Below are 57671 nucleotides of genomic sequence, written 5' to 3'. Positions count from 1 at the left end.
CATCGTTTCGAGGCGCGTGCGGGCGTCCTTGCTCAATTTGAAGCCTGTCATCAGGATGCAGTAGCTCTGGTCGGCGCCCCGGCCCACGCGCCCGCGCAACTGGTGCAGCTGCGAAAGCCCAAACCGCTCGGCCGATTCTATCACCATGACGGAGGCGTTGGGCACGTTCACGCCCACTTCTATCACGGTGGTAGCCACCATAATCTGGGTTTCCTTGTTGATGAAGCGCTGCATCTCGAAGTCCTTCTCTTCGGCCTTCATGCGCCCGTGCACGATGCTGATTTGGAACTCCGGAAAGGCCCGCGACACGCTTTCGTAGCCGTCGGTCAGGTCTTTGTAGTCCATCGTTTCCGATTCCTCGATCAGCGGGTACACGATGTACACCTGCCGCCCCAGCTTCACCTGGTCGCGGATGAACTCAAACACTTTCAAGCGGTTGGCATCGTAGCGGTGCACGGTCACGATGGGCTTGCGGCCAGCCGGCAGCTCGTCAATCACACTCACGTCGAGGTCGCCGTACAGCGTCATGGCGAGCGTGCGCGGAATGGGCGTGGCCGTCATCACCAGCACGTGCGGGATGATGTGCGGGTTTTTCTGCCACAGCTTGGAGCGCTGCGCTACGCCAAAGCGGTGCTGCTCGTCCATAATCGTCAGGCCCAGGTTGCGGAACTGTACCACGTCTTCGAGCAGGGCGTGGGTGCCCACCAGCATGTGCATGGTGCCGTTGCGCAGCGCCTCGTGCAGCACGCGCCGCTCGGCGGTACGCGTGCTGCCTGTGAGCTTGCCGATGCTGATGCCCAGGGCGTCGGCGTACACCTTCAGGCCGGTGTAGTGCTGGTCGGCCAGGATTTCGGTGGGCGCCATGATGCAGCTCTGCGCGCCGTTGTCGGCGGCCATGAGCATGGATATAAAGGCCACAATGGTTTTGCCCGAACCTACGTCCCCTTGTAGCAGCCGATTCATCTGCTGACCGGCGCAGAAGTCCTTGTAGATGTCGTGGATAACCCGTTTCTGGGCCCCGGTCAAGTCAAATGTCAGGTGATTTTTGTAGAAGTCCACCAGCGTCGGCACCTGGTTGAATATCTGCCCGGCCAGGGTCACCTTGCGCTGGTCGCGCTGGCGCAGCAGCTTGAGCTGTACGTAGAACAGCTCCTCAAACTTGAGCCGGAATTTGGCCGCCGCCAGCAGCTCGGGGCTCTGCGGAAAGTGAATCTGCTGCAAGGCCTGCGGCTTGCTCATCAGCCCGTACTGCTCAATGAGCGCCGGCGAGAGTGACTCCACTACGTGCGACTGCGCCAGCTTGAGCAGCTCGGCCACCATCCTCATGATGGCTTTGCTGTCGATTCGATGGTAGTTCTTAAGCTTTTCGGAGGTGTTGTACACCGGCTGCAGAAAGCTCTGCCCAGGCTTGGCTTCGGTCACTTCCTCCAGCTCCGGGTGGGCCATCTGGGGCCGCCCGTTGAACATGGTCGGCTTGCCGAAAACGATGTACTCCTGGTTGTTCTTGGTGTACTGCTGCACCCACTTCACACCCTTGAACCACACCAGGCCAACTCGCCGGTGCCATCGCCTACCTTGGCCACCATGCGCTGCTTGGGGCCTTCGCCTATTATTTCCTTGCCCCGCAGCATGCCCTTCACCTGCACATAAGGCAGGTCGTCGTGCAGGTCGGCCACGTTGTACACCTGCGTCCGGTCCAGGTACCGGAAGGGGTAGCGCTGAATCAGGTCGCCGTACGTGAACAAGCCCAGGCTCTTTGCCCAGCAATTGGGACCGCTGGGTGCTGCCCACCGTGCGCAGAAACTCAAGCCGGGTGTTGAAGAAATTACTCATTTATTAGCTGTTAGCTCTCAGCTATTAGCTTTTAGCTGTGATGTAGGAACGAAAGGCCAATAGCTAGCAGCTAATAGCTAACAGCTTAATTTTTATATTTAAGGGTGTTAAGCATCCGCACCATGTCTTCCTTCACGTACTCAATCACCGGGGCCAGAGAGTCGTTGGCCGTAGCGGTCCGGAAGTACAGGGCGCCGCGAAGGAAGTGCTTGGTGCTGTCGGTGGTATAAAACTGGAACTGGCTGGGCACCTCGCCCTGCAGCTCAAACACCGAGGCCCGGATGCCGCTCGGGGTTTTCAGAATACGCTCGTCGATGGCCGTGGCCTTGATTTCGTGCTTGCCGGTGAGCTTGCGCGCGTCCTCCATCATCTTGTTGTAGAGGCGCCGGTCGCGCTGCACGTCCATGTAGGTTATCTGCACGTTGGCGTTCAGCTTGGGGTAGTACACGTTGAGCCAGTGGGGCTGGGCCATGTAGGAAGAGTCCCGCTTTATGACGGCTTCCTTGGAGTACTCGAACGAGTAGGGGTGGTTGCCGGGCAGCAACTGGTAGCGGTGCGGGGGCAGGTCGATGCGGTTGTAGCCCTTGGGCTTGGGCGTAAAGTCCGGCGTCGACGTGCAGCCCGCCAGCAACGCCAGCGCCGCAACCATCAACGGAAGGTTTTTCAGGATTGATACCACGTAATTTCAGCTAATATGGAAGCACTGCCGCCACCGGCCGCGCCTCAGCCTTCAAAGGTAACCTTTGGCTCGTGCCAGTCGCAACGAAAAAAGCCCCGGGCTAGTGCCGGGGCTTTTCTTAAAACAGTTGCTAACTACTAAAAAGGCAGCTGGTCCATCTCAGGCTCCTGGCGGAAGCTTTGCTGAGGTTCCGCCACGGCTTGAGCATTTGCCTCGCCGGCAGCACCGCCGGCGGCATGAGGCCGGCCGCCCAGCATCGAAATTTCATCGGCGATGATTTCGGTTATGTAACGGGTCTGCTGATCTTTGTCCTGGTACTGGCGGGTGCGCAGTTTGCCTTCGATGTACACTTGCTGACCCTTTTTCAGGTACTTGTCAGCCATGTCGGCCAGTCCGCGCCACGCCGAGATGTTGTGCCACTCGGTGCGTTCCACGCGATTGCCTTGCTTGTCTTTGTAATAGTCGTTGGTAGCGAGGGTGAAGTGAGCCACGCTCACGCCGCCTTCCAAATGCCGCACTTCGGGGTCTTTGCCCAGGTTGCCTACCAGTATTACTTTGTTTACTCCGGCCATATTAATGCACGTTAGGAAATACAGAATCGAAAAAGCCACTCGGCCTTTCTTATCTCAAAGATAGAGATTTAAATTCAAAAACGCTATTGATTTGCTAAAATAAAGAGCATGCTTGGCTAATTATAATAGGCAAATCCAGTCAGATATTCTGGCTGCAGTAATTGGCAATCAGCTTCGGCTTGGGCAGGGCTTCGATTTCATCGGCCGAGTAAGCTCGCAGCCCTAAGTCGCGCAACGTGGTAGCCGGCAGGGGTTGAGCCAACGCCATGGGGTGAAACCGCGCCTCCAGCTTCTGGTGGCTCAATACGTGGCGATAGGCTGCTGATGGCTCGGCGGCTTGGCTGGTGTCGAGCTGCGCGCCCAGCGCGTCGAGATGGCGCAGGAGTTCGGCGGGTGGCAGGTCGGCCACGGTGGTTTCGGCCATAGCAAAGTCGTAGAGGCCCTGCCAGATGTCTTTCTCGCGGCGCTCGCGCAGGTATGTGTCTCCGTGCCGCAGCACGAAGTAATGGAAGTAGCGGGTGCGCGAGGCTTTGGCCTTGCTTTTCACCGGGAGCAGCGCCACCTGCCCGTGCTGAAACGCCCAGCACTGGCTTTGCAAAGGGCAAAACAGGCAATCCGGCTTCACGGGTGTGCACTGGATGGCCCCAAACTCCATAATGGCCTGGTTGAAGTCGGCCGGGGTGCTGGCCGGAATGTGCTGGTCGGCCAGGGCCTGGAATTCCTTGCGCGAACTGGGCGCAGCGATGTCCGAGTGCAAGCCGAAAATGCGGGCCAGCACGCGGTACACGTTGCCATCAAGCACGGCCACGGCCTCATCGAAGGCAAAGGAGGCAATGGCTGCTGCGGTGTACGGGCCCACGCCGCGCAACTGTAGCAAGCCGGCATAGGTGCTGGGGAACTGGCCCCCGTGCTCGTTCACTACCTGCTGGGCAGTGTGGTGCATGTTGCGGGCCCGGGAGTAGTAACCCAGGCCCTGCCAGTAGCGCAGCACCTCGGCCTCGGGGGCGGCTGCCAGGTCCTGCACCGTGGGGTAAGCCGCCAGGAAGGTTTCGTAGTAGGGGAGGCCCTGCGCCACGCGCGTTTGCTGAAGAATGACCTCCGACAGCCAAATAGCGTATGGGTCGCGGGTGTGGCGCCATGGCAGGTCCCGATGATGACGCGGATACCAGGCCAAAAGCGCGGCCGCCAGAAAGGAAGGCCGGGAAGTTATTTTGGTCAAAATTTTGAAAGCGAATAATTTGAGCCCCGGACTTGTTTAGGCGTCTGGGTTGGTAAAACAAAAAAGGGGGCTACCTTTGTGGCCCCAATTCAAGGGCGAACCGCCTACCGGGCAAGGGCTTACGCTGGAATTCGGGATTTTTTGCCTAAAAACGTAATTTTTTTAACCACCTAAGGACCATACCAACGTGACTAAAGCTGAGGTAATCGCCGAAATCTCCACGAAGACCGGCATCGAGAAAGCAGACGTATTGATGACTGTTGAAGCTTTCTTCAAAGTCGTAAAAGATTCAATGACGGAAGGCAACAACATTTATGTACGCGGCTTTGGCTCGTTCGTAAACAAGAAGCGCGCCCGTAAAGTAGCCCGTAACATCTCGAAAAACACGTCGCTCATCATCGAGGAGCACTACATCCCGAGCTTCAAGCCGTCGAAGACTTTCGTGGCAAAAATCAAGAACAGCAAGAAGGTCAAAGCTGTTGCCGCCAAAGCCTAAATTATCTAATCAGTAGTCGATATAAGGTGCGTAGTAAGATTGCTGAACACTTATTCGGGTTGACGATGTTACGTAGTCGGGCTACCGACCGGAGTACCAAACCACCGACTATCAGATAATGAATTACCGGCCGTGCCGCCGGTGTCTTTTCCGCAAGGGAAAGCCCGGCGGCCGGCTTTTTCAGCCTATGGCCACTACTCGTTCTGCTTCTCATCAATTGGTTGTCCTCGCCGCCGCACTCGCGCTGGTTGGGGGCCTGTACGTGTTGCCCAAGGGCATCGTGAAGCCAAAAGAAAGCCGCTCGGAGCTAAACAGTGACGCCGCCAAAACGGCCAACCGCGACGGCGGCGGTTCCAAAACCAACGGCTCCAAAACCGAGGCTTCCTCGGGCCCGGTACCGGCCACGGCTACCGACAACGGCGGTGCCCACTCCGACGACGACGGGCACGACCACAGTGCTTCGGCACCGGCGGCCGCCCCGCACACCACGACCAGCCCAGCCCAACGGGCGGAGCTGACGCGGTTGCTGGCGGAGTACAAAGCTGCGCCCAATGCGGCAGCTCAGTCGGCGGCAGCCATCACGCTGGCCCGCCGCTACGAAAGCGTGGAGCGGTTTGACAGCGCCGGCTACTACCTGGAGCAGGTGGCTTTGGCCAGCCCAAGCGCCCAAAACTGGCAGCGGGCAGCCGATGCTTACTTCCAAGCGTTTAGCTTTGCGGCTTCCGACGAGCGGGTAAAACTGCTCGGTGGCAAGTCGCGGGAGCTTTATGCGAAAGTGTTGCAGAAGGAGCCGGGCAACTTAGATGCTAAAACCAACCTCGGCATGGCCTACATGGCCTCCGACAACCCCGTGCAGGGCGTTTCGCTCCTGCGCGAAGTACTGGAAGCGGACCCCGCAACGAGAAAGCCCTCTACAACATGGGCATTCTGGCGGTACAAAGCAACCAGTACGACAAAGCCGTGAAGCGTTTCCAGGACCTGGTGAAAGTCAATCCGAAAAACGTGAACGGCCAGTTTTACCTCGGCGTGACCCTGGCCCGCACCGGTGCCAAGGAAGAAGCCAAGGCGGCCTTCCTCACGGCCAAAAGCCTCAGCGCCGACCCGGCGCTGGCCGCTTCGGTCGACGAGGAGATTGCCAAATTGAAGTAGCTACAATCCAATCAAACACCAACTTAACCCCCAAGCATCATGCCCTGCGGTAAAAAAGAAAGCGTCATAAGATTGCCACTCACAAGCGCAAGAAGCGCCTGCGCAAGAACCGCCACAAGAAGAAGTAAGCCTCACGGGGCGTAGCGACGGCCGGCAGTTTTCCTAACGGGAAAGGAGCCAGCCGTCTATCTCTCACGTAGCCTCCTGGGTGTGGCCGCGTTGGGTGCTTTTCCCGTGGCTCGCGAGGGAAGCCAGAACCTTGGGTTCTGGCTTCCTTTGCCGGTTTCGGGGTAGTGCTTTAGCGGCATCACCGGCAGGTTACCTTAACTAAATCAATGCTTTGAGTAATGAATTAGTGATTAATTCTACTCAGGAAGGCGAGCGAATTGCGTTGTTGCAGGACAAGCGGTTGATTGAATACCACTTTGACCGCAACGATACCAATTACTCAGTAGGCGACATCTTCCTGGGCACCGTGAAAAAGGTGATGCCCGGCTTGAACGCGGCTTTTGTGGACATCGGCTACGAAAAAGACGCGTTTCTGCACTACGGCGACCTCGGCGAACAATACAACTCCTTTACCAAGTGGGTGCGGACGGTTCAAAGTGGTCGCGCGGCAACGGCTGACCTCGACAAGTTCACGTTTGAGCCCCCGCTGGACAAGGTGGGCAAGGCGGAGAGCGTATTCAAGAAAGGCCAGCAAATCGTCGTTCAAATCATCAAGGAGCCGATTTCGACCAAAGGCCCCCGCGTGAGTACCGACATTTCGATGGCGGGCCGCTACCTCGTACTGATGCCCTTTTCGAACACGATTAGCGTCAGCAAGAAAATTGTGAGCAAGGCCGAGCGCGACCGGCTCAAGCGTCTTATTGCCAGCATCAAGCCCAACAACTTCGGCGTCATCATCCGCACCGTGGCGGAGGGTCGTGAAGTGGCCGAGCTGGACAAGGACATGCAGGACATGGTGGCCAAGTGGGAGCAACTCTACACCACGCTCCGCACGGCTAAGCCCAACGACAAAGTGCTGGGCGAACTCGGCCGCACCTCGTCGATGCTCCGCGACATGCTTAACGAATCTTTCGACAGCATCATGGTGGACGCCCCGGCCATGTACGAGGAGATGCGCGACTATCTCCAGAAAATCGCGCCCGACAAGTTGGGCTTGCTGAAGCTACACAACTCGAAAATTAAAATCTTCGAGCAAACGGGCATCGAAAAACAGCTCAAGACGCTGTTTGGCAAGACCGTGACCGTGCCCGGCGGCGGCTACCTCGTCATCGAGCACACCGAAGCCCTGCACGTCATCGACGTGAACTCGGGCAGCAAGAGCAACCAGGAGAACGACCAAGAGGCTACGGCTCTCATGATTAACCTGCTGGCTGCGAAAGAAGTAGCGCGGCAGCTGCGCCTGCGCGACATGGGCGGCATCATCGTGATTGACTTCATCGACATGCGCTCGGCCGAGAGCCGTAAGAAGGTGGAAGACACGGTGCGCGACGTGATGAAGGCAGACAAAGCCAAATTCACGGTGCTGCCCATCACCAAGTTTGGCCTGCTGCAAATCACCCGCCAGCGGGTGCGGCCGGCCGAGAACATCGTGACCGGCGAGGTGTGCCCCACCTGCGGCGGCACGGGCAAGATTTCGGCATCCATCCAGGTGACCGACGACATCGACAACAGCATCGACGACCTGCTGGTGAACCAGAACCAGTCGGGCATCACGCTGTCGGTGCATCCATTCCTGTACGCTTACTACACCAAAGGGCTGATTTCGCGCCAGATGAAGTGGTACCTCAAGTACTACAAGTGGGTGAAAGTGGTGAACGATAGCAGCCTGGGCCTGACCGACTACCGCATCGAAGACGAGCGGGGCGAGGAAATCCAGCTGCGCTCGTCGGCCGCGGCCATGAGCCGTTTACAGGACCGCGAGGTTGAAATCGTAGACTAAGTGGTTGTGATTAAAGAAAAGCCCCGCCACTTGCACGAATGCAGGCGGCGGGGCTTTTCTTTACCGGCTTGCGCTGGTAGCTCAAAATTAGAATTTGATGCCCAGGTCCAGCGAAATTGAGCTGTTTTTGATGGTGATGTCTTTGAAGCCGCGGGTCTTCTCGAAGTAGCGGTCAATGTCGACCAGGCCGCGGTGGTAGCTGATGCCGCCGAAAACCTTGGTGCTCTGCGCCGCTGGAACTCGGCGCCGAAGCTGGCCAGGGCATCGGCATCGAAAATTAGAACGTGGTCGCTGGACTTCGTTTCGTTGTTGGTGGCCGGGTCGGTGTAGAACTTGCTGCTGTTGATGCGGGTGCCGATGGGCACGTTGAGCGAGCCGCCCACCTGGAAGTAGAGGCGCGTATCGGGCGCAATTTCGTTGGTGAACAGCTTCACCGTCAGCGGCACGCCCAGGTACTGGGTGCTAATCTTCTGCTTGGCCGTGAAAGGCTGGCCGGTGACGCCGTTCGAAACGTCCTTGTAGCTGATGGTGCCGCCTTTGCCGGTGAGCAGCAAGCCGGTGCTGAAGGCATAATTTTCCCCGAAGAAGTAGTCGACTACCAGCCCGCCGCCAAAGCCGAACTTGCTGGCGTCGCTGGCAAAGGCATTATCGGTGGGCGACTCAGCCCGCAGGCTGGTGATGGATGGCGACACTTTCAGCCCAATTTCGAACTGCGCCGAGGCTGATTGGATGGTGGCCATAAGGACCAGCAGGGCAAGGAATAACTTTTTCATAGAAGGCAGATAGCCCGCGGCCCCCGGCAACTGCCGGCTGCCAACGGGTTGTTGGCTAATTTTGCCCCAAAGTAACGCGCGTGAATAAGAATAATTTTGCCTGGCGGCGCTGGCTGCCCTTGTTTTTTGGATTGAGCCTAGGGTTGGGTGCCTGCAAAAGCGGGCCCGCCGACGGCTGCCGTACCGATGCTGCGGCCGATGCCCCTGCAGTGCCGATGAACTTGAAGCGGTTGGAACCCCAGTTCTTCAAGATTAAAACCCCCGCCGACGCCCGCCAATTCCTGGATGCCAACCCGGCTTTTGCCCGCTACTACCTGCAGCGGCAGCCCGGCAACACCCAAGAGATAGAAAAGATGCTGCCCCAGCCTGGCCACCAATGCCGCTTTGCAGCAGTTGGGCCGGGAAACAGCGGCTGCCTTTCCCGACAATGGCGTGCTGGCCCGGGACTTGGGCGAGATGTTCCGCCGGGTGCATTATTACTTCCCCGACTTTAAGGTGCCGCCGGCCGTTACGTACGTGAGCGGGTTCCTGAGCAAGGATATTTATGTGAACGACAGCCTGCTGGTGCTCAGTCTGGACTGGTTTGCGGGCCCCAAAGCCAGCAAGCGGCCCGACTTGCCGCAGTACATGCTGCGCCGCTACACGCCGGCCGGCCTGCTGCCGCTGCTCACCCAAAACGTATCGAGCAAGTACAACCGCCACGAGTGACGGCCAATACCACGCTCGACGCCATGGTACATGCTGGGAAGGCGCTGTATTTCGCCAGCCAGATGCTGCCATGCACGCCCGATTCTCTGCTGCTGGGCTACACCAGCCGCGAAATGGTGGGCCTGGAAGCGAACGAGCCCCGGGTGTGGGGCCACTTTCTGGAGAAGAACCTGCTGTATTCGACCACGCCGTTTCTGGTGCAGAAATACGTGGGCGAGCGCCCCAACGTGCCCGAAATCGACAAGACCTGCCCGGGTCGGGTGGGGCAGTGGGTCGGCCTGCAGATTGTGCGCAAGTACGTAGCCGAGCACCCCGAAGTGAGCCTGGGCCGGCTGATGGCCGAAAAGAATGCCCAGCGCATCCTGAACGAGTCGCACTACCGGCCCAAGCGTGACTGAGTAACTGAGTGACAGAGCGAATGTGCTGTAAACCTCATCATTCACTCAGTTACTCAGTTACTCAGTCGCTCAGTGATTCCATGCACATCGCCGTTTTCAGCCAGTATCACACCAACCCCGACTGTCCGGCCACCAGCCGGCACTACACGCTGCTGGCCCACATTGCCAAAACGCACCGGGTAACGCTGCTGACCACGCCCGCCTGGAAAAGCCAGCGCCTGACCCAGGAATTTGCCTGGGTGCCCGCCGGCGTGGAAATCCGGGAGGCGAAGGTGCCTTACGACAACAAAATGGGACCGGCCCGGCGGGCATTAGCTTTTGCCCAATACGCGGGGTGGGCCGTGCGCGAGGCTTGCGAATTGATAAGCCGGATGTTATCTGGGGCATCAGCACGCCGCTCACGGCCGCTTGGGCGGCCGCGCAGGTAGCGCGGTGGCGCCAGGTGCCGTGGGTGTTTGAGGTGCAGGATTTGTGGCCTTCGTTTCCCATCGCCATGGGGGCGGTGCCTACGGCGCTGGCCCGGCAGCAGCTGTATAGCCTGGAGAAATGGCTTTATCAAAGCGCCCGACACATTCTCCCGCTCTCGCCGGACATGGCGCGCTACGTGATGGACTTGGGCGTTGACCCCAGCAAAGTCACCACGGTGCTCAATGGCACGGACCTGGAGTTGGCGGCGCGCGCTACTCCCGAAGCAGTAGCTTCTCTGCGGCAGCAGCAAGGCTTAGCCGGCAAGCGCGTCATCCTCTACGCGGGCACCTTCGGGCGGGCCAATGATATTCCGACGCTGGTGGCGGCGGCCGAAGCCATGGCGGCAGTCGATGCTGATACGGTGTGGCTATTTTTGGGTCATGGCTTTTTCGAGCCGCTGATTGCGGCGGCGGCGGCCCGCTGGCCCGGGCGTATTCGGCTGGTAGGGGGCAGGCCCGGCACGAGGTGTTCAGCTGGTTTGCGCTGGCCGAGGTGTCGGTGGTGTCGTTTCTGGGCCTGGCGGTGCTCGATTCCAACTCCCCGGCTAAGCTGTATGATTCGCTGGCCGTCGGCACGCCGGTCGTGGTTACCAATGGCGGCTGGACCAAGGCCCTGGTCGAGCAGCACGGCTGCGGCTGGTACGTGCCGGCTGGCAATTCAGAAGCTCTTGAGCTAAAACTGCGGGCTATTTTAGCTCAACCTGAAGTGCTGGCCGAGGCGGGAGCGAAGGGGAAGCAACTGGCTGTTGTTGCCTTTGACCGCCAGCAGCTAGCTCTGCAAGTACAAGAAATATTAGAGGCCGCGGCAGGCTAATTAGAAGCTAGACTTTGGCGTTAACTTTTGCTACAGCGGTTTCGGGTTCGGGTGCCGCAGCGCGAAAGTAGCGCGGACTTTGTAGTCCGCGTCCCCGCGCCGTTCAAGGACGTTCATGTTTCCACCGGGGACGCGGACTACAAAGTCCGCGCTACACACAGCGGCCTATACACGGACCTTAAATCGCACTAAATCTCACTTCACCGCTCCACATGTCGGGGTTGAGCTAAACTCTGCTCTTGCAAGTCGTGCCTAGGCTCTGAAGTTAGGCCTGAGGCTTACGTAGTGGGAATGGGCTCGTAGGCGAGGGCTTTGCCGAAGTGCTTTTCAAAGTAAGCGCAGGCGGGCGCTAGCGGGCAAATGCTGCACTTGGGCGAGCGGGCTACGCAGATGTAGCGGCCGTGCAGAATCAGCCAATGGTGGGCCTTATTGATAAGCTCCTCGGGGATATACCGAACCAGGGCCTTCTCCACAGCCAGCGGCGTGGTAGCAGTTTTAGGGACAAGGCCGATGCGGTGCGATACCCGAAACACGTGCGTGTCGACGGCCATGGCGGGCAGGTTGTAGATAACCGAGGCCACCACGTTGGCCGTTTTGCGGCCCACGCCGGGCAGGCGCTGCAGCTCCTCAATCTGGCTGGGTACTTCGCCGCCAAACTCCTCGGTGAGCATGCGGCCCAGGCCGGCCAGGTGCTTGGCCTTGTTGTTGGGATAGGAGACGCTGCGGATGTGCACGAAGATTTCTTCGGCTGTGGCCGAGCCCAAGTGGGCCGCCGTAGGAAACTGCTCCAACAGGCCCGGCATTATCTGGTTTACGCGCTTGTCGGTGCACTGCGCGCTGAGCACCACAGCCACTATCAGCTCGTACGGGTTGCCGTAAACCAGGCTCGGTTTTAGGCTCCGGAAAGTTGGTGGTGAAGTAGTCCAGAAAGTAGCGGAATCGGTCGGGGCGGCGCATAATGGCAGAGGTATTGGCACAAAAAAACTGTCATCCCGGGCACAGCGAAGAGCCGGAGGGCAGGCGAACAGCAAGCAGTAAAAAATAAAATTACTGCGGTTGGTTCAACCGGCCTTCGGACCTTCGCTGCCTTGGGGATGACAGCAACTGGTATTGAGCTAACTTAATTGGGCTACGACGCCGCCATAAACGTGCGGGAGTACTGCAAAATGGCGTCGGTGGTGGCTTGCCGGGGCTCGCGGCGCAGGCCGTCGAGGGTGCGTTGGGCCAGGAGCAGGTCGGCGCAGGCCGTGGCGAGCTCAGGGTCGTGTTGCAGCGCTTCCTCTACGCCGCGCAGCTCGCTAGCTGGCAATTCGTTGTACACATAGCGGAGCAGTGTCGAATGGGGTAATGTTTGAATCATAATAATGAGAATTGGCGGTCATTTTCTTTCGCAGGTTTATCAGCGCGTACCGCATCCGGCCCAGGGCCGTGTTGATGCTAACCCCGGTTGCGTCAGCAATTTCCTGAAAACTCATGTCGCCGTAATGACGCATGAGCAACACCTCCTTTTGGGCGGCTGGAAGCTCCTGTATTAACGCCCGAAGCCGGGTGTGGGTTTCTTCCCGGGACAAGATGTCGTCCGGGCCGTCGTCGTCGATGGTAAGCGTACTCGCCAGCCGCTCGTTGTCGGTGAGGCTCACGTGGGGCACACGCTTGCCGCGCCGGAACGAATCGATGGCCAGGTTGTGGGCAATGCGGCAAATCCAGGGCGCGAACTTGCCTTCTTCGTTGTAGCGGCCACTTTTGAGGGTGTGGATGGCCTTGATAAACGTGTCCTGCAACAGGTCTTCGGCCACGTCCTCGTCGCGCACGATGAGCAGGATGGTGGTGTAGGCACGGCTCCGGTGCCGCTCCAAAAGGAGAGCGAACGCGGATTCCTGGCCGGCCAGGTAGAGCGAGATGAGCGCGGAGTCGCTAGGCTGCAAGAGGTCCATAAAGGGCTACGGATTAAGAGAACGTAGAGCTTTAGGCCAATAGTATGCAGTTATCTGAAAAATTTGAGAAAGCGACGAGTAGTCGGGCTTCGAACCCGCTAGAATCAGACCAAATGTAGAGGAATGACTTGCACTTGCGCAATAGATGAGAATTTAAAAAAGACAAAATCTTTTAGCTCAACTTACGCAACCTTCATCCTTTCTTCATTTAAGGCCTTTTTAAGATAATTCTCCCAATAAAAAAATGTATATAATGCTGAGCTTAGATACAGTGGCGCAACTCTCGCGCTAGCCGGCCAGCCAGCGGTAGGCGGCCGCTTCGTCCGTGAACAGGCCCGTGGCAAAGCCCTGGTCCGGGCGCTGGGTGCCGCTAATGGTGGCCACGGAGCTGCCCGAATGTTCCTGCTGGGCCCGCATGGGCGACACCAGAAAGGCAATGCGCACGGGCTCGGCGTAGCGGCGCGGCAGCTTGGGGAAGAAGTCAGCGTTGACCCAGGCCGTGACCTCGGGCGTGGTGAGCTCCTCGCGCCGGCGCAGGTCGAGCAGCCAGCGGCCGCAGTCCATGGCGTCGGCCGCGTCGAGGATGGCAAAGAATCCGGCCTTGAGCTCGGGCACGCTGATTTCGCGCTGCCACCGGGCCACGAGGGCCGGCAGGTCGGGGCGGGGCGTTATTTCCAGGCCGAAATCTTGCATGAGCCGGGGCGGCGAGCGGGTTGAGCGTCAGTCTACAAGGTAGGCAAAAGGGGCGGGCTCTTCCAAGCGGCTGAGGAGGCGGGGTTACCTTTGCGCCCCCGGCGCCTCACCGGGGCTTTTTCGCGTTTTATGCTTCCTCCTGCCGCTGCTCCCGTTGCCCACGACCCCTACGCTGCCCTTCGTCTGCCCGAATTCCGCCGGTTAGTTTCGGCCCGGGTCATGTACATCGTCGCCAGCCAGATTCAGGGCGTGGTGGTGGGCTGGCAGATTTACGAGCTTACCAACAACCCCCTGGCCCTTGGCCTGATTGGCTTGGCCGAGGCCATTCCCAGTATCACGGTGTCGCTCTACGCGGGGCACGTGGCCGATTCGGTGCCGCGCAAGCGCATCATCGTGCCGGCCATGGTGGTGCTGTTTCTCTGCTCGCTGAGCTTGTTTTTGTTGACCAAGCCGGCCGGCATGGCGCTGTTTGCCAACAAGCAGGTGCTGGCCTACCCGCTGTACGTGGCCATGCTGTACGTGGTGCTGTTTGTGAGCGGCATTGCGCGCGGGTTTATGGGGCCGGCGCTGTTTTCGTTTATGCCCCGCCTGCTGCCCAGCCGCGATTTATTGTCCAATGCCGTGACCTGGAACTCGACCACCTGGCAGGCCTCCGCCGTACTGGGGCCGGCCATCGGCGGGCTCTTGTTTGCCCAGCAGGGCAAAGGCTTTGCCTACGGAGTTGATGCGGCCCTGATGTTTACTTCCCTGCTGCTCTTTATCAGTATTGCGGGGCGGGCGCTGCCGGAGCGTGAGGGCCAGAAGCTGAACCTGAGCGAGAGCGTGCTGAGCGGCGTGCGGTTTATTTTCAACAACCAGATTGTGCTCGCGGCGCTGTCGCTAGACTTGTTTGCGGTCCTGTTTGGTGGGGCCGTGGCGCTGCTCCCCATTTTTGCCAAAGACATCCTGCATACCGGCCCCGACGGCCTGGGCTACCTGCGCGCCGCCCCGGCCGTGGGCTCCGTGCTTATGGCCGTGTGGCTTACGTACTCGCCGCTACGGCGCGGGGCGGGCCGCAAGCTGCTGTGGGCGGTGGCGGGCTTCGGCTTGGCCACCATTTGCTTTGCCCTATCGAAGAGCTTCGCCCTATCGCTGTTTCTGCTATTTCTGACCGGCGTATTCGACTCGGTTTCGGTCATCGTGCGTTCCACGCTCATCCACACCTATACCCCGGAGTACATGAAAGGGCGCGTCTCGGCCGTGAACAATATCTTCATCGGTTCCTCGAACGAGATTGGGGCGTTTGAAAGCGGCGCCGCAGCCAAGCTGATGGGCACGGTAACGTCGGTTGTATTTGGTGGGATGATGACCTTGGTGGTCGTGGCCATCACAGCATGGCGGGCGAATAAGCTGCGGGAGCTGGAGATGGGCACGAAGTGAGGCGGTTGGGGATTGAGCTAGAACCTATTCGCATAATGCCCTCCCCCAAAAAAGCCGTCATGCTGAGCGCAGTCGAAGCATCTCGCTCGGAGTAGTAATTCAATCGTTCAACGGAAGGAATACTGCCCCATGCGAGATGCATCGACTGCGCTCAGCATGAGGGTCTTTTTCGGATAGGCTCTTAGCTTTCGCTGCAGAATCAGCTCAATTCTCAGCGTTACCCTTCACTCGATTGAGTTGGCCGGCCCGCCGTGGGGCCTTCGTTCGCCAGCAGTGCTGCGTACTGTTCCGGGGTATCCACATCCAATAAACCGCCGGGGAAGGGCACCCGGCCCACTGCCTGGCCCAGGCTGGCGAGGAGGCGGCTGGCTCCTTGAGCGCCTTCCAGGTTCTGTAGCGCCGGCAGCAGGCTTTGGTCGAAAATGGCCGGCACGCCCAGAGTATCGCCATACGCGGCTGCCACCGCGAGGGCGTGAGTTTGCTGCAGTTGGGCTACCACCGATGCAGCAGCTCCGGCGTCACAAGGGGCTGGTCGCTCAGCATGATTAGGTAGGCAGTGGGCTGAAATTGAGCTGCGGCAATCACGCCCGCTCGGATAGAAGAGGCCATGCCGGTTTTCCACTCTGGATTGTGGATAACCTGAATGGGCAGGTCAGCGATTTCGGCTGCCAGGGCGTCGTGAACCGCTCCGGTGACCAGCACCACGGGCCGGCAGCCGGTAGCCACGGCAGTTTCGGCGGCATGGCGCAGCAGGGTGCGGCCGCGATACGGGAGCAGCTGCTTGGGCTGGCCCATGCGGGTAGAAGCCCCAGCCGCCAGCAACAGCAGCGCCACCGTCCCGGGTTGAGCCGAACCGGTGGGGCTGGAAAGAGGAAGGAGTCGCTCGGTCACTTAAGTCAATTTACTGCCCGGGATTTTGTCGAGCGTGAAGCACGCAGCATGACTTGCCGAATGTTGCTTTCTAAAAGAAGCCGCTGCTACTCGCACCGCACGTAGGGCCGCATCTTCTCCCAGTCCTCCACCTTCAAAATCGGAATCTGCTTTAAGTCTTCCACCCGCTTGAAGGGCCCGTGCTGGTTGCGGTAGGCCACGATGATGCGCGCCCGTGGCTTGCCGATGTAGGGGTGCAGGTACAGCTCGTCAAACGTGGCCGTGTTCACGTTCACGAGCTTGGGCGCAAAGCCGGGCTCCACGAAGGTGTATTTCTTCAGGCTGTCGCGCAAGTCGGGCGCGTCGCGCAGCACAAAGACTTCATCCAGCTGGTCTTCCCGCAGGTAGCCGCCCAGCTGGTTGCGGTAGCGGACCACCCACTTGGCGCGGCCCGCCCCAATGCCGCGAATCTGCATCAGTTGGGTGGTGTCGGCGGTGTTCAGGTTAAACGGCTGCAGGTTGCGCGGCTTGCTCGGAAACTTGCTGGTGCCCGCGAAGGGCGGAAACTTCCCGTCGGGCCCCGGCTTGCTGGTGGCGTAGTCGGGCCGCTCGCCCCGGGCGGGAACCTCCTCGGGCAGCTGCATAAAGGAGCCAGCCGCTGGTACACGTCGTCTTCCAGGCCGTACATCTTCTTCACCTGAGCTTTGGCCTTGAACCCGCCCGCGGCATCGCGATACTTCACCATGCGAGCCGCTACGAAGTGCGGCACGCCGCGCGCTTCCCAGTCCTCGGCCGTGAGCGCATTGGGGTCGAAAGGAGCCAGCTCAACCTGCGCCACGGTGGGGTAGCGCGAGCGGATGCCGTCGCGGCGTGTATAGTCGCGTCTGGGGTAGCGCGAGGCGTAGGTGTTGTCGGTGCTGCGGTGTTCCTTGAGCTCCGCCACCAGCTTGTCGAGGCCTTGTTGGTCGGCTTCGGGTAGGTACACGGGCGCTGCCGGGCGCAAAAGAATGGGCGCGACCATGGCCGCCAGCATCAGCGCCAGCAGCCCCACCATGCCCCGGGCTTCGCCCCGCGAGTACCCCATGTGGCGGCGCACCCAGCGCATGGGCCCGGAGTTGTCCCATTCCCAGCGGGGGCGTGGTGGAGGGGGCGTAGCAGCCATGGACGGCAATAGTGCCAGCATGTCGCTGGCAAATGGTAGAAGAAAGGAAGAAACAGGCAGCCGCGTTGGCGGCAGGCAATAGGCAAAAGCGCCGAATAGCCGCTGCTCGGTACTGGGCTGGCTACGGCGGCCTAGCTGCGCACGTAGGGAAGGTTCAGGAATTTAGGCGACTTCTGCGGCACGGCCGGCTGCTTGCCCATGGGGGCAGCGTGGGAGGTACTTTGGTTTTGATGGTCACCCAATCGTTGATTTTCTTGAGCGCCGTAGGCGAGAAGGTGGCTTGCTGCACGCCGTTGACCAGCGGCCATTGGGCCGGGGCGGGCTGAAACAAATGGTTGACGCCTTCCAAACGATACGCCGTGAAGGGGCGGCGGGCGGCATGCAGGGCGCGGCGCAGCGGTATCAGGTTGCGCTTGGCCGATACCTGCAAATCGGCGGTGCCGTTGAGCAGCAGCACCGGGCACTGCACCTTGGCCAGATGGTTTTGGGGGTTGAAATCGAAGAAGTAACGCGCCCAGGGAGTAGTGGTTGCGCTGCGCGGGCCCGGGCCATGGCGGCATCAATGCCAGTATTGGCGCTGCTGAGCACGGCCGCTACTTTGGCCCGCGCCGCGGCATTATCCGGGGTTTGGCGAATGATGCTCACGGTGCGGTGGTAGACATCCGTAGCCGCTTTTACTTCGGTGGCGTCGGCTCCGGTCAGGCGCATGATTTCGGTTTGCTGGCGCAGCAATACGGTGTAGCCCGGCTGGCCATATCCGGCCAATGACACCACAAAAGCCGGGGCCCGGCCGGGGGCGGCGGCGGCCAGCAGGGCCACGTTGGCCCCTTCGCCGTGCCCCAGCAGGCCCGTGCGCTGCGGCGCCACTAGCGGGCGCGTCCGTAAAAAAGCCAGGGCCGCCTGCGCATCGGTTACGAGGTCGGCGGTGGTGGCATTGGCGTAGGTGCCGCCCGATTTGCCCACGCCGCGGTCATCAAACCGCAGCACCGCGATGCCGTGGCGAGTGAGGTAGTCGGCCAGGCTGGCCAAACATGCGGTAGCCGGTCACTTCCACGTCGCGGGTTTGCGGGCCGAGGTCCGAGAGCAGCACCACGGCCGGAAATGGCCCTTCGCCGGCCGGCACGGTGAGCGTGCCGCCCAGCCGCTGCCGGGTGCTGGGGTTGGTGAAACTCACCTCGCTTTCGCGGTAGGGTTTAGTGGGCCGAAACGGGGCGACGGCCACTGCCTTGGCCGCGGGGGCGTGCTGCAGCACCATGGGCGTTTTCACCCCGGCCTGCGTCCAGATGCCGCTGAACTTGGCGCCGCCGTTCAGCACCTTGCCCACGAAGCTGCTGCCGGCCTGCTCTACGCGCAGCTTGATGTCGGTGCCTTTTAGCTCAACCGTCACGGGCATGCGGCTGATGCGCTGCTGAGGTGCATCGAGCGCGCCGTAGTACGTGCCGTTGGTGAGGGGCACAATGGTGATGATGACGGTGATTTGGCCCCCAAGTAATTTGAGCGGCCCCTTCCACTGCCCGCTGAGCGGGGCGGCCGCGGTAGGCGGGGCCGGTGCTACCGCGAATGATTGTGCGAAGCTGACAAACAGAAATAGCGCGGCAAGTAAAAATCGATTCATGGAATCAGACAATATAAAGTAGATAATTGAGCTATGCAGTAGAAAATTGAGCTGAAAAGTACAACAAATGTATTCTACGGCCAATATATAAATAAGTCGTTTCGGAGGCGAAAAAATGAAAATAGCCGGCCCAAGGGCCGGCTACAAATACTCAAGGTGCCACAAAGCAGCCGGTCTTATTTCCTGGTGTGCTGCGTTATCCAGTCGCCGATAACCTGCAGCGCCGCGGGGGCAATGGTCTCTTCGAGGGTGCCGCACTCCTCGGTGCCGCCCGTATTGGCGCTCTGAAACAGGTGGTTGAGTCCGGGCATTTCTTTTACCGTCACGTCGCGGTTGCCGCCGGTTTTGAGGGCGCCGCCCGTGGCGGCCAGATTGCGGGATGCATTTACTTGGATGTCCTTGCTGCCGCCCAGGGCCAGCACCGGGCAGCGCACCTTGACGAGCGTTTTGGCCGGCCGGTCGGCCAGGATGCCGCGGTAGTTGGCCGAAGTCATCAGGGCGAGCAGGGCGCGAGTTGGGCGGTCACGGCCGGGTCGGCTTTGGCATTGTACAGCGCCAGGAGCTTGGTGCGGGCCTGGGCATCGTCGGGCGTGGCTTGGATAATCTGGGTCATGGCCCGCTGCACTTTCTCGGTGGCGGCAAGTTGCGCGGCATCGGAGGTGAGCAGGCGCGCTCCGGCCACCGACTGCTGCACCAGCATCTCATCGCCGGGCAGGGCGGGCGCCGCCAGCAGCACCAGAAAATCGGGACCCTGGGGCTGAATGGCCGCGCCAATGGCCGCGGTGCCGCCCTGGCTGTGCCCCAGCAGGCCCACCTGGTTTTTGCGGATGCCGGGTTGGGCCCGCAGCCACGCCAGGGCGGCCTGGGCATCGGCGGTGTAGTCGGCGCTGGTGGTGCCCTGCAGGGTGCCGCCCGATTGGCCCACGCCGCGGTCGTCGAAGCGCAGCACGGCAAAGCCTTGCCTGGTAAGGTGGTCGGCAATCACGGCAAACAGCGGTGGCCCCCGATGCCGGAGTTGCGGTCTTGCGCGCCCGAGCCGGTGAGGAGCACCACGGCCGGAAACGGGCCCATGTCGGCGGGCACGGTGTAGGTGCCGGCCAAAGTCACGTTGGCTTTCTCGTTCCTGAAAGTGACCTCGGCCGATTGATAGGGAAAAGGCGGCTGCGGCGTTTGGCGGCGCGGCGCCGCTTTGCCGGTAGCTCCGTTGCGGCTGAGCGTGAGCGGAAACACCCGAAGCCCTTGCTGCCATTCGCCCACCAGGCTGCTGGCCATCGGCCGCGCGCCGGCCGGCAAACCGGGCGGCCGGCTGGGCAATGCTCAGGTACACGCTGTCGGCGGGCGCGGTGAAGCGCATGGCCATGCCTTGCACTTTCTGCGCCGGAATATCGAACGTTGCAGCTCGCGGCCCGCCGGTCGGGTCCTTCAGGTGCATGGTAAACTCAATCGGGCCTAGCGAGCCGCTCCAGTCGCCGGTAAGGCTGGCTGGGGCGGTTTGCGCTTGGGCGGTGGCGGTGAGCGCGAGCAGCGCTGCTCCCAGGAGAATTCGGGTAAAGGTGTGCATGGGTAGAAACAGGTTTAAGCGACGTGTATTTCTTTACAAAACATGAACAGGAATTTAGAGCCTATTCGAAAAATGCCCGCCTTGCAAAAAGGTCGTCATGCTGAGCGGAGTCGAAGCATCTCGCCGGCTTCGTTGAACGATGCAGGCGAAGCGGTCGAGATGCTTCGACTCCGCTCAGCATGACGTGTAAATTGTTTTTCGGGTAGACTCTTAGAAGCCAACAGCAACTGTCGTCGACTTTTGACTCTGAGGAATTTGCTTTGCGGCATGAAGGGCATTCGCAATGCAATCAGCAGCACTATAATGGGTGCCAATGAAAACGGACTTGTCTTTATAGGACGCTGGGGTACTTGACCCGATAAGTGGCTTCTCTGCAGTGAATAGAAAACGCGTTTTACCTGCTTTGTCGGGTAGGGGCAGGCGGATATTATCATTGGTTGCCAGCGCTAAACGGCATACCTCCAGTAAAATATCCTTCCACGTTTTGATTTGCTTCACCTCGCCATTTGGCAACCGTAGCTCCTTGGGTTTCTGGCCCGGCTGCAAAGACTGAAAATCCACTTGGGCCAGGCTCAATAAATTTTGAGGAATCTGGGGGCAGTTTTTTAAGCTTAATCTGCTGCTTAACTACCTGAGTCGGCTTACCGTTTGGGATTGCCGAAGGCAAAGCTTCGTGTTTTGGGAAAGCAACTGGTCTGAGTACGGCAGATGTCAGTCCGTGCCCACATTGGGCAGCGTCGAGCCACTGAACGAGTTGGTTGGCTGCTGCCAAAAGTGTGTTTTCAGTGAACGTAAACGCAATCGGCTCCGATTTTCCCTGCTGCAGGTTGGAGTGAATGTGCCGGCTGATGCCATCGGTGATGCATACTGTCTGGACGTTGAGCGTGAGGGCGTAGCCCAGAATTTTCCCAACGTACCCGTACTTGTCCAGGGTGCTGCCCAGGCACTTGGCTTCGATAACCAGGTAAGGTTTGCCCGCTGGGTCCTTGAGCAGATAGTCAACCCGCAGTTCGTTGCCGAGGCTCTTTTCGGGCTCCACCATCTGCACATTGCTGGTATCCCAGCCGAGGGCCCGCAGCACGGGGTCAATCAAGGCCGCTCGCGTGGCGGCTTCATTTTTCTGAAATATGCTGGTGTGGTTTTCGGCATTGCTGCGCACGCCTTGCAATACCTGGTAGATAGCGGCAAGCGGACTGGAAGGGGGCATTGGCAAACGTAAGGCGAAGTATATCGCAATGTTAGGGGATATAAAGGCATACTGCGGTATTCGTGGCCTTCGTACCGGCCGTACCTTCGCAGCCCCAAGCATCGGCAGCCGGCCGAAACCTTCCGGCCCGGTTTTGCTGTTAGTTCGTTTATGCCCAAAAAAGACGCTTTGCAAGTTTCGGCCCCCGCCGACAACGCCATTGATAACCTCGACCCGCGCGAATTCATCCTCATCAAGAATGCCCGGGTTCACAACCTTAAAAACCTCAGTGTAGCCCTGCCGCGCAACCAGTTTATCGTCGTCACGGGCCTGAGCGGCTCGGGCAAGTCGAGCCTGGCCTTTGATACTTTGTATGCTGAAGGCCAGCGTATGTACGTGGAAAGCCTGAGCAGCTACGCGCGCCAGTTTCTGGGCCGCATGGACAAGCCCGACGTGGACTACATCCGCGGCATTTCGCCGGCCATTGCCATCGAGCAAAAGGTCAGCATTAAGAACAACCGCTCGACGGTGGGCACCAGCACCGAGATTTACGACTACCTCAAGCTGCTGTTTGCGCGGGTGGGCCGCACGTTTTCGCCCGTGAGCGGCGAGCAGGTGCGCAAGGACAACGTGGCCGATGTGGTCGATTTCCTGGCCGCCCAGCCCGACGGCACCAAGGCCATGATTCTGGCCCCGCTGCACCGCGCCGACCGCACCCGCCCCATGAGCAAGGAGCTGGACTTGCTGCTGCAGAAAGGCTACAGCCGCGTGGTGGTGAATGGCGAAACGTCGCAGATTGAGGACCTGATAGGCGAGGGCCAGCCCGAGGTGAAGGGCGACGTCTACATCATGATAGACCGGGCCGTGCTGCGGCCCAACGACGAAGACCTGCTGTTCCGACTCTCCGACTCGGTGCAAACGGCGTTTTTCGAAGGCCACGGCACCTGCCTGCTGCGCCTGAACGAAGACGAGACCCGCACCTTCTCCGACAAGTTTGAGCTGGACGATATCGTGTTTGAGGAGCCCAGCGTCAACTTCTTCTCCTTCAACAACCCCTATGGCGCCTGCCAGACCTGCGAGGGCTTCGGCTCGGTGCTGGGCATCGACGAGGACCTGGTGATTCCGGACAAGAGCATGACCGTGTACGAGGGTGCCATCGCCCCTTGGCGCACCGAAAAGCAGGGCGAGTGGCTCAAGCCGCTGCTGAAAAACGGCATCCGATTCGACTTCCCCATTCACCGCCCCTACAGCGAATTGAGCCAGGCCGAGCAGCGCCTGCTCTGGACCGGCAACAAGTACTTCGACGGCCTCGACAAGTACTTTAAGTGGGTAAGCGAGCAAACCCACAAAATCCAGTACCGGGTGCTGCAAAGCCGCTACCGTGGCCGCACCACCTGCCCCGACTGCCGCGGCACCCGCCTGCGCAAAGATGCCCAGTACGTGCGCATCGACGGCCGCAGCATAGCCGACATCGTGCTGTTGCCCATCTCCGACGCGCTCCAGTTCTTCAGCAACCTGAGTTTGAACGAGCACGACGCCAAAGTGGCCGAGCGCCTCGTTACGGAAATTACCAACCGCCTCGGCTACCTCAACCGCGTGGGGTTGGGCTACCTGACCCTGAACCGCTTGAGCAACACATTGAGCGGCGGGGAGAGCCAGCGCATTTCGCTGGCTACTTCCCTGGGCTCGGCGCTGGTGGGCTCCATGTACGTGCTCGACGAGCCCAGCATCGGCCTGCATCCGAAGGATGCTGAGCAACTCATTGGCGTGCTGCGCTCCTTGCAGCAGCTCGGTAACACCGTGGTGGTGGTAGAGCATGAGGAGAAGATGATGGAAGCCGCCGACCAGATTATCGACATCGGTCCCGAAGCCGGCAGCGGCGGCGGCAATCTCATGTTCCAAGGCACCATGGAACAGCTGCTGCAGGACACCACCACTTATACCGGCCAGTACCTGAGCGGCAAAATGGAGGTGCCCGTGCCCAAAGTGCGTCGCCCCTGGCGCAACGCCCTTGAGCTGACCGGCGCCCGCGAAAACAACCTCAAAAACGTGAGCGTGAAGCTTCCGCTCGGCGTGATGACGGTGGTAACGGGTGTATCGGGCTCGGGCAAGTCCACGCTCATCAAGCGCATTCTGGCCCCGGCCCTCATGAAAATGCTGGGCGGCGGGGCAGGCGAAAGCACCGGCAAATTCGACCGCCTCACCGGCGTGAACGGGCAGGTGACGCACGTGGAGTTTGTGGACCAGAACCCCATCGGCAAGTCGTCGCGCTCCAACCCGGTGACCTACGTGAAGGCTTACGACGCCATCCGGACGCTGTTTTCGGAGCAGCCGCTGGCCAAGGCCCGGGGCCTGAAGCCCTCGCACTTCTCCTTCAACATCGACGGGGGCCGCTGCGAGGTGTGCCAGGGCGAAGGCCAGGTGAAAATCGAGATGCAGTTCATGGCGGACATCTACCTGACCTGCGAAGGCTGCGGCGGCCGGAAGTTTAAGCAGGATATTCTGGACATCAAATTCCAGGACAAGGGCATCGACGAGGTACTGGAGCTGACCGTGACCGACGCCGTGCAGTTCTTCAAAGGCCAGCCCAAAGTGGCCGAGCGGCTCAAGCCGCTGGAAGACGTGGGCCTGGGCTACATCCGCCTGGGACAGTCGGCCAATACGCTCTCGGGCGGCGAGGCCCAGCGCGTAAAGCTGGCCTCGTTCCTCACCAAAGGTGCTACGCTGCAGCAGGATAAGATTCTGTTCATCTTCGACGAGCCCAGCACGGGCCTGCACTTTCACGACATCGCCAAGCTGCTTTCGGCCCTCAATGCCTTGGTGGAACAAGGCAACTCCGTGCTCATCATCGAGCACAACGTCGACATCATCAAGTGCGCCGACTGGCTCATCGACCTGGGTCCCGAAGGCGGCCTCAACGGCGGGCATTTGCTCTTCGAAGGAACCCCGGAAGACATGGTAAAACTTAAAGATTCAAATCATACTGCACGGTTTCTGGCCGAGAAGGTGTAACGTTACGGCTCGTAGCTACTGTGGAGGCTTACTGCAAGGCAGTAGTCGGGAAAAGCTCAGATAGTGGCGTGGTTGATTATCAGACGATAATTGACCGCGCTAGCCGCTAATCCAAATGCCATGGTTGCTACGTAATTTACGTGCCCCAATCTTTAGCCATGTCCGCAATAGCCACGCCTCCAGACCACTATGCTGCTCCCAACCGGTCGGTAATGGGCCGACTGTGGCGCTGGTTGACGGCGCTGGCCATTTTCGGCAACATTTATCTTAACTATTATTCGAATACTCATCCCTTTGCCGGGCAGACGATGGGGGAGGTTTCGGCCAAATACCCCACCCTGCTCACGCCGGCCGGCTACGCCTTTAGCATCTGGGGGTTGATATTCTTAGGACTGGCCGTGTACGCGGTGTGGCAGCTGCTGCCCGCTGCCCGGAATCTGTCGTTGCCCGACGCCCTGGCCAAGCCGCTCACGCTGGCCAGCATTGCCACGGGGGCTGGGTGGTGCTGTTTGCCTACGAGTGATTTTGCCCAGCGTCGGGGTTATGCTACTCATTTTGGGCTGCCTGATGGTGGTGTACGGCCGGGTGCGGCGGCGCATTTTTGCCGAGGCGGCCCCGGCGTGGGTAGGAGTGCCGTTTTCGCTGTACTTGGGCTGGATTTCGGTGGCTTCGGTCATCAACATCACGATTGGGCTGCAAGAAATGGGCTGGCAAACCGCCGAGGGGCTGTCAGTTATGCTCACGTTTGTGTTGATTTTTGTGGTAGTGGCCCTGGGGTTGATAATCAGCCGGGCCTTTCGCGACATGGTGTTTCCCCTGGTAATTGCCTGGGCGTTGGTGGCCATTTGGGTGGTGCGCCTGCGCCAGGTAGCTGAGCTGGGCTGGGCCGCTTTGGCCGGGGCAGTTGTGGTCACCATGCTGGGCATCGTTCTCTCACGCCGCGGGGGCCGCAAGGAGCCCTGGGAGCTGCGCGACGAAGCTGCGGCGGCAGCCGAAGCCGAAATTGCCGCTTCCCGCTCCATGCGAGCGGAGCAATAGCAAAATTGCCGCGGCCGCAACTGCCGCCTGGCCTGCCATTGGGAAGCAAGGGCTGTTAGCTTTGCGCGATTGAACTTCACGTTTACCGCCCCCTTCAGCTTATGCGCAAAAACCTCGTTGCCGGCAATTGGAAAATGAACCTGACTTACCCCGAGGGCCTGGCCCTGGTAAGCGAAATCACTAGCCTGGCGGCGCCGCAGGGCCTAATGCTCCCGAAATTGTTGTTTGCCCGCCGTTTCCGCTGCTGCACGGCGTGGGCCAGGCCCTGCCCCAGGGCGGCAAGTTCCACTTAGGCGCGCAGAACTGCCACCAGAAAGAAAGCGGTGCCTTCACTGGCGAAGTATCGGCCAAGATGCTGGCCTCGGTGGGCTGCGAGTACGTCATTCTGGGCCATTCGGAGCGCCGCCAGTACTTCCGCGAAGACGACGAGCTGTTGAGCCAGAAGCTAAAAACGGCCCTGGCTGCCGGTCTGAAGCCCATTTTCTGCGTAGGCGAGTCGCTCGACACCCGCGAGGCCGAAGAAACCTTCGACTTCATCGGCAAGCAGCTCACCGACGGGCTATTCCACCTCAGCAACGAGGAGTTTGACCAGGTAACGGTGGCGTATGAGCCCATCTGGGCCATTGGCACGGGGCGCACGGCTACCAGCGCGCAGGCCCAGGAAGTGCACGCCTTCATCCGCGAGCGCATTGCCCGCGCCTACGACGCCAAAGTGGCCCTCGACACCACCATTCTCTACGGCGGCTCGGCCAATGCGCAGAACGCGCGGGAGCTTTTTCGCAGCCCGATGTTGACGGCGGACTGATTGGCGGGGCTTCGCTGAAAGCAGCGGACTTTGCCACCATCATTCAGGCGTTTTAAACCGCGCCTGGCACCGTTGTTGGAAGGCGGGAACCCCTGCCGGCTCTGCGTAATTCTGCGCCCACACCTGTTGCTCTCGCTATGTTCTTCTCCTTCCTACTCACGGCTTTACTGGCAACAGCGCCCGCTCATATACCGGCGGTTAAAGCGCCAGAAGTAGCGCCGGCTACTGCTTCGCTTGAGCCGTGCAAAATCTACGGCTCGGTATACCTCGAAACCGACCCCAGCCGGCGCAGCTACTGCTTCGGCACGGTGTACGTGGAGCCCGAGGAGGCCTTCGCCGACCTTATTGTGTTTAAGGAAAACAACAAGCTCTTTGCCGACAAAGCCGGCCTGTGGGCCGACGCCCCGGCCGGGACTTCGCCGACTACGTGCTGTTCGTGACGCCCGACCGCGGGAAAGCGGACTTCGCCATTCACTACACCAAGGTGCGCTCCTTCGCCGGCTGCAAGCAATAACCTTTTGAAGTTTGGCCTTCTCTGGCCAAACACCAGAACGTCATGCCGAGCGCAGCGAGGCATCTTTACCACGAGAGTAATCTAATTACTTGCGCGGTCAAGATGCTTCGCTGCGTTCGGCATGACGTTATTTGGTGTCTACCACTCGTCAACCAATGGAATTAGAACTACGCAACCTCACCAAGTCCTTCGGCCCGAAGACCGTGCTACGCGACGTGTCCATCATGGCCCACACCGGCTACTGCGTGGGCGTGCTGGGCCGCAACGGCGCCGGCAAGAGCACGCTGTTTAACCTTCTTACCAATGTGTTGCTGCCCAATAGCGGTGAGATTCTGCTCGATGGGCAGCCGCTGGGCGAGACCTTTTCCGTGGCCGTGAAGCGCCGCATGGGCGCCTTGGTCAACCAGGCTTATCTGGTCGAGCAGCTCACCGCGGAAGAATATCTGCAGTTTGTGGCCCGCATCTACGAACTACCCGATGCCGAGGCCCGCATCGAGAGTTTGCTGGGGCACCTACTCGAAGGATACGATGCTGTGCGCCGCAAGCCCCTGAGCTCGTTCTCGACCGGCATGAAGCAAAAGGTAGCCATTGCCTCCTGCCTGCTGCACCGCCCCGAGCTGCTGATTTTGGACGAGCCCTTCAACGGCCTCGACGTGTTTTCGGCCGACAGCGTGCTGTCATTGCTCAACGCTTACCGGCCGCAGGCCCTCACGTTTGTCTCGTCGCACAACCTGGCCCACATCGAAAAAGTAGCCACCCACCTGCTCGTTATCGACGACAGCGAGGTGAAGTACTGGGGCTCGATGCAGGATTTCCTGCAGGGCCAGAGCGCCTTCCTCGGCGATGCCCTGCTACAGCTCATTCACCCCGCCACCAGCACCACCCAGGACCTGACATGGCTGACCACGCAACGCTAGGGCACTTTCTGCCTTTCCTGCTGCGCCGCCGCCTGCAGGCCGTGCTGTGGCCCGATAAATCGGGCACCACCCGTGCCATAACGGTGGTCTTGCTGGTGCTCGCAATGGCCTACGGAGCGGGGTTCGGGCTGTTTCTCAACGCCAGCTACCTGGAGGGAGTGGCCACCTACCTGCCCATCATGCTCACCGGCTTTTACGCGGGTTTGTTAACGACCGCGCTGCTTGTGGACTTTATGCCCACGTTGCGGCCGGTCACGCGGCCCTTGCCCGAGCATTTTCCGGTATCGGCCCGGCAAAACGTGGTGACGGCCTTTCTGCTAGATTTGATAACCCTGCGACGCATCACCATCATGGCCGGCTTGCTGGTGGCGTTGGGCGTGGCGCCCGGGCACGCCTCGGTCCCGGGTTTTGGCCTGCTGTTGCTGCTGGGCGCGGCCGTGCTCAGTTTTAACGCGCGGCTATTGGTGAGCATGCGGCGCTGGCGGCATCCGTTGCTGCTTGGGCATGCGCTGAGCCTGGCGCTGATGCTGTGGTGGTTGGCGTACCCGGAGGCGCGCTACACCACCGCGCTGGGCGTGGGCATGTCGTTGCTGCCTTGGCTGCTCTGGGCTGCACAGCTGCGCTGGGTAGCTCCTCAGTTCAGCGCCCGCTTCCTGCCCACCGAAACCGAAGCGGCTACCGGAATAGCTCAAACGCGCCTGCCGCTGGAGTGGAAAGTGTACCGCAGCAAAGCCTGGAAGGCGATGCTCACGGGCATGCTAATGAAGACGGGCATGCTGGTCGTAACGGCCCTGGTTTTTGTGAAAGGCACCAAGCTTACCACGCAGGGTTTCTTCTATTTTACTTTCCTGCCTGTCATCGGCTTTACCTATGCCAACAATAACCTGTTTGGCTTTATGAAGTCGATGGTTGCTAACGAGATGCTGCGCCTTGGGCTCACGCGGCGCGTGCTGCTGCTGTACCTGCGCCTGGTTGGGCCGGTGGTGCTCATCGACTGCCTGGTGTCGGCTGTTGCGCTCCTGGGATTGTACCCGGCTTCCTACTGGCCCTTGCTGTGGCTGCTGCCGCTTTGTGCCGCGGCGCTGATGAGCCTGGGGCTGTGGGGCAGCTTGTACCAGGCCCAGCCCGTGGCCGAAACCGTCGAGTTTGGCAACATGCGCAAAAACACCTCCACACTCATGAGCTTGCTCACCATCGCGGTAGCCCTGTCGCTTTACTTTTTGCCCTGGTGGTGGGCCCGCATTGCCCTGGCGGCCCTCGTCGCGGGTTCGGCCTGGTGGCCCATACGGCAGGCCCTGCGCAACGATGGGGCGTTGCGCCGCCGCCTGTGGCACGGCCTCCATGCCTGACGCGCTGCCGGCTTGCCCGGCTTTTCCTGCGACCTTTGCCGCAGTACTTGAAATGAGAAGGGGCGAACGAAGCGCCAAGCGCTGCTTTAGCTCAATTCTTCACTCCTCATTCTTCATTCCTCATTACAAATAGATGGATTTTATTGAACTGACCGTTGAAGCGCCCCGCGAGCTGGCCGATATTCTGGTGGCCGAGCTGGCCGAAGTAGGCTTCGATACCTTCGAAGACAACGACGCAGGTTTCTGTGCCTACACCACCGAAGAGGTTTTCAACTCCGACGCGGTGGAGGAAATCATGGCCCGGTACTCCGGCATCGGCGACCTGAACCACTCGCACCGCGTCATCACCCGCCAGAACTGGAACGCCGAGTGGGAGAAAAACTTCCAGCCTCTGATTATCGCCGAGCGGGTATCGGTGCGGGCGCCGTTCCACCCCAAGCCCGACAATGTGGACTATGACATCGTTATCATGCCGCGTATGTCCTTCGGCACAGGCCACCACGAAACCACGGCCCTGATGATAGAAAACCGGCTCGACGTAGACCACAAGGGCCTGCGCGTGCTCGACATGGGCACCGGCACCGGCATCCTGGCCATCATGGCCGAAATGCTGGGCGCCCGCCAGGTGCTGGCCGTCGACACCGAACCTTGGACTGTAGAAAACGCCCGCGACAACGCCGCCGAAAACCAGTGCCGCAACATCGAGTGCCGCCTCGGTGGCGTCGAAACCCTGGCTAACGAAGCGCCCTTCGACCTGATTCTGGCTAATATCAACCGCAACGTGCTGCTGGAAGACATGCACGAGTACGCCCGCCTGCTGCCCAGCGGCCGGCCTATCCTGTTCAGTGGTTTCTACGAGGAAGACCTTCCTAAAATTCAGGCTGAGGCGGCTAAGCACGGCCTACGCTACCAGCGCCACCGCACGTTGCGGAGTTGGGTGTCGGCTATTTTTAAGAAGGAGTAGGTAGGATTAAGGCGCTGCCTCGGGAACCTCACCCCCGGCCCCTCTCCCGCGGAGAGGGGAGCCACGGCACATGGTTTTAGCTCTACCTTTAGAAAACAGAAAGGCCCGGCTCAATTGAGCCGGGCCTTTCTGTTTTTACTTAACATCAGGCTCTCCTATCCGCGGGAGAGGGGCCGGGGTGAGGTTCCCGAGGCAGCGCTCAGCATGACGTTCTGCTTTTTAGCTCAATTCCAATCCCGATAACAATTCGCCGTGCTTAGCAACCACTACGAAACCAGCTTAGGCAGCGCCTGCGACGACTCGCGTATCACGAGCGTGGTGGGCAGCTTCATGGTGCTGGGGCCGGTGCTCTTGTTCTTGCGCTCAATCTGCTCAATCAGGCGCTCAGCAGCGAGCCTGGCCGATTTCCTGGGCTGGCTGGGTCACGGTACTTAGGGGCGGATTGAGCAAGTGGGCCGATTGCGAATTGGTGAAGCTCAGCAGCCCAACTTGGCCGGGAATGTCAACGCCGCGCTCGCGCAGTGCGGCCAAGCAGCCCAAAGCCAGCCGGTCGCTGGCCGTGAAAAACGCATCGGGCGGGGGCGAGAGGGCCAGGAGTTCGTCGACCAGCGGGCCGGCTTCGTCGGGCCCGAAGGTACCGTAGCGCACCAGGTTTTCGTCGTAGGGCACGCCGTACTGCTCGAGGGCCGCGCGGTAGCCGGCCAGCCGCTCCTGCGTGATGCTCAGGTAGGGCGGAATGGTGAGGTGGGCAATGCGGCGGCGGCCGGTCTGGAGCAGGTGCGAGGTGGCGGCGTAGGCCCCGCCGAAGTTGTCGGCTACTACCTGCGTCACAGGCAGCTCGGCGGCCACGCGGTCGAAAAGCACCAGCGGCATGCCCTGGTCAATCAGGGCCTTGAGGTGCGAGACGTCGGAGGTTTCGCTGGAAAGCGAGAGCAACAGGCCATCGACGCGCCGCGATACCGCCTGCTGGATGTTGGCCACTTCGCGCTCGTACGACTCGTGCGTCTGGAAGATGATGACGTGATAGCCGCGGTTGTAGGCAATGGCCTCAATGCCGTTGATGGCCTGCGAAAAGAAGTTGTTCGCAATCTGGGGCACAATGACAGCCAACGCTTTGCTGCTGCTACCCTTCAGGCTCAGGGCAATGGGGTTGGGCCGGTAGTTCAGGCGCTCGGCGTATTCCATCACCAGCCGCTTGGTTTCAGGGCTGATTTCGTAGCTGTCGCGCAAGGCCCGCGATACCGTCGAGGTCGACAGGTTCAGGGCGTGCGCTATGTCTTTGATGGTAACGGGGTCCAAGCTCTTAAACTAAGAAAGTATAAAAAACATCCGGGGTAGTCGCATTTCGAAGCCAGCGCTTTCAGCAAGCATTAGCTCCGTCGGGGCCGTTCCCAACCTCACCGCACCAAGCCGCCGAACTGGGCCACGAGCGCTGAAACTCACAACTCCAGGAAATCATCGTTGAGCCAATGCTATTACAAGAGTAGCAAATTCTGGCTAAATCGGAACACCGCGGGCCCGGCTCAAGTGCCAGCGGCTATGCATTCGGGGCAAGTGCCGCGTAAGCTGGTGCTTGGGCTTCCGGCCGTCGCCATCTTTGTGCAGTAATCTCGCGGCGGGCCCAAGCGTTTGAGCCTGCCTTCGTCACCAGGCCAACATGAAATTAGTGCGCGTGCAAAAAGGAGGGCTGGCAATCTTGCTGGCCGGGGTAACCATGCTGACGGCGTTTCGCCCGCATCCCACCGAGGAAGGATTGATGCAGCGCATTGCCCGCCAGGCTGGGCAAGTACTACGCCGTCGCCAAAGGTGAGAAGGCCTACCTCCACCTCGACCGCCCGGTGTACGCCACGGGCGAAACCATCTGGTTTAGCGCCTACGTGGTAGATGCTTCGCGCCACCAGGCTCGACTCGCTCAGCCAGGTGCTGCACGTGGATTTGCTGTCGCCCGATAAGAAGGTGGTGGCCCGCCGCACCTTGCGCCTGCAAGGCGGCCGGGCCAGCGGCGACCTCGACATTGCCGATACGCTGGGCGCTGGCACCTACGTGCTGCGCGCCTACACCAACTGGATGCGCAATGCCGGCGACAGCTTTGTGTACAGCCGCCGCCTGAGCATCTGGCCGGCCTCGCCGCTGGGCCCGCAGGAGCCCAGCGCCCCGGCTACCGGCACCCCCAGCAAAAGCAAAAGCTCGGCCGCTAACAAGCCCGACGTGCAGTTCTTCCCGGAAGGCGGCTACCTAGTGGAAGGGATGCCCGGCGTGGTAGCCTGCAAAGCCACCGATGCCAGCGGCCGCGGCCTGGCCGTGCGCGGACAGATTCTCAATGCCCAGAATGCGGTGGTCGTCCCGAATTTCAGCAGCCGGCACGCGGGCATGGGGCGGTTTTCCTTCGTGCCGGGCGCTGGCCAGCGCTACCGCGCGCGGCTCATGCTGCCCGACGGCAGCACCGCCGAGTATCCTTTGCCGGCCGTGCAGCCCACCGGCTACACCCTCCACGTGGTGGAAAACGCCGAGAACTTTCTGGTAGAAGCCCGCTACCGTGGGGCAGCCGGCACCCCCGCGCCCGGCCCCGTGCAGCTGCTCACGCAAGTGCGGGGCGTGGTGGCTTACCCCGGCCCCCGCTCCCTGACGGCCGATGCGCCCGCCAGCTGGAAGATGCCCAAGAAGAATTACCCCAACGGCATCGTTCATTTCACCTTATTCGACGCCGAGGGCACGCCCAGGTGCGAGCGGCTGGCCTTCGTGCAAAACGGCCCCAGCGCCTTGCGCATCACCGTCACGGCAGACCAGCCCAGCTACGGCGCGCACGCCCCGGTGCAGCTCACCGTGCGCGTGGCCGATGCTGCGGGTCAGCCCGTGGCCACCAACCTATCCGTGGCGGTGAGCGACGCGGGCCTGAGCGCCCTCGACCCCAACGCCGAAACCATTGCCTCCAACCTGCTGCTGACCTCGGACTTGGTGGGCTACGTCGAAAACCCGGGCTATTACTTTCGGGAGCAGTCGGCTGCCACGGCCCAGGCCCTCGACGACCTGCTGCTGACCCAGGGCTGGCGCCGCTTTGTGTGGAAAGAAGTGCTGGCTGGGCAGAAGCCGCTTGTGCGCTATGTGCCCGAGCAGGAGGTGTCGCTCACGGGCCAGGTGGTGAGCGCGCAGGGCAGCCGCCCCATTCCCAACAGCCAGCTCACGTTCCTGCAAATGAAGCCGGTGAAAAACGTCGCCACGGCCACCACCGACGCCGAAGGGCGGTTCACTTTCTCGGGTTTCGCGGTGCGCGATACGGCCGTTATCACGCTGCAGGCGCGGCGGTCGCAGGGCGGTTCCAACGTCATCATTCGCCCCGACAACGGGCCGGTGCCGGGCGTCCAGCCGTTGCCCAAGCTGCCGTCGTTGGCCGCGGCCCCGGCTGGGGTAGCCGCTTTGTGCGCCGCAGCCGCCAGGCCCAGGCCACCGACCTGGAGCTGCATCCCGAGAAGGCCATGCGCAACATCAAACTAGAAAACGTGGCGGTGACGGCCAAGCGCGTGGCTGTGCCGGCCGACGACCCGCGACGCCTGTACGGAGCCTCCGGCGGCACCGTGGTAGACTTTGCCAACATGCCCGAAGCCCAATCCGGTATGACGATGCTGCAGCTGCTGCAGGGCCGCGTGGCCGGCCTCACCATCAGCGGCAACCCGCCTAATATGTCCGTCCAGATTCGGGGGCAGGGCACGCCCTTGTTTATTCTCGATGGCAACCGGGTTGATGTCGACATAATCAGCACCATTCCTTCCAACCAGATAGAATCGGTGGAAGTCTTCAAAGGTGTTGAGGCGGCCATTTTCGGCGGAAGCGGCGGGGCCATTGCCGTGTACACCAAGCGGGCCGACCCCAACTACAAGGGCAACGACAAGGCCCCGGCGCCCGGCGTGGCCACGGTGAAGGTGCCGGGCTACTATGCGGCCCGCGAGTTTTACCAGCCCCGCTACAACGCCCTGCTCACCAACCCACCCGCCGACCCGCGCACCAGCACCCTGTACTGGAACCCCACCGTGCGCACCAACGCCCGCGGCGAGGCCGAGCTACACTTCTTCACCGCTGATGGCAGCGGCACCTTCCAGGCCATAGCCGAGGGCGTGAGCCTGGCCGGCCTGCCGGCCCAGGGCTCGGGCACAGTGGTGGTGCGTGGGAAGTAAGTCTGATTATCCAACTTCTATAGCAAAAAGCCTCGCCCTGATTACCGCGGGGCTTTTTGCTGCTGGGCTGCCAAAAGCTTGTGAGTCCGGGGTGCGCGCCGGCTGGAATGAGAACGTTCCCGGCATCGATTGCGCAAAAAAGCACCTCCCTATGCTCAGTTTAGGCCCTAACCCTTCGGAACGGGGCTAATATTGTTAGGGCGATACTGCCTTCGCTGTCCTGTGCTGACCTGTACGGACGGGCGCAACTCTTTCCTTGCTCGCGATGAAATCAACACTGGTACTACTGCTGGCTGGGCTGGCAGCTTTCCTGACGGCGGCCTTCCGGCCGGCGGCCGAGCCCAAAACGCAGATTTTCCTGGTCGGCGATTCCACCATGGCCGACAAGCCCGACCTGACGAAGCCCGAGCGCGGCTGGGGCATGGAGTTTGGGCAGTATTTCGACGACAACGTCGTCATTCGCAACACGGCCGTGAACGGCCGCAGCACCAAGAGCTTCCTGCGCGAAGGCCGCTGGGCCAAGGTGCTGGAGCAGCTCAAGCCCGGCGACTGGGTGTTCATCCAGTTCGGCCACAACGACTCCAAGGCCGAAGACACCACCCGCTCGGCCCCGGCCCAGACGCTGTACCGCCAGTTCCTCACCAAGTACGTGCAGGAAGCCAAGAAAAAGGGCGCTAACCCGGTGCTGCTCACGCCCGTCGGCCGTCGCTACTTCGACGAAGCCGGCAAGCGCAAGGACGACCACGGCGAGTACCCCGGCGTGGTGCGCGAAGTAGCCAAAGCCCAGAAAGTGCCGCTCATTGATGCACACGAAAAAACCTGGGCCCTGTATTCGCAGCTCGGCGAGCAAGGCACCCGGCCGCTGTTTTGGAGCTACCAGAACGGCTACTACCAGCCCAACCCTGTGCCGCCCGCCAAGAACGACAACACCCACTTCTCGGAGTACGGCGCCACCCGCGTGGCCCAAATGGTAGCCCAGGCCGTGAAAGAGCAGAACCTGGGCCTAGCGTCGCACCTGCGCGGTACCGAGTTTGCCGGCAAGTACGCCTACGAGCTGCCGGTGGTGCTGGAGCCGGTGTTTCGCAAAGACACGTTCAATGTGGTGAAATACGGCGCTGTCCCCGACGGGCAGACGCTGAACACGGCCGCCATCCAGAAAGCCATCGATGCCTGCTCGGAGAAGGGCGGCACCGTCTTGATTCCGCGCGGACTCTGGCTTACGGCCTCGATTGAGCTGAAAAACAACGTGAACCTGCACGTGGCCAAGGGCGCCCTGGTGCAGTTTAGCAGCAAGCTTTCGGATTATCACCTCATCCGGACCACCTGGGAAGGGGAGGAGGCCATCCGCAACCAGGCGCCGCTGTACGGCCACGATTTGGAGAACATTGCCATCACTGGACCGGGTGTGTTCGACGGTGCCGGCGACGCCTGGCGCATGGTGAAAAAGAGCAAGCTCAACGAAACGCAGTGGCAGAAGCTGCTGGACTCGGGCGGCGTGCTCAACGAGAAGAAGGACACCTGGTACCCCTCGGCCCAGTCCCTGAAAGGCGCCAATGCCACCAAGCCCGGCATCCTGAAGCCCGGCCAGCAAGCCAAGCCCGAGGAGTTTGCCGACGTGAAGGATTTCCTGCGGCCCAATATGCTGAGCCTCACGCGCTGCAAGCAGATTCTGCTCGAAGGCTTTACCATTCAGAATTCCCCGGCCTGGACCATTCACCCGCTGCTGTGCGACAACATCACGCTGCGCAACGTGACGGCCAAAAACCCCTGGTACGGCCAGAACACCGATGCCCTGGACCTGGAATCCTGCCGCAACGGCGTGGTAGAAGGCTGCACCTTTGACGTGGGCGACGACGGCATCTGCATCAAATCGGGCCGCGATGAGCAGGGCCGCAAGCGCGGTGTGCCCACCGAAAACTTCATCATCCGCGACACCAAGGTGTACCACGCCCACGGCGGCTTCGTGATTGGCTCAGAGATGTCGGGCGGCGCGCGCAACCTGTTTGTGAGCAACTGCACCTTCATGGGCACCGACGTGGGCCTGCGCTTCAAAACGGCACGCGGCCGTGGCGGTGTGGTGGAGAACATCTTCGTCGATGGCGTGGACATGACCGACATCGCTGGCGAAGCCATCCTGTTCGACATGTACTATGCCGCCAAGGACCCCGTGCCGCTGCTGGGCGAAAGCACCGCCCCGCCCGTGATGAAGGCCGAGCCCTGAACGAAGGCACCCCGCAGTTCCGCAACTTCCGCATCCGCAACGTGACCTGCAAGGGCGCCGCTACCGGCATCCTGGTGCGCGGCCTACCGGAAATGAGCATCAAAGACATTAGCATCGAAAACGCGGTGCTGGAAAGCAAGAAGGGCCTCGTGTGCCAGGAGGCCGAGAACATTCGCCTGAAAAACGTGACCCTGCTCTCGACCGAAACCATGCCGGTGATGGAAGTGCAGAACAGCCGCAACATCACCCTCGATGGCATCCGCTACGCCAACGGCGCCGAGCTGCTGCTGCGCGTCACCGGCGACCGCAGCAAAGACATTCGCTTGACTAACACCAACACCAAGCTAGCCAAGAAAGACGTGCAGCTCGGCGAGAAAGTTGGCAAGAAAACGGTCATCATGGCCAAGCGCTAGGTTACTGCGAACTGGGCTAACTTTTGATTAGGCCGTCATGCAGAGCGCAGCGAAGCATCTTTACCTTGGGAGTAATCCCTTCGCTGCAACGAAGCGGTAAAGATGCTTCGCTGCGCTCGGCATGACGTTCCGCTTCTGCATGACAGCATTGAATGAAAAACCATACGATGAAGAATAAGACCCATTTCCTGTTGCCGCTGCTGGGGCTTTCGCTACTGAGTGAAGTTGCTGTGGCGCAGACGGCCAAAACGGCTGCCAAGCCAGTCGCCCTCTCCCAGCGCATGGCCGATGCCTTCATCGCTGGCATCCGGATTCCATTCTCATCGGCACGCGCAAAACCACGCGCTGGGACTACGAGCAGGGCCTGATGCTGCGGGCCCTGGAGCGGGTGTGGCAGCGCAGCGGCGACGCCAAGTATTTCACCTACATCAAGAAGGACCTCGACCTGTTTGTGCAGCCCGACGGCAGCGTACGCACCTACAAAATGGAGGACTACAACCTCGACAACCTCACCACTGGCCACGCCCTGCTGTTGCTGGCCCAGACCTCTGTGCCCGACAACCAGAAGTACGCCAAGGCCGCCACGCTGCTGCGCAAGCAGCTCGACAGCCAGCCTCGTACCAAGGAGGGCGGCTTCTGGCACAAGAAAATCTACACCAACCAGATGTGGCTCGATGGCTTGTACATGGCCGAGCCATTCTATGCCGAATACAGCCAGATGTTCAACCAGCCGGCGGGGTTCAACGATGTGGCCAAGCAGTTTGCGCTGATTGAGAAGAACCTGGTGGACCCCAAAACGGGCCTGCTCTACCACGGCTACGACGAGAGCCGCGAGCAGCAGTGGGCCAACAAAACCACCGGCCAGTCGCCCAATTTCTGGGACCGCGGCATCGGCTGGTACAGCATGGCGCTGGTTGACGTGCTCGACTACTTCCCCCAGAACCACCCGCAGCGGCCCGTCCTCATCAAGGCCATCAAGCGCCTGGCCCCCGTGCTGGCCAAGTACCAGGACCCCAAAACCGGCACCTGGAGCCTGGTGATGAACCAGGAATCGCGCAAGGGCAATTACGCCGAGGCCTCGGGCTCCAGCATGTTTGTGTACGCGCTGGCCAAGGGCGTGCGCATGGGCTACCTCGATAAAAGCTTCGCCAAAGTGGCCCAGAAAGGCTACGAGGGCCTGCTAAAGTCGTTCGTGGCCACGGAATCCACCGGCGCACTGGCCTTCAACGGCACGGTGAGCGTGGGCGGGCTGGGCGGCAAGCCCTACCGCGACGGCTCATACGACTACTACCTCAGCGAGCCGCTGCGCAAAAACGACCTGAAGGGCGTGGGCCCGTTCATCCTGGCCAGCACCGAAATGGAGATTGCTGCCGAGAATGCCATCGGCCAGGGCAAGACCGTGGGGCTGGATTACTACTTCAACCACGAGCCTGCGCAAGAACGCTCTCACCGGCGAGCAGGAGCAGTGGCACTACACCTGGGAGGAGCGCACACACGGCGGCTTCTGGCTGTGGGGCAATCAGTTTCGCGAGCTAGGCGCTAAAACCGTGGCTATTCCCGCAGCGCCCACTGCCGCCAGCCTCAAGAACCTGAGCGTCTACATCATCGTGGACCCCGACACCCGCAAGGAGACCCCCAGCCCAACTACATTCAGCCCAACCACAGCAAGGCCATTACCGATTGGGTGAAGGCCGGCGGCACGCTGGTGCTGCTGGCCAACGACACGGCCAATTGCGATATCAAGCACTTCAACCAGGCTGGCCAAAAACTTCGGCGTGAAGTTCACCGACCAGAGCGTGAACATGGTGCAGGGCAGCCAGTTCGAGCAAGGCAAAGTTGAGCTGACTTCGGGCAAAACGGTGTTTAAAAACGCTACTGCCGCCTATGTGAAGGAACTGGCGGTGCTGGCCGTGCAGGCTCCGGCTCAACCGCTTGTCACCAACAACGGCAAGGTCATCATGGCCACTGCCAATCTGGGCAAGGGGCGCGTGTTCGTGCTCGGCGACCCGTGGCTGTACAACGAGTACGTAGACGGGCGCAAGATTCCGGCCAGCTTCGAGAACTTCCAGGCGGGGAAAGACCTGGCTAAGTGGCTGCTAAACAAAAAGTAAGCAGGGTAGCGGCAGCTGGCGGGCCCGGAGCTATCGGAAACGTTTCCGGCAATAATTCTGAAGGGAAACCAAAGTTTTCCTTTCAGAAACGGTTTTTTAGCGGAACATTACTTTCCCATAGCTTCGCCACCACTGCGCTATTTCGCACTTTGGTAGGCTGCCGCGCCTCAATACCCATTCTGCTCAATGAACAAGCTCTCCACGATTGATTACATCGTTTTCTTCGTCTACTTTATAATTGTATCGGGGTACGGCATCTGGATTTACCGCCGCAAAACGGGCCACGACGGTACCTTGGAGGGCGATTCCAAAGACTACTTCCTGGCCGAAGGCTCCCTGACGTGGTGGGCCATCGGCTCTTCGCTGATTGCCTCCAACATCTCGGCCGAGCAGTTTGTGGGCATGTCTGGTTCGGGTTTCAAGATGGGCCTGGCCATTGCCACCTACGAATGGATGGCGGCTATCACGCTCATCGTGGTAGCCGTCTTTTTCATTCCGGTTTATCTGAAGAATCACATCTTCACGATGCCGCAGTTCCTCAACCAGCGGTACAACGGCACGGTAGCCATGATTATGGCCATTTTCTGGCTGGCCCTCTACATCGTGGTCAACCTGACCTCGATTCTGTACCTCGGCGCCATTGCCATTAGCAGCATTGCCGGGCTCAACCTCGAATTCTGCCTCTACGCGCTGGCGGCGTTTGCCGTGCTCATCACCCTGGGCGGCATGAAGGTGATTGGCTTCACCGACGTTATCCAGGTGTTCTTCCTGATTCTCGGCGGTTTGGCCACCACCTACTTGGCCCTGAACCTCGTGGCCGAGCACTACGGCCAGACCGGCGTGCTCAACGGCTTCAGCCTGATGACGGCCCAGGCCGGCGACCACTTCCAGATGATTTTCAAAAAGGACAACCCCAACTTTATCGACCTGCCCGGCATGACCGTGCTGCTCGGCGGCATGTGGATTGTGAACCTGAACTACTGGGGCTGCAACCAGTACATCACGCAGCGCGCCCTCGGCGCCGACCTGCCCACGGCCCGCGCCGGCATCCTGTTTGCCGCTTTCCTCAAGCTGCTCATGCCCGTGATTGTGGTGCTGCCCGGCATTGCGGCCTTCGTGCTCTACAAGGCCGACGTGTTCAGCGGCGAGATGATGCAGAACGGCGAGCTCAACCCCGACCGCGCCTATCCGGTGCTGCTCAACATCCTGCCTGTGGGCCTGAAAGGCCTGTCCTTCGCGGCCCTCACGGCGGCGGTAGTAGCCTCGCTGGCCGGCAAAGCCAACAGCATTGCCACCATCTTCACGCTCGACGTTTACAAGAAAGTTATCAACCCCAATGCTTCGGAAAAGACCCTGGTGCACGTGGGTAAAATCTCGGTGGTAGTGGCCATGATTATGGGCGTGCTCATCGCCCCGCACCTGGGCATTGACAAGAAAGGCGGCTTCCAGTACATTCAGGAGTACACGGGCTTCGTGTCGCCGGGCATTTTCGCCATGTTCATTTTGGGCTTCTTCTGGAAAAAGACGACTTCGACGGCCGCGCTGTTTGCCACCATCGGCGGCTTCCTGCTGTCGGTGCTGTTCAAGTTCCTGCCCAACTACATGGACCTCTCCTTTCTGGCGCCGCTCGGCTTTGCGGTGCAGCCCGCGCCGGGCGCGCCTTACGAAATTCCTTTCCTCGACCGGATGGGCTTCGTGTTCGTTATCTGCATCGCGGCCATGGTGATTATCAGCCTGTATGAAACCAGTCGCGGCGTAAAAACCAACGGCCTGGAGGTAGACCGTAGCATGTTCAAAACCACCCGCAGCTTCGCAATTGGCTCCATCGCCATCATGATTATTCTCACCACGCTCTACACGGTTTATTGGTAAGCGCAGCCTATTGAAGCTCTTTGGAACGTCATGCTGAGCGGAGTCGAAGCATCTCGCGTGCAACAGTGAACTCAATCAAAAAGATTAGTTACAGCACGCGAGATGCTTCGGCTCCGCTCAGCATGACGTTCTGCTTTATTTCAACCCGTCTTTCCTCAATTCCTTGCTATGAAACTAATCCGCTACGGCCTGCCCGGCCAGGAAATACCTGGTGTTCTATTAGGTGAGCAGCGCTACGACGTAGCCACGTTTGGCGAAGACTATAACGAAGCGTTTTTCGAGAACGACGGCCTGCAGCGCCTGGCCGAATTTGTGGCTGCCAACGCGGGCAACCTGCCCTTAGTAGCGGCCACCGAGCGCCTGGGCCCGCCCGTGGCCCGGCCCTCCAAAATCCTGTGCATTGGGCTAAATTACTCTGACCATGCCCGCGAAATGGGGCTGACGCCGCCCGCCGAGCCCGTGCTTTTTCTGAAGTCGACCACCGCCCTGGTGGGTCCGGACGATGACATCGTCATCCCCCGTAACTCGGTGAAAACAGATTGGGAAGTAGAACTGGCCGTGGTCATTGGCAAGCGTGCTTCCTACGTAGAAGAAGCCGATGCCGCGGACTACATCGCGGGCTATATGCTGCACAACGACGTGTCGGAGCGGGAATTCCAGCTGGAGCGCGGCGGCACCTGGACCAAGGGCAAGGGCTGCGACACCTTCGCGCCCATGGGCCCTTTTCTGGCCACTCCCGACGAAATGGGCGACGTCAACAACCTGCGCCTCTGGCTCACGGTGAACGGCCAGCCCGTGCAGGACGGCAACACCGCCAACCTGATTTTCAACGTGCCCTTCATCATTTCCTACGTCAGCCAGTTCATGACCTTGCTGCCCGGCGACATCATTTCGACCGGCACCCCGGCGGGCGTCGGCATGGGATTCAAGCCCCCGGTTTACCTCAAGCCCGGCGACGTAGTTGAGCTGGGAATTGACAACCTGGGCACTTCGCGCCAGGTGCTGAAGGCATACGGGGGTAAGTAACTCGCACCTTAGCGGTCCACTTTGCCCGCGCCTCCCGTCATGCTGAGCCTGCGAAGCATCTTCTCACAGCTCAACGATTCGTGCTCACGTGATAAGATGCTTCGCTCCGCTTAGCATGACAGACGATTGAGTTAGTGCTGAGGTAAAGATGCTTCCTGCGTCAGCATGACGTTTTTGAGTAAACTTTAAGCAGTAACGATGGTGACAAAGCTTAAACGGGTATTTCAAATTGGGCTGGTCTTGCTTTTCGGTGGAGCCCTGCAGGCCGGAGCACAGGCCGGCCTCTCCCAGGTTTGGGTGCCCGACCTGGGCAACGGCACTTACAAAAACCCGGTGCTCTACGCCGATTATTCGGACCCCGACGTGGTGCGGGTGGGCTCCGATTATTACCTCACCTCGTCGAGCTTCAACGCGGTGCCGGGCCTGCAAATCCTGCATTCCAAAGACCTGGTGAACTGGACCATCATCGGCGCCGTGTTTCGGGAGCAGCCGCCAGTGGCCGAGTTTCGGCAGCTTCAGCACGGCAATGGCGTGTGGGCTCCCGCCATCCGCTACCACAACAAGCAGTACTACATCTACTACCCCGACCCCGACCGCGGCATCTACGTGACGCGCGCCAGCAACCCGGCCGGCCCCTGGGAAACCCCTAAGCTTATCAAGGAAGCCAAGGGCTGGATAGACCCCTGCCCGCTGTGGGACGAGGACGGCAAGGCCTATTTGGCACACGCGTTTGCGGGCAGCCGGGCGGGCTTCAAGTCCATTATCGCCGTGTCGCGCATGAGCGCCGATGGCCTGAGCGTGGTGGGCGACGATGCGCTGGTGTTCGATGGCCACGCCAACCACCCTACCATCGAAGGCCCCAAGTTTTACAAGCGCCGCGGCTACTACTACATCTTCGCGCCGGGTGGCGGCGTGGCCACCGGCTGGCAAACGGTGCTGCGCTCCAAAAACGTCTTCGGGCCCTACGAAGACAAGGTGGTGCTGGACCAAGGCAAAACTGCCATCAACGGTCCGCACCAGGGCGCCTGGGTCGATACGCCCGACGGCAAGGAAGACTGGTTTCTGCATTTCCAGGACCAGGGACCCTACGGCCGCGTGGTGCACCTGCAGCCCATGGTCTGGAAAAACGACTGGCCCGTTATCGGCACCGACCCCGACGGCGACGGCAAGGGCGAGCCCGTGCTCACCTACCGCAAACCCAAAGTGCCCGGCGCCGCGCAGCCGCTGGCTACCCCAGCTACTTCCGACGAATTCGGCAGCACTTCCCTGGGCTTGCAATGGCAGTGGCACGCCAACCCGCAGTCGGGCTGGGCGTTTCCCAATGGACCCGAAGGCTACCTGCGCCTCTACGCCGTGCCGCTGCCTACCAATTTCAAGAACTACTGGCAGGTGCCCAACTTGCTGCTGGAAAAGGTGCCGGCCGAAACCTTCACCGCCACCACCAAGCTCACCTTCGTGCCCCGGGCCGATGGCGAGAAAGTTGGGCTGATGATGATGGGGCTCGACTACGCCTACGTGTCCGTCACGAGCCAGAACGGCCAGTGGCGCGTGGCCCAAAGCATCTGCCGCGACGCCGACAAGCTCACCCTCGAGACCGGCACAGTGCCCGTGTTGCTGCCGCCTGCCAAGGGCCCCATCTACTTGCGCGTGCAGGTAACAGCCGGCGCCAGGTGCCGCTTCAGCTACAGCCTGGACGGGCAGCGTTTCGAGTTCGTAGGGGAGGAGTTCAAGGCCCGCGAAGGCAAATGGATTGGAGCCAAAGTTGGGCTGTTTGCCAGCCGCAACGGCAAGAGCAACGACGCCGGCAACGTGGACCTGGACTGGTGGCGAATCACGCCCTAACGGCTGCTTGACCCAAATTTTTGCTCTGAAGCACGCACGACGAGACGCAATATTTTGCGTCTCGTCGTGCGTGCTGCGTGGGTATCGTTCAACGACAAGACGCAAAATGTTGCGTCTCTACTTCGTTGCAGCTAATTCAACCAGCTTCTTCGTGGCTGCCTGTGCCAAGGGTCCCCGCAACTGAACTTCTAACTCATCCAGCAGCTCAGCAGCTCTCAAGCCACGCCAATTAATGAAAGGGAGTTGAAGAATTATTTACCACCTTATAAATAGCGCATGAATAAGCTCCTGATGATTATTGGGCTGTGGCTGCTGACCACAGTGGCCCAGGCCCAGCAAACCCCGGCCGTGCCAGCCCAACCGGCCCCGCAGGTAACCGAAATGACGGTGGCGCAGGACGGCTCCGGCATGTACAAAAACATCCAGGATGCCGTGAATGCTTCCCGCGATTTGTCGCAGGTTACGGTTACCATTCGCATCAAAAACGGCAGCTACCGCGAGAAGCTGGTGGTGCCTTCGCACAAAACGCACGTGAAGCTGGTGGGCGAAAGCGCTGCGGGCACCGTCATCACCTTTGGTGACCATACCGGCGACTACGCCGGGCACAATACCTACTCCTCGCACACCGTGCTGGTGCAGGCCAACGACTTCACGGCCGAAAACATTACCTTCGAGAACTCGGCGGGGCCGGTGGGCCAGGCCGTAGCCCTGCACGTGGAGGGCGACCGCGCCACTTTCCGCAACTGCCGGATATTGGGCAACCAGGACACGCTGTACCCGGCCGTGGAAAACAGCCGCCAGTACTACGTGAACTGCTACATCTCCGGCACTACGGACTTCATATTCGGCACGGCCACCGTGGTTTTCGAGGGCTGCACCATTCACAGCAAGCGCAACTCCTACATCACGGCTGCCGCGACTACCCAGCACCAGAAATACGGCTTTGTGTTCTTGAACTGCAAGCTCACCGCCGATACCGCGGCGCACAAAGTGTACCTGGGCCGGCCCTGGCGGCCCAACTCCAAAACCGTTTTTCTCAACACCGAAATGGGCGCGCACATCACGCCCGCCGGCTGGGACAACTGGCGCAATCCCGCAAATGAGAAGACGGCCTTTTACGCTGAGTACAACTCGACTGGCCCGGGCGCCAATCCAAAGGGCCGCGTCGCCTGGGCCCGCCAGCTTTCGGCCAAAGAGGCCAGGCAATACACGCTGAAAGTCATTTTCAGCGGCGGCGAGCCTTGGGAACCCAGCGAAAAGTAGCCCAAGAGTAGAGGAGAAGGCCGGGAAGCCAGAGTGCTGCTATAAGCTGGGTGTTGCTTAATGCCTCGGCCTGAAGTTTGGCACAATTGGGTGGCTTCCTATAAACTATCCGCCAGCTCAGCCGGCTGAGTAAAAGCTATTCAGGGCCGGTTTTATTGGCAAAGTGCAATTAATTGAGCCAAAGGCGGCGCTTAGCTGGGTTGAGCTAAATTCCTTGAATTTCAGCCGCTGAAGCCGATTAATGCAGCCTGGCAAAGTAGCAAGTGCCGGATGGCATCGTTCCCGGCAACGATTGCGCAAAAAAATAATGTCCAACTCTTGCTTTTGGCAGCGGGTTCGCGAAACCTTTAAGAAGCAAAGCCAACCCCAATCGTGCTGAAAAGCTGGGCAGTAGCTTCTCATCTTCCTCGCATCATCCCTTTTCATGCCTGCATTTTCCTCTGCATTTAGTTTAGCCGGCAAGCGCGCCCTCATTACGGGGTGCGACCGGGGTATTGGGCAGGCCATTGCCCTGGGCCTGGCCGAAGCCGGCGCCGACATCATCGGCGTATCGGTGAACATGCCCCAGGGCGGCGAAACCGAGCAGGCGGTGCAAGCCATGGGCCGCGAGTTCCGCGCCTACAAAGCCGACTTCGGCGACCGCGACGCATTGAATGGCTTTATCAAGCAGGTGCAGGCCGACTTTCCTACGATTGACATTTTGTTCAACAACGCCGGCATTATCCGCCGCGCGCCGGCTGCCGAGCACTCCGACGAGGACTGGGACGCCGTGCTCAGCATCAACCTCGACGCGCCGTTCCGCCTGGCCCGCGCCATTGGCGGCCAGATGCTGAAGCAGGGGAGTGGCAAAATCATCTTCACGGCCTCGCTGCTCACCTTCCAGGGCGGCATCAACGTGCCGGGCTACGCGGCCAGCAAGGGCGCCATCGGCTCGCTGGTGAAGGCCCTGGCCAACGAGTGGGCCAGCAGCGGCGTCAACGTCAACGCCATTGCCCCGGGCTACGTGGCCACCGACAACACCGCCGCCCTGCGCCAGGACCAGGAGCGCAGCGCCGCCATCCTGTCCCGCATTCCGGCCGGCCGCTGGGCCCAGCCCGACGACTACAAAGGCCCGGCCGTGTTCCTGGCCTCGCCCGCTTCCGACTACGTGCACGGCACCATCCTCACCGTCGACGGCGGCTGGATGGGACGGTAATTAAGGGTTGAGTTTTGGATGTTGAGGGTTGATTTGAACAAGTAAAGCACCTCTCAATAATTCAAACGAAAGCAATTCAACCCTCAACATTCAAAACTCAACACTGCTTTGAAAACTCGCTTCGCCATCGGTCCGCGTGAAACGGCCACCCTCAACACCAGCGGCCTTCGGGAGCATTTCCTGATTGAGAACATCTTCGCCGCTGGCGAAATTGAGCTGACCTACACGCACTACGACCGCATGATAGTAGGCGGCGCTCAGCCTGCCGGCACGGCGCTCTCGCTGCCTTGCCCGGAGTCGCTGAAGGCTGATTTCTTTCTGGAGCGCCGCGAGCTGGGCGCGCTGAACGTGGGCGGCGCGGGCACGGTGACGGTCGACGGCACGGTGTACGAGCTGGGCAACCAGGACTGCCTGTACGTGGGCATGGGGGCGCAAGAGGTGGCCTTTGCCAGCCGCGACGCTGCCAATCCGGCCAAGTTTTACCTGCTTTCAGCGCCGGCTCACCACGCGTACCCCACCACGCTGCGCACCCAGGCCGAGGCCACGCCCGTGGAAATGGGCGCCACCGAAACGGCCAACCGCCGCACCATCTACAAGTACATCTACGCCGAAGGCATCCAAAGCTGCCAGGCGGTGATGGGCCTCACGCAGCTGCAGCCCGGCTCGGTGTGGAACACCATGCCCAGCCACACCCACGACCGGCGCATGGAGGCCTACCTCTACTTCAACCTGCCCGAGGGCCAGCGCGTGCTCCACATGCTGGGCGAGCCCACCGAAACCCGCCCGCTGTGGGTGAGCAACGAGCAGGCCATCCTCTCGCCGCCGTGGAGCATCCACACCGGCTGCGGCACCAGCGCCTACGCTTTTATCTGGGGCATGGCCGGCGAAAACCGCGAATACACCGACATGGACGCCGTGCCCCTCGACGCACTGCGCTAAGCTGATTTTTTAAAACTCCCATCCAAATTTCTCCTGCACTCATGAAAAAACATTTTCTCCTGCTCTGGCTGCTGCTCTTCGGGAGCATCGGACTGGCGATGGCACAAAGCCGCCAGATTCAGGGCGTCGTAAAATCTGCCGAGGGGGAAACCCTGCCCGGCGTAACGGTGCTGGTAGAAGGCACCACCATCGGGGCTTCTACCGGTGGCGACGGTGCTTACAGCCTCACGCTGCCCGCCGCCGAAGCCGCTACGGCCAAGCTGCGCTTTAGCTACGTGGGCTTTGTGTCGAAAGAAGTAACGGTGGGCGACCAGTCGACCATCAACGTGACCCTCGCCTCGGACAGCAAGCAGGCTCGAAGACGTGGTGGTCATTGGCTACCAGGAGGTGCAGCGCCGCGACGTCACCGGCTCGGTATCGTCGGTGGGTGCGCAGCAAATCAAGGACGTGCCGGTAAACTCGGCCGCTGAAGCGCTGACTGGTCGCCTGGCGGGCGTGCAGCTCACCTCGGCCGAAGGCACGCCCGGCAACGCCAACGTGCAGGTGCGGGTACGCGGCGGCGGCTCCATTACCCAGGACAACTCGCCGCTGTTTGTGGTAGACGGCATTCAGATTGAGAACGCCCTGAGCGTGATTGCTCCCCAGGACATTGCCTCGGTCGACGTACTGAAAGACGCCTCGGCAACGGCCATCTACGGTGCCCGCGGTGCCAACGGCGTCGTGATTATCACCACCAAAAAAGGCATCGAAGGCCGCACCGTTATCAGCTACAACGGCTTTGCCGGCGTGCGCCGCATCAGCAACACGCTGGGTGTGCTCAAGCCCGACGACTACCTCAACTACCAGTTTGAGCGGGCCCAGCAGGCTGGTGCCACCGGTACGGGCGGCCTGAACTCGTTTAAGGCCTTGTTTGGCAGCAGCAACTTCAACAGCGACACGCTGCAGCGCGCCCGCAACGCGCCCTTCGTCGACTGGCAGGACGAAACCTTCGGCCGCGATGCTTTCCAGCAAACCCACAACGTCTCGCTGGCCGGCGGCGTGAAAGGCACCACCTACTCGCTGAGTTTGACCCGCAACCTGGAAGAAGGCATTCAGCGGGGTTCGGACTACGACCGCAAACTGATAAACTTCCGCTTCGACACCAAGGCCACCGACCGGCTGCGCTTTGGCCTGAACGTGCGTTTCAACGACCAGACCACCAACGGCCCTGGTACTTCCACCACCGGCTCGAACACCACCTCCCGCCTGCGCAACGCCGTGCAGTACCAGCCCTTGTCGGTGCCCAACTTCTCGGGCCGCGTGCTCGACCCCAACACCTTCGACGACGACTTCTTCCAGAACTCCAGCCTGGTCAACCCCATCCTGACCATCGACAATGAGTACCGCCGCGACAAGCGCCGCACGTTCAACATTGGCGGCAACGTCTCCTTCGAAATCATGAAGAACCTGACGTTCCGCACCACGGCTGGTTTCGACGTTACCAACGGCGACCTGGGCACCTTCAACGGCCGCTACTCGCCGCTGCTGCGCCAGCCGGCCGGCAACTACCAGAACCTGCCCACGGCGTCCATCTCCACCGGCATACAGAACACGCTGAACAACTCCAACGTGCTGGACTACAGCTTCAAAAAAGGCGTGCACTCGGTGGGCTTGCTCGTGGGCGAAGAAATCTACCAGCAGCGCAACACCAGCCAGTACATCCAAACCAACTTCCTGCCGCTGGACATCACCGCCGAGCGCGCCTTGGCCAACATCAACCAGGGCGTGCTGCCCACCGGCCAAACCAGCCAGCCCGTGCTGCCCACCACCGACATTCCGCAGGATTACCGCTTGCTGTCGGGCTTCGGCCGTGCGACTTACTCCTACGACGATAAGTACCTGTTCACGGGCACGTTCCGGGCCGATGGCTCGTCGAAGTACAAGCCTGGCAACCGCTGGGGCTACTTCCCCGGCGCTTCGGTGGCGTGGCGCATCTCGCGCGAAGAATTTTTCAAGAGCCTGACCATGGTCAACGACTTGAAGCTGCGCCTGAGCTACGGCAAAGCCGGCAACAACCGCATTGCCGACTTCCTGGGCGACCAGCTCTTCTCGGCCGGCAGCGCGCCGTACGCCCTCAACCACGCCATCGTGCTCGGATCGGCGGCTACTCGCTTGGGCAACAACAACCTGAAGTGGGAAACCACCACCTCGCGCAACGTGGGCGTTGACCTGGCCTTGCTCGACAACCGTGTGCAGTTCACCGCCGATGCCTACTACAACACCACCAGCGACCTGCTCATCAACCGCACCATTCCGGCTTTCCTGGGCTACACCACGCAAACCCAGAACATTGGCTCAACCTCGAACCGCGGCCTGGAGCTGCAGCTCACGGGCGCCATTGTTCGCAACGAAAACTTCACCTGGACCGCTACCGCCAACGCGGCCTTCAACCGCGGCCGCATCGAGAGCCTGGGCACCGGCCTCGACGAGCGCCCGGCATCGCTCGGGTTGGGCTGGCACCGCCCTCACCCGCGACTACGTGGCGCGGGTAGGCCAGCCGGTGGGCCAGATGTACGGCTACGTGACCGACTACACCAACGGCCGCCAGGGCTTTTACACCGCCGCCGACTTTGAGAGCTACAATGCCGCTACCCAGCGCTGGGTGCTGAAAGCCGGTCAGCTGCTGTCGGGCACGCCCGATGGCCTGGCCGCGCAGCCCGGCTCGCTCCGCCTGATAGACCAGAACAAAGACGGCGTCATCGACGACAAGGACCAGGTGGTTATCGGCAACGCCAACCCCAAAATGGTGGGCGGCCTCAACCAGCAGTTTACTTACAAAGGATTTGATGCCAGCGTGTTCCTCAATTTCGTGGTGGGCAACGATGTGTACAACGCCAACAAGATTGAGTTCACCTCGAACACGGCCAACACGGTGTACAGCAACGTGCTCGACGTGATGAGCACCCGCTACCGCACCATCGAGGCCGATGGCTCGCTCATCACCTCGCTGAGCCGCCTGCAGGAAGTGAACCAGAACGCCACCATCTGGACGCCCACCCGCAACTACTTCCTGCACTCGTGGGCCATTGAAGACGGCTCGTTTCTGCGCGTCAACAACCTGACCTTGGGCTACACCTTGCCGAAGACGCTGACCACCCGCGCCAAAGTTGAGCAGGCTGCGCTTTTACGTGACGCTGAACAACCTCTACACCTTCACCAAATACACGGGCTACGACCCGGAGGTGAACACCCGCCGCGCCACGCCGCTCACGCCGGGCGTGGACTACGCCGCCTACCCGCGCAGCCGCGCCATCCTGTTCGGCCTGAACCTATCCCTCTAATTTCCCACCCGCTAGCAATATGAAATCCTCAATTTCTTTCCGCGCCGCACTGGCCGTGAGCGTACTGGTCGGCGCCGGGCTGATTACTTCCTGCAAAGACTACCTCGACGTGGAGCCCCTGGCCCTGAACACGACCGAGTACACCTTCAGCACCGTGGCCGGGGCTACGGCCGCTGTTATCGGCGCCTACGACCCCCTCTCGGGCGACCAGAGCTACGGCACGCGCATCAGCATGTACTTCCCCTTCGATTCCGACGAGATGATTGGCTCGGCGGGAGCACCCGACGGGGGCGCCGCAGCATTGCGCGCTACAAGGCCCTGCCCACCAACAGCGAGATTACCAACCCCTGGAATACCCTGTACCAAGGCGTGGAGCGGGCCAACATCTGCATCCAGCAGATTCCGCAGTCGCCCTTGTACAACAGCGGCCCCGCGGCCGACACGGCCGCCATGCACCGCCTGCACGGCGAAGCCCTCACGCTGCGGGCCCAGTACTACTTTGAGCCTGGTGCGCAACTGGGGCGACGTGCCCGCGCAGTTCTCGCCGTCGGTTTCGGGCCAGGACTTCAACCTGCCCAACGCCGACCGCAACGCCACCCTCAGCCGCCTCGTGGACGACCTGGCCCTGGCCTCCAAGCTGGTGCCGTACCGCAGCCGCGCCGGCGCACCCAGTGAGCGTATTACCAAAGGCGCCGTGAAAGCCCTGCGGGCTCGCATCGCCTTGTACCGCGGCGGGTATTCGCTGAAAGGCACGGCCATGGCCCGGCCCACCGACTACCTCGACTACTACCGCATTGCGCGGCAGGAGTGCAGCGACCTGATGGCCCGGCCCACCGAGCACACGCTCAACCCCAGCTTCCTGGAAGTATTTAAGAGCATCAACGAGCAGCGCTCGGAATCCGCCAACGAAATCATGTTCCAGGTGGGTATGACGGGCTCTACCGCCGGGTCGGACAGCAAGTTGGGCTACTACAATGGCCCGCGCTTGCAGAACGCCTCGGGTACCTACGGCTCCACACAGGGCGCCGTGACGGTGGTGCCGACTTACTTCTACGCTTTCGACTCGACCGATACGCGGCGCGACGTGACCATTACGACCTACACGATTGCGAGCAACAGCAACTTCCAGTCGGGGGTGGCACTGAGCTCCATCACGGACGGCAAGTTCCGGCGCGACTGGCACATTCCGCCACTCACGGGCGGCAGCAACTACCTGGGCTACAACTGGCCCATCATCCGTTTTGCCGATGTGCTGCTGATGTTTGCCGAAACCGAGAACGAGCTCAACGGCGCTACTCAGGCCGCGCAGGACGCCCTGATGCTGGTGCGCACGCGGGCTTTTGCCGGCAACAAGGCCAAGGCGCTGGCCACCCTCACGGCCGCCGGCTTCAGCCTCACCAGCAAGGCCTCGCTGTTTGATGCCATTGTGAACGAGCGGTACCTGGAGTTTGGCAGCGAAGCTATTCGCAAGTACGACCTGCTGCGCTGGAACCTGTTTGACCAGAAGCTGGCCGAAGCCAAAGCCAACATCGAGAAGATGGCCAAAGGACAAGCGCCCTACCAGAACGTGCCTTTGTATATGTACTTCCGCACGCCCGCCGCAGGCAGCGTTCAGTACACCCGCTCGTTCTACCGCCCTTCGCCTACGGCCAACGCCGCGCCCACCGGCACGGTGCGCGTGAACTGGCGCCAGGCCATCGATGCGCCCTACGTAGCAAATACGAAGCCCAACGGCTCAACTTTCACGCTGGGCACCGTGACGGCGACCAGCACCGGCAGCGGCTTAGCTGCTGAGTACGTGCCCGGCCAGGGCAAAGAGCTGCTGCCCATTCCGCAGAGCACCCTTTCGGCCGACCCGGCCCTGAAGCAAAACTTCGGCTACTAATTCTTCCGGCCCTTCACGCTAAGCTATTTTATGACAACGCTGCAACTACTGTTCCTGCTGGCGGGAATGAGCAAGGTGGGACTTGGTGCACCCCTGGCTCAGCAGGCGACGGTGGCCGCGGGTGGTTCGGAGCATATCCGAACCACCCCAGTGCCGCAGCACCTGGAGCAAGCCGCCACCCTGGACAGCACCGCCGAAAAAATGCTGGTGTTTCAGCGGGCCATTGGCGGCTGGCCCAAGGCGGTGGGCACGGCGAAAGTAGACTACAGCCACCCGCTGAGCGCGGCGATGCGGGCCAGTACCCTGGCCGACAAAAACCGCAACGATGCCACCATCGACAACAACGCCACGACGCGTGAAATCAGCTACCTGGCCACGGCGTTCCAAAAACCAACAACCCCGCCTACCGCCAGGCCGCCGAAAACGGCGTGCGCTTCCTGCTGAAAATGCAGTACGCCAACGGCGGTTTCCCGCAGTACTACCCCGACTTCAGCAACTACCGCCACCAGATTACTTACAACGACAACGCCATGGTGCGCGTGCTGCAGCTGCTGCGCAACGTGGCCAACCGCACCAAGCAGTTTACTGTGCTCGACCCCGCGCTGGCGCCCCTGGCGCAGGCAGCCGTGGACCGCGGCACCGACTGCATTCTAAAGACGCAGTACGTACGCAACGGTCACCCCACGGCCTGGTGCGCGCAGTACGACGAGAAAACCCTGCAGCCAGCCAAAGCCCGCGCCTTCGGCGGCCTCGCTGAGCGGTGACGAGTCGGTGGAAATAGTGCGCTTTCTGATGGGCATCGAAAAGCCCTCGGCGGCTGTGAAAACCGCCATTGAGTGCGCCGTCGACTGGTTTGAGAAGGTGAAAATTTCTGGCTACGCGGTGAAGGAAATCACCGCGCCGCAAAGCAAAAAAGTGCTGGACCGGGTCATCGTGCCCGAGCCCGGCTCCACCATCTGGGCCCGTTTCTACGAGCTCAATACCGACCGGCCGATTTACGTGGGCCGCGACAGCAAGGTGCATTACCAATTATTGGAAATAGAAGTGGAGCGCCGCGCCGGCTACCTCTACGCCGGCACCTGGCCCGCCAAGCTGCTGGCTACCGACTATCCGGCCTGGCAAAAGCGGGTGAACACCGCGCCGGGCGAAGCAAAAAATAAACGGCTATCAGCATTCCCGATGACTACGTTAACCAAAGCATTAGCCGTGGCCGCCCCCGCCGCCACCACTGCGGTCGCCTGGCCCACGCCGGCCCTGTTCGACTTGCCCGAAAAAGTGCTGCAGTTCGGCACCGGCGTGCTGCTGCGCGGCCTGCCCGATTTCATGATTGACGAGGCCAACCGCCAGGGCGTGTTCAACGGCCGCATTGTGGTGGTGAAAAGCACCGACGGCGGCGACGCCACGGCGTTTGACCGCCAGAACGGCCTGTACACGGTGTGCGTGCGCGGCATCGACGACGGCAAGCCAGTGGAAGAAAACGTGGTGTGCGCCAGCATCAGCCGGGTGCTGTCGGCCAAAAGCCAGTGGGCCGAAGTCTTGGAATTTGCCACCAGCCCCGACTTGCAGGTGGTAATTTCCAACACCACCGAAGTTGGCATTCAGCTGGTGAATGAGGACATTCACCTCACGCCGCCGCAGTCGTTCCCCGGCAAGCTGCTGGCAGTGCTGTATGCGCGCTTCCAGGCCTTCGAGGGCGATGCCAGCCGCGGGCTGGTGGTGGTGCCCACCGAGCTGATACCCGACAACGGCCGCAAGCTCGAGGCCATAGTGCTGGAGCTGGCCCACCGCAACGACCTGGGCAGCGAGTTTATCGACTGGCTCGAATCGGCTAACCACTTCTGCAATACCCTGGTCGACCGCATTGTGCCCGGCCGGCCCGACCCTGCTACCTACGAGCAGCTGCAAGCCGACCTGGGCTACCAGGACGAGCCTGCTGACCATGACCGAGGCGTATGCCCTCTGGGCCATTGAGGGCGGCGAAGAGGTACGCGAGGTACTCTCGTTCCATAGCGTGGCTACGGGCGTAGTTATCCGGCCCGATATCACGCTTTTCCGGGAGCTCAAGCTGCGCCTGCTCAACGGTACGCACACGCTCAGCTATGCGCTGGCGCACCTGGTGGGCTGCACCACCGTGCGCGAAGCCCTCGAAAACGAGTATCTGGCCCGCTTCATCCACAACCTGATGCTGGCCGATTTGCTGCCCGGCATCCCGTACGCGGTGGATGAAAAAGTGGGTCAGCGCTTCGGCCTGCAGGTGCTCGACCGCTTTCGCAACCCCTACCTCGAGCACCGCTGGATGGCCATTGCCATGCAGGGCACCATGAAGATGCAGATGCGCAACGTGCCCACGCTGCTGCACTACTACGAGCAGCACCAAGCCGTACCGCACTACATGGCACTGGGCTTTGCGGCCTACCTGCTGTTTATGCGCAACACCGCTTCAGCCCCGGGCGTGGGGCACGGCGAGGCCAATGGCGAGCCTTATACCATAATCGACGACCGCGCCGGCTACTTAGCCGACCTCTGGGCCCGGCTGTCGCCAGCCGAGCTAACCACCACAGTATTGCGCAACACCGCCCTCTGGGGCAGTGACCTCACGCGCCTGCCCGGTTTCGCCGAGTGTGTAAGCCAGTATCTGGCTCAACTGTTGGAGGAAGGCGCTCCCGCGACTTTGAGGGCCTTTTTCACTAAGAAATCAGCCGCTGTTAACTCGTAACCGAATTACAACTTAAACCACCGTCATGTCGAGCGCAGCCGAGACATCTCGCTCGCTTCGTTCTCACGATTGAGTCACTGCCCCGAGCGAGATGTCTCGGCTGCGCTCGACATGACGTTCTGTTATAAAATCAATATCCCGTGAAGCACCAAGTAGCCCGTATTCATCCCGCCGATAATGTGCTGGTTGCCCTCGTGGACCTGCCCATCGGCACCGAAGTGCCGTGGGAAAATGGGTTCGTGACCGTGACCGAAGCCATTCCGGCTAAACACAAGCTCGCGCCTCTGGGCCTGAGCCCCGGCCAGCCCGTGACCATGTACGGCGTGCTGGTGGGCACCGCCCGCGAGGCCATCCGCCCCGGCGGCCGCCTTACCACGGCCAACATTCAGCACGCCACCAACAGCTACGACGAGCACGCCCAGCAGCGCGCCGCATGGCAGGCGCCCGACGTAAGTGCCTGGCAAAACCGCACCTTCCAGGGTTTCCACCGCGCCGACGGCCGCGTGGGTACCGCCAACTACTGGCTGGTTATCCCGTTGGTGTTCTGCGAGAACCGCAACATCCAGGTCCTGCAGGATGCCCTGATTACAGACCTCGGCTACGGCCGTCGCAAAAGCTACCAGCCCGAAACCCGCAAGCTGCTCAGTCTGATGCAGGCTGGCAAGTCGATAGAAGAAATCCTGAGCGCCGACCTCGAAGCCGCCGAAGACACGGCCCGCAGCCAGCGCCCTTCCCGAACGTGGACGGCATCCGTTTCCTGTCGCACGAGGGCGGCTGCGGCGGCATCCGCCAGGATGCCCAGACGCTGTGTGGCTTGCTGGCCGGCTACATCACGCACCCCAACGTGGCTGGCGCTACGGTGCTCAGCCTGGGCTGTCAGAACGCGCAGGCCACCATGCTGCAGGACGAAATTGCAAAGCGCGACCCGCACTTCAGCAAGCCGCTCTACATTCTGGACCAGCAGAAGCTGGGCACCGAGGAAAACCTCATCAGCACAGCCCTGCGGCAGACGTTTGCGGGCCTGATGATTGCCAACCAAGCCCACCGCGAGCCGGCGCCATTGTCCAAGCTCAATATTGGGCTGGAGTGCGGCGGCTCCGATGGCTTCTCGGGCATCTCGGCCAACCCAGCCCTGGGGCACGTGTCCGACATGCTGGTGGCCCTGGGCGGCTCGGTTATTCTGGCCGAATTCCCGGAACTGTGCGGCGTGGAGCAGGAACTCGTAGACCGCAGCGTAGACCAACCCACCGCCGAGCGGTTCAGCAGCCTGATGAAGGCGTACGGCGACAGTGCCGTGGCCGTGGGCTCGGGCTTTGATATGAACCCTTCGCCGGGCAATATCCGCGACGGCCTGATTACGGACGCCATGAAATCGGCCGGCGCGGCCCGCAAGGGCGGCTCTTCTCCCGTGGTGGCCGTGCTCGACTACCCCGAGCTAGTGACCAAGCCCGGCCTGAACCTGCTCTGCACCCCCGGCAACGACGTGGAATCGACCACGGCCGAAGTGGGCTCGGGCGCCAACATTGTGCTGTTTACCACCGGCCTGGGCACGCCCACCGGCAACCCCATTGCCCCGGTGGTGAAAATCGCCAGCAACACGGCCTTGGCCCAACGCATGCCCGACATCATCGACGTAAACACCGGAACGGTGATTGACGGCGAAGAAACCATCGAGCAGGCCGGCGAGCGCATTCTCGACTACGTCATCCGGGTGGCCAGCGGCGAGGAAGTGGCCGCCGTGCGCCACGACCAAACCGACTTCATTCCGTGGAAGCGCGGGGTGTCGCTGTAACGCCAGGACAACATCAGAAAAACGTCATGCTGAGCTTGCCGAAGCATCTCGCCAGCGGGAGTAATCCAATCGCTGCAACGATGCGGACGAAATGCTTCGGTAAGCTCAGCATGAGGTTCTGATATATTGCCCGCCAGGCAAATTATTTACGCAACCGTTTCCGCTAATAAATAGCAAAATCAGGAGCGTACATGAAGGTGGGGCCCCAAGTCGGGCTCTACCTTCGGCTCCCTGGAAAATACTAGCACCTATCAGGGGGCTGCTCCTGTATTCTTAGTTGATTATGAAGCCTTTCCTCAACGACGACTTCCTGCTTCAGACGGCCACGGCCAGCACGCTCTACCACGAGTACGCGAAGCAGATGCCCATTATCGATTACCACAACCACCTGCTGCCCGACCAGATTGCCGAGGACAAGCAGTTTGAGAACATCACCCAAATCTGGCTGTACGGCGACCACTACAAGTGGCGCGCCATGCGGGCCAACGGCATCCCCGAGCGCTACATCACCGGCGATGCCTCGGACTGGGAGAAGTTTGAGAAGTGGGCCGAAACCGTGCCCTATACCCTGCGCAACCCTCTCTACCACTGGACGCACCTGGAGCTGCAGCGCTACTTCGGCATCACGGAGCTGCTGAATAAAGACAGCGCCCGCCGCATCTACGACGAGTGCAGCGCCAAGCTCCAAACCCCCGAGTACTCGGTGCGCGGCCTGCTGCGCAAGATGAACGTGGAAACCCTCTGCACCACCGACGACCCTGCTGATAACCTCGAGCACCACCAGGCACTCGCCGCCTCGGGTTTCGAAGTGC

55 protein-coding genes and 7 pseudogenes (2 of these 62 cut by a window edge) are annotated in these 57671 nt (G+C 60.8%); 42 read left to right on the top strand and 20 right to left on the bottom strand.

The features are described 5' to 3' along the window. From recG to mutY, 4 genes and pseudogenes are all read right to left on the bottom strand, one after another. Positions 1 to 1833 (bottom strand): annotated as a pseudogene (recG, locus tag ACFQT0_RS00970) (ATP-dependent DNA helicase RecG); it reaches 267 nt to the left of the window's first position. Positions 1834 to 1918: 85 nt separating this feature from the next. Beyond that, positions 1919 to 2482: a gliding motility lipoprotein GldD gene (gene gldD / locus ACFQT0_RS00965; RefSeq protein ID WP_380199630.1), complete on the bottom strand. Its 564-nt coding sequence runs from the start codon at positions 2480 to 2482 to the stop codon at positions 1919 to 1921. A gap of 167 nt (positions 2483 to 2649) precedes the next feature. Further along, a complete protein-coding gene (locus tag ACFQT0_RS00960; protein WP_380199628.1) occupies positions 2650 to 3084 on the bottom strand; it encodes a single-stranded DNA-binding protein in 435 nt (144 codons plus the stop codon). A gap of 139 nt (positions 3085 to 3223) precedes the next feature. Continuing rightward, positions 3224 to 4258 (bottom strand): A/G-specific adenine glycosylase, encoded by a 1035-nt coding sequence (mutY, locus tag ACFQT0_RS00955; RefSeq protein WP_380199626.1) that lies wholly within the window; start codon positions 4256 to 4258, stop codon positions 3224 to 3226. 232 nt (positions 4259 to 4490) lie between these two features. Here mutY and ACFQT0_RS00950 point away from each other — a divergent pair, with 232 nt between their 5' ends. From ACFQT0_RS00950 to ACFQT0_RS00935, 4 genes are all read left to right on the top strand, one after another. Further along, positions 4491 to 4799, top strand: a complete 309-nt coding sequence (locus ACFQT0_RS00950; RefSeq protein WP_046244842.1) for an HU family DNA-binding protein — start codon at positions 4491 to 4493, stop codon at positions 4797 to 4799. Between the two features lie 187 nt (positions 4800 to 4986). Then, on the top strand, positions 4987 to 5763 hold the full coding sequence (locus tag ACFQT0_RS00945) for a tetratricopeptide repeat protein (RefSeq protein WP_380199624.1): 777 nt from the start codon (positions 4987 to 4989) through the stop codon (positions 5761 to 5763). Continuing rightward, a complete protein-coding gene (locus ACFQT0_RS00940; RefSeq protein WP_380199622.1) occupies positions 5718 to 5948 on the top strand; it encodes a tetratricopeptide repeat protein in 231 nt (76 codons plus the stop codon). Before ACFQT0_RS00945 ends, ACFQT0_RS00940 begins: the two co-directional genes overlap by 46 nt. Positions 5949 to 6288: 340 nt before the next feature. Beyond that, positions 6289 to 7896, top strand: coding sequence for an Rne/Rng family ribonuclease (locus ACFQT0_RS00935; RefSeq protein WP_380199620.1), 1608 nt, complete (start codon positions 6289 to 6291; stop codon positions 7894 to 7896). Here ACFQT0_RS00935 and ACFQT0_RS00930 read toward each other — a convergent pair. Beyond that, positions 7893 to 8669, bottom strand: a complete 777-nt coding sequence (locus ACFQT0_RS00930) for a porin family protein (RefSeq protein WP_380199618.1) — start codon at positions 8667 to 8669, stop codon at positions 7893 to 7895. The two genes, ACFQT0_RS00935 and ACFQT0_RS00930, sit on opposite strands and share 4 nt — an antisense overlap. Positions 8670 to 8749: 80 nt before the next feature. Here ACFQT0_RS00930 and ACFQT0_RS31490 point away from each other — a divergent pair. The 4 genes and pseudogenes from ACFQT0_RS31490 (at position 8750) to ACFQT0_RS00905 (ending at position 11056) form a co-directional block, all read left to right on the top strand. Then, positions 8750 to 9775 (top strand): annotated as a pseudogene (locus ACFQT0_RS31490) (gliding motility protein GldB-related protein). 80 nt (positions 9776 to 9855) lie between these two features. After that, a complete protein-coding gene (locus ACFQT0_RS00915) occupies positions 9856 to 10203 on the top strand; it encodes a hypothetical protein (RefSeq protein ID WP_380199612.1) in 348 nt (115 codons plus the stop codon). Then, positions 10110 to 10382 (top strand): annotated as a pseudogene (locus ACFQT0_RS00910) (glycosyltransferase); the annotation flags it as partial. The gene ACFQT0_RS00915 and the pseudogene ACFQT0_RS00910, both read left to right, overlap by 94 nt. 224 nt (positions 10383 to 10606) lie before the next feature. Beyond that, positions 10607 to 11056, top strand: a complete 450-nt coding sequence (locus ACFQT0_RS00905; protein ID WP_380205878.1) for a glycosyltransferase — start codon at positions 10607 to 10609, stop codon at positions 11054 to 11056. A 278-nt stretch (positions 11057 to 11334) separates the two neighbouring features. Here ACFQT0_RS00905 and nth read toward each other — a convergent pair. The 4 genes and pseudogenes from nth to ACFQT0_RS00885 all read right to left on the bottom strand — a co-directional run bounded on the left by nth (position 11335) and on the right by ACFQT0_RS00885 (position 13683). Continuing rightward, a pseudogene (gene nth, locus ACFQT0_RS00900) lies at positions 11335 to 12013 on the bottom strand (endonuclease III). A gap of 172 nt (positions 12014 to 12185) precedes the next feature. Further along, positions 12186 to 12377, bottom strand: a complete 192-nt coding sequence (locus ACFQT0_RS00895; protein ID WP_380199610.1) for a hypothetical protein — start codon at positions 12375 to 12377, stop codon at positions 12186 to 12188. After that, positions 12355 to 12990 carry an RNA polymerase sigma factor gene (locus ACFQT0_RS00890; RefSeq protein WP_380199608.1) on the bottom strand — a complete coding sequence of 212 codons (636 nt, stop codon included), beginning with the start codon at positions 12988 to 12990 and terminating at the stop codon, positions 12355 to 12357. Before ACFQT0_RS00890 ends, ACFQT0_RS00895 begins: the two co-directional genes overlap by 23 nt. Positions 12991 to 13278: 288 nt before the next feature. Further along, entirely contained in the window at positions 13279 to 13683 is a 405-nt protein-coding gene (locus tag ACFQT0_RS00885; protein WP_380199606.1) for a hypothetical protein, read from the bottom strand. 129 nt (positions 13684 to 13812) lie between these two features. Here ACFQT0_RS00885 and ACFQT0_RS00880 point away from each other — a divergent pair, with 129 nt between their 5' ends. After that, entirely contained in the window at positions 13813 to 15102 is a 1290-nt protein-coding gene (locus ACFQT0_RS00880) for an MFS transporter (protein WP_380199604.1), read from the top strand. Positions 15103 to 15319: 217 nt separating this feature from the next. Here the strand turns inward: ACFQT0_RS00880 and ACFQT0_RS00875 are convergent, their stop codons facing one another. From ACFQT0_RS00875 to ACFQT0_RS00830, 10 genes are all read right to left on the bottom strand, one after another. Next, on the bottom strand, positions 15320 to 15601 hold the full coding sequence (locus ACFQT0_RS00875) for a hypothetical protein (protein ID WP_380199602.1): 282 nt from the start codon (positions 15599 to 15601) through the stop codon (positions 15320 to 15322). Continuing rightward, on the bottom strand, positions 15595 to 15993 hold the full coding sequence (locus ACFQT0_RS00870) for a nucleotidyltransferase family protein (protein ID WP_380199600.1): 399 nt from the start codon (positions 15991 to 15993) through the stop codon (positions 15595 to 15597). The genes ACFQT0_RS00875 and ACFQT0_RS00870 overlap by 7 nt, the downstream gene beginning before the upstream one ends. An 86-nt stretch (positions 15994 to 16079) precedes the next feature. Continuing rightward, entirely contained in the window at positions 16080 to 16448 is a 369-nt protein-coding gene (locus ACFQT0_RS00865) for a helix-hairpin-helix domain-containing protein (RefSeq protein ID WP_380199598.1), read from the bottom strand. A gap of 23 nt (positions 16449 to 16471) precedes the next feature. Continuing rightward, entirely contained in the window at positions 16472 to 17155 is a 684-nt protein-coding gene (locus tag ACFQT0_RS00860; RefSeq protein ID WP_380199596.1) for a ComEA family DNA-binding protein, read from the bottom strand. A gap of 133 nt (positions 17156 to 17288) precedes the next feature. Continuing rightward, positions 17289 to 17591 (bottom strand): hypothetical protein, encoded by a 303-nt coding sequence (locus tag ACFQT0_RS00855; protein WP_380199594.1) that lies wholly within the window; start codon positions 17589 to 17591, stop codon positions 17289 to 17291. Beyond that, on the bottom strand, positions 17537 to 18163 hold the full coding sequence (locus ACFQT0_RS00850; protein ID WP_380199592.1) for a serine aminopeptidase domain-containing protein: 627 nt from the start codon (positions 18161 to 18163) through the stop codon (positions 17537 to 17539). Before ACFQT0_RS00850 ends, ACFQT0_RS00855 begins: the two co-directional genes overlap by 55 nt. Next, on the bottom strand, positions 18108 to 18761 hold the full coding sequence (locus ACFQT0_RS00845; protein ID WP_380199590.1) for a hypothetical protein: 654 nt from the start codon (positions 18759 to 18761) through the stop codon (positions 18108 to 18110). The genes ACFQT0_RS00850 and ACFQT0_RS00845 overlap by 56 nt, the downstream gene beginning before the upstream one ends. A gap of 164 nt (positions 18762 to 18925) precedes the next feature. After that, positions 18926 to 19243, bottom strand: coding sequence for a hypothetical protein (locus ACFQT0_RS00840; protein WP_380199588.1), 318 nt, complete (start codon positions 19241 to 19243; stop codon positions 18926 to 18928). Continuing rightward, the gene (locus ACFQT0_RS00835) at positions 19243 to 20310 is read right to left on the bottom strand and encodes an alpha/beta hydrolase (protein ID WP_380199586.1); all 1068 of its coding nucleotides are present in this window, start codon (positions 20308 to 20310) and stop codon (positions 19243 to 19245) included. The genes ACFQT0_RS00840 and ACFQT0_RS00835 overlap by 1 nt, the downstream gene beginning before the upstream one ends. A gap of 430 nt (positions 20311 to 20740) precedes the next feature. Beyond that, a complete protein-coding gene (locus ACFQT0_RS00830; RefSeq protein WP_380199584.1) occupies positions 20741 to 21478 on the bottom strand; it encodes a hypothetical protein in 738 nt (245 codons plus the stop codon). Between the two features lie 189 nt (positions 21479 to 21667). Here ACFQT0_RS00830 and uvrA point away from each other — a divergent pair, with 189 nt between their 5' ends. From uvrA to prmA, 8 genes and pseudogenes are all read left to right on the top strand, one after another. After that, entirely contained in the window at positions 21668 to 24508 is a 2841-nt protein-coding gene (gene uvrA, locus ACFQT0_RS00825) for an excinuclease ABC subunit UvrA (protein WP_380199582.1), read from the top strand. Positions 24509 to 25075: 567 nt separating this feature from the next. Further along, a complete protein-coding gene (locus ACFQT0_RS00820) occupies positions 25076 to 25546 on the top strand; it encodes a hypothetical protein (RefSeq protein ID WP_380199580.1) in 471 nt (156 codons plus the stop codon). A gap of 101 nt (positions 25547 to 25647) precedes the next feature. After that, positions 25648 to 26407 (top strand): annotated as a pseudogene (tpiA, locus tag ACFQT0_RS00815) (triose-phosphate isomerase). Positions 26408 to 26488: 81 nt separating this feature from the next. After that, entirely contained in the window at positions 26489 to 26791 is a 303-nt protein-coding gene (locus ACFQT0_RS00810; protein ID WP_380199578.1) for a hypothetical protein, read from the top strand. Next, the gene (locus ACFQT0_RS00805) at positions 26743 to 26865 is read left to right on the top strand and encodes a hypothetical protein (RefSeq protein ID WP_380199576.1); all 123 of its coding nucleotides are present in this window, start codon (positions 26743 to 26745) and stop codon (positions 26863 to 26865) included. The genes ACFQT0_RS00810 and ACFQT0_RS00805 overlap by 49 nt, the downstream gene beginning before the upstream one ends. Before the next feature lie 155 nt (positions 26866 to 27020). Next, positions 27021 to 27782 (top strand): ABC transporter ATP-binding protein, encoded by a 762-nt coding sequence (locus tag ACFQT0_RS00800; protein WP_380199574.1) that lies wholly within the window; start codon positions 27021 to 27023, stop codon positions 27780 to 27782. Then, positions 27761 to 29131 carry a hypothetical protein gene (locus ACFQT0_RS00795; RefSeq protein ID WP_380199572.1) on the top strand — a complete coding sequence of 457 codons (1371 nt, stop codon included), beginning with the start codon at positions 27761 to 27763 and terminating at the stop codon, positions 29129 to 29131. Before ACFQT0_RS00800 ends, ACFQT0_RS00795 begins: the two co-directional genes overlap by 22 nt. A gap of 133 nt (positions 29132 to 29264) precedes the next feature. After that, positions 29265 to 30095 carry a 50S ribosomal protein L11 methyltransferase gene (gene prmA, locus ACFQT0_RS00790; protein ID WP_380199570.1) on the top strand — a complete coding sequence of 277 codons (831 nt, stop codon included), beginning with the start codon at positions 29265 to 29267 and terminating at the stop codon, positions 30093 to 30095. A 384-nt stretch (positions 30096 to 30479) separates the two neighbouring features. Here the strand turns inward: prmA and ACFQT0_RS00785 are convergent, their stop codons facing one another. Further along, positions 30480 to 31394: a LacI family DNA-binding transcriptional regulator gene (locus ACFQT0_RS00785; protein WP_380199568.1), complete on the bottom strand. Its 915-nt coding sequence runs from the start codon at positions 31392 to 31394 to the stop codon at positions 30480 to 30482. Between the two features lie 467 nt (positions 31395 to 31861). On the opposite strand from ACFQT0_RS00785, the gene ACFQT0_RS00780 reads away from it, so the two are divergent. From ACFQT0_RS00780 to uxaC, 25 genes and pseudogenes are all read left to right on the top strand, one after another. After that, positions 31862 to 32047, top strand: a complete 186-nt coding sequence (locus tag ACFQT0_RS00780; protein ID WP_380199566.1) for a hypothetical protein — start codon at positions 31862 to 31864, stop codon at positions 32045 to 32047. Then, on the top strand, positions 31980 to 33587 hold the full coding sequence (locus ACFQT0_RS00775) for a carboxypeptidase-like regulatory domain-containing protein (protein WP_380199564.1): 1608 nt from the start codon (positions 31980 to 31982) through the stop codon (positions 33585 to 33587). The genes ACFQT0_RS00780 and ACFQT0_RS00775 overlap by 68 nt, the downstream gene beginning before the upstream one ends. Next, complete coding sequence (locus ACFQT0_RS00770; protein WP_380199562.1) at positions 33512 to 34264, top strand: TonB-dependent receptor; 753 nt, start codon at positions 33512 to 33514, stop codon at positions 34262 to 34264. Before ACFQT0_RS00775 ends, ACFQT0_RS00770 begins: the two co-directional genes overlap by 76 nt. A gap of 265 nt (positions 34265 to 34529) precedes the next feature. After that, positions 34530 to 36485 carry a glycosyl hydrolase family 28 protein gene (locus ACFQT0_RS00765; protein WP_380199560.1) on the top strand — a complete coding sequence of 652 codons (1956 nt, stop codon included), beginning with the start codon at positions 34530 to 34532 and terminating at the stop codon, positions 36483 to 36485. A gap of 41 nt (positions 36486 to 36526) precedes the next feature. Further along, positions 36527 to 36898, top strand: a complete 372-nt coding sequence (locus tag ACFQT0_RS00760; protein ID WP_380199558.1) for a hypothetical protein — start codon at positions 36527 to 36529, stop codon at positions 36896 to 36898. Between the two features lie 367 nt (positions 36899 to 37265). Further along, positions 37266 to 38441 (top strand): glycoside hydrolase family 88/105 protein, encoded by a 1176-nt coding sequence (locus tag ACFQT0_RS00755; protein WP_380199556.1) that lies wholly within the window; start codon positions 37266 to 37268, stop codon positions 38439 to 38441. Positions 38442 to 38445: 4 nt separating this feature from the next. Next, positions 38446 to 38586, top strand: a complete 141-nt coding sequence (locus ACFQT0_RS00750) for a hypothetical protein (RefSeq protein WP_380199554.1) — start codon at positions 38446 to 38448, stop codon at positions 38584 to 38586. Positions 38587 to 38673: 87 nt separating this feature from the next. Further along, positions 38674 to 39009 (top strand): hypothetical protein, encoded by a 336-nt coding sequence (locus tag ACFQT0_RS00745; protein ID WP_380199552.1) that lies wholly within the window; start codon positions 38674 to 38676, stop codon positions 39007 to 39009. A gap of 186 nt (positions 39010 to 39195) precedes the next feature. Next, the gene (locus ACFQT0_RS00740) at positions 39196 to 40881 is read left to right on the top strand and encodes a sodium/sugar symporter (protein ID WP_380199550.1); all 1686 of its coding nucleotides are present in this window, start codon (positions 39196 to 39198) and stop codon (positions 40879 to 40881) included. 168 nt (positions 40882 to 41049) lie between these two features. Then, the gene (locus tag ACFQT0_RS00735; protein ID WP_380199548.1) at positions 41050 to 41907 is read left to right on the top strand and encodes a fumarylacetoacetate hydrolase family protein; all 858 of its coding nucleotides are present in this window, start codon (positions 41050 to 41052) and stop codon (positions 41905 to 41907) included. A gap of 198 nt (positions 41908 to 42105) precedes the next feature. Further along, positions 42106 to 43749: a glycoside hydrolase family 43 protein gene (locus ACFQT0_RS00730; RefSeq protein WP_380199546.1), complete on the top strand. Its 1644-nt coding sequence runs from the start codon at positions 42106 to 42108 to the stop codon at positions 43747 to 43749. Between the two features lie 276 nt (positions 43750 to 44025). Continuing rightward, positions 44026 to 45012: a pectinesterase family protein gene (locus tag ACFQT0_RS00725; protein ID WP_380199544.1), complete on the top strand. Its 987-nt coding sequence runs from the start codon at positions 44026 to 44028 to the stop codon at positions 45010 to 45012. Between the two features lie 424 nt (positions 45013 to 45436). Next, positions 45437 to 46207: a 2-dehydro-3-deoxy-D-gluconate 5-dehydrogenase KduD gene (gene kduD, locus ACFQT0_RS00720; RefSeq protein WP_380199542.1), complete on the top strand. Its 771-nt coding sequence runs from the start codon at positions 45437 to 45439 to the stop codon at positions 46205 to 46207. 108 nt (positions 46208 to 46315) lie between these two features. Beyond that, positions 46316 to 47146: a 5-dehydro-4-deoxy-D-glucuronate isomerase gene (kduI, locus tag ACFQT0_RS00715; protein WP_380199540.1), complete on the top strand. Its 831-nt coding sequence runs from the start codon at positions 46316 to 46318 to the stop codon at positions 47144 to 47146. A 41-nt stretch (positions 47147 to 47187) separates the two neighbouring features. Further along, a complete protein-coding gene (locus ACFQT0_RS00710) occupies positions 47188 to 47616 on the top strand; it encodes a carboxypeptidase-like regulatory domain-containing protein (RefSeq protein ID WP_380199538.1) in 429 nt (142 codons plus the stop codon). Continuing rightward, positions 47513 to 49759, top strand: coding sequence for a SusC/RagA family TonB-linked outer membrane protein (locus ACFQT0_RS00705; RefSeq protein ID WP_380199536.1), 2247 nt, complete (start codon positions 47513 to 47515; stop codon positions 49757 to 49759). The genes ACFQT0_RS00710 and ACFQT0_RS00705 overlap by 104 nt, the downstream gene beginning before the upstream one ends. After that, positions 49665 to 50489: a hypothetical protein gene (locus tag ACFQT0_RS00700; RefSeq protein ID WP_380199534.1), complete on the top strand. Its 825-nt coding sequence runs from the start codon at positions 49665 to 49667 to the stop codon at positions 50487 to 50489. The genes ACFQT0_RS00705 and ACFQT0_RS00700 overlap by 95 nt, the downstream gene beginning before the upstream one ends. Before the next feature lie 346 nt (positions 50490 to 50835). Further along, on the top strand, positions 50836 to 51141 hold the full coding sequence (locus ACFQT0_RS00695) for a hypothetical protein (RefSeq protein ID WP_380199532.1): 306 nt from the start codon (positions 50836 to 50838) through the stop codon (positions 51139 to 51141). 82 nt (positions 51142 to 51223) lie between these two features. Continuing rightward, the gene (locus tag ACFQT0_RS00690) at positions 51224 to 52351 is read left to right on the top strand and encodes a RagB/SusD family nutrient uptake outer membrane protein (RefSeq protein WP_380205877.1); all 1128 of its coding nucleotides are present in this window, start codon (positions 51224 to 51226) and stop codon (positions 52349 to 52351) included. 30 nt (positions 52352 to 52381) lie between these two features. Further along, positions 52382 to 53115: pseudogene (gene pelA, locus ACFQT0_RS00685) on the top strand (pectate lyase). Between the two features lie 7 nt (positions 53116 to 53122). After that, entirely contained in the window at positions 53123 to 54322 is a 1200-nt protein-coding gene (locus ACFQT0_RS00680) for a pectate lyase (protein WP_380199530.1), read from the top strand. Continuing rightward, positions 54291 to 55067: a mannitol dehydrogenase family protein gene (locus ACFQT0_RS00675; protein ID WP_380199528.1), complete on the top strand. Its 777-nt coding sequence runs from the start codon at positions 54291 to 54293 to the stop codon at positions 55065 to 55067. Before ACFQT0_RS00680 ends, ACFQT0_RS00675 begins: the two co-directional genes overlap by 32 nt. A 314-nt stretch (positions 55068 to 55381) precedes the next feature. Next, positions 55382 to 55603 (top strand): annotated as a pseudogene (locus ACFQT0_RS00670) (altronate dehydratase); the annotation flags it as partial. Positions 55604 to 55806: 203 nt separating this feature from the next. After that, positions 55807 to 56859, top strand: coding sequence for a UxaA family hydrolase (locus ACFQT0_RS00665; protein WP_380199526.1), 1053 nt, complete (start codon positions 55807 to 55809; stop codon positions 56857 to 56859). A 283-nt stretch (positions 56860 to 57142) separates the two neighbouring features. Continuing rightward, on the top strand, positions 57143 to 57671 hold the start of the coding sequence (uxaC, locus tag ACFQT0_RS00660; RefSeq protein WP_380199524.1) for a glucuronate isomerase. Its footprint extends 905 nt past the window's final position; the window shows 529 of its 1434 coding nt (coding positions 1–529); its start codon is at positions 57143 to 57145; its stop codon lies off the right edge, out of view.

This window comes from Hymenobacter humi (assembly GCF_042665855.1).
In the GTDB taxonomy this organism is placed as follows: Bacteria; Bacteroidota; Bacteroidia; order Cytophagales; family Hymenobacteraceae; genus Hymenobacter; species Hymenobacter humi.
The sequence above is the reverse complement of the archived record's forward strand: the minus strand, read 5'-3'. Positions and strand labels throughout refer to the sequence as shown.

Coding starts and splice junctions, on each gene's coding strand:
- gldD (WP_380199630.1), bottom strand. CDS start 2,482: ATGGTTGCGGCGCTGGCGTTGCTGGCGGGCTGCACGTCGACGCCGGAC.
- ACFQT0_RS00960 (WP_380199628.1), bottom strand. CDS start 3,084: ATGGCCGGAGTAAACAAAGTAATACTGGTAGGCAACCTGGGCAAAGAC.
- ACFQT0_RS00945 (WP_380199624.1), top strand. CDS start 4,987: ATGGCCACTACTCGTTCTGCTTCTCATCAATTGGTTGTCCTCGCCGCC.
- ACFQT0_RS00940 (WP_380199622.1), top strand. CDS start 5,718: ATGGGCATTCTGGCGGTACAAAGCAACCAGTACGACAAAGCCGTGAAG.
- ACFQT0_RS00930 (WP_380199618.1), bottom strand. CDS start 8,669: ATGAAAAAGTTATTCCTTGCCCTGCTGGTCCTTATGGCCACCATCCAA.
- ACFQT0_RS00915 (WP_380199612.1), top strand. CDS start 9,856: ATGCACATCGCCGTTTTCAGCCAGTATCACACCAACCCCGACTGTCCG.
- ACFQT0_RS00890 (WP_380199608.1), bottom strand. CDS start 12,990: ATGGACCTCTTGCAGCCTAGCGACTCCGCGCTCATCTCGCTCTACCTG.
- ACFQT0_RS00885 (WP_380199606.1), bottom strand. CDS start 13,683: ATGCAAGATTTCGGCCTGGAAATAACGCCCCGCCCCGACCTGCCGGCC.
- ACFQT0_RS00880 (WP_380199604.1), top strand. CDS start 13,813: ATGCTTCCTCCTGCCGCTGCTCCCGTTGCCCACGACCCCTACGCTGCC.
- ACFQT0_RS00865 (WP_380199598.1), bottom strand. CDS start 16,448: ATGCAGATTCGCGGCATTGGGGCGGGCCGCGCCAAGTGGGTGGTCCGC.
- ACFQT0_RS00860 (WP_380199596.1), bottom strand. CDS start 17,155: ATGCTGGCACTATTGCCGTCCATGGCTGCTACGCCCCCTCCACCACGC.
- ACFQT0_RS00840 (WP_380199588.1), bottom strand. CDS start 19,243: ATGACTTCGGCCAACTACCGCGGCATCCTGGCCGACCGGCCGGCCAAA.
- ACFQT0_RS00835 (WP_380199586.1), bottom strand. CDS start 20,310: ATGCACACCTTTACCCGAATTCTCCTGGGAGCAGCGCTGCTCGCGCTC.
- uvrA (WP_380199582.1), top strand. CDS start 21,668: ATGCCCAAAAAAGACGCTTTGCAAGTTTCGGCCCCCGCCGACAACGCC.
- ACFQT0_RS00820 (WP_380199580.1), top strand. CDS start 25,076: ATGGTGGTGTACGGCCGGGTGCGGCGGCGCATTTTTGCCGAGGCGGCC.
- ACFQT0_RS00810 (WP_380199578.1), top strand. CDS start 26,489: ATGTTCTTCTCCTTCCTACTCACGGCTTTACTGGCAACAGCGCCCGCT.
- ACFQT0_RS00800 (WP_380199574.1), top strand. CDS start 27,021: ATGGAATTAGAACTACGCAACCTCACCAAGTCCTTCGGCCCGAAGACC.
- ACFQT0_RS00795 (WP_380199572.1), top strand. CDS start 27,761: ATGGCTGACCACGCAACGCTAGGGCACTTTCTGCCTTTCCTGCTGCGC.
- prmA (WP_380199570.1), top strand. CDS start 29,265: ATGGATTTTATTGAACTGACCGTTGAAGCGCCCCGCGAGCTGGCCGAT.
- ACFQT0_RS00775 (WP_380199564.1), top strand. CDS start 31,980: ATGCTTCGCGCCACCAGGCTCGACTCGCTCAGCCAGGTGCTGCACGTG.
- ACFQT0_RS00765 (WP_380199560.1), top strand. CDS start 34,530: ATGAAATCAACACTGGTACTACTGCTGGCTGGGCTGGCAGCTTTCCTG.
- ACFQT0_RS00755 (WP_380199556.1), top strand. CDS start 37,266: ATGCTGCGGGCCCTGGAGCGGGTGTGGCAGCGCAGCGGCGACGCCAAG.
- ACFQT0_RS00740 (WP_380199550.1), top strand. CDS start 39,196: ATGAACAAGCTCTCCACGATTGATTACATCGTTTTCTTCGTCTACTTT.
- ACFQT0_RS00735 (WP_380199548.1), top strand. CDS start 41,050: ATGAAACTAATCCGCTACGGCCTGCCCGGCCAGGAAATACCTGGTGTT.
- ACFQT0_RS00730 (WP_380199546.1), top strand. CDS start 42,106: ATGGTGACAAAGCTTAAACGGGTATTTCAAATTGGGCTGGTCTTGCTT.
- ACFQT0_RS00725 (WP_380199544.1), top strand. CDS start 44,026: ATGAATAAGCTCCTGATGATTATTGGGCTGTGGCTGCTGACCACAGTG.
- kduD (WP_380199542.1), top strand. CDS start 45,437: ATGCCTGCATTTTCCTCTGCATTTAGTTTAGCCGGCAAGCGCGCCCTC.
- ACFQT0_RS00710 (WP_380199538.1), top strand. CDS start 47,188: ATGAAAAAACATTTTCTCCTGCTCTGGCTGCTGCTCTTCGGGAGCATC.
- ACFQT0_RS00690 (WP_380205877.1), top strand. CDS start 51,224: ATGGCCCGGCCCACCGACTACCTCGACTACTACCGCATTGCGCGGCAG.
- ACFQT0_RS00675 (WP_380199528.1), top strand. CDS start 54,291: ATGACCGAGGCGTATGCCCTCTGGGCCATTGAGGGCGGCGAAGAGGTA.